Below are 57,671 nucleotides of genomic sequence, written 5' to 3'. Positions count from 1 at the left end.
TGGCAAAATATACATCAATGTCTTCTTGCACCCCTTGCTCCTCACCCGCTCCGGCTCCTGTCTTACCCAGAGTTCCAAATCCATGCGCATCATCTACCAAAAGCCTAAACTTGAATTTTTTCTTGAGGGCAACAATTTCCTTGAGAATTCCCTGCTGGCCACGCATACCAAAAACGCCTTCTGAAATAACCAGTATACCACCACCGGTCTCTTCTGCCATTTTGGTGGCGCGCTCCAAGTTCTTTTCCAAACTTTCAACATCATTATGTTTAAAGGTAAAGCGTTTGCCCATATGGAGACGCACCCCGTCTATAATACAAGCGTGGCAATCCACATCATAAACAATAATATCATCTTTAGCTACAAGGGCGTCTACACAGGACATGATGCCCTGATACCCAAAATTTAAAAGATATGCCGATTCTTTTGAGACAAATTCTGCTAGCTCCTGCTCCAACTGTTCGTGGTAATCCGTATGGCCACTCATCATGCGGGCTCCCATTGGATATGCAGATCCAAATTCATACGCCGCATCACCATCTACCTTTTTTACCTCTGGTAGGTTAGCCAAACCCAAGTAATCATTCACGCTCCAGGTAATGACCTCTTTCCCCTGAAATTTCATCCTATTGGAAATTGGGCCTTCCAGCTTTGGAAATACAAAATACCCCTCTGCTTGGGATGCCCATCGACCCAAAGGCCCCTTGTTCTCAGTGATTCTATCGAATAAATCTCTCATGCTCCTTAGCGTTATTTGAATGCAAAAATATACATTTTTGCTGACCATTCCATGTAAGACTCCCAAACAAAAAACAGCCCTGATCCAGGACTGTTCTTTTTAACTGTTTTATTGAGATGTTACTTGATATATTGAATTTCCTTTGGCGATTCCGTATTCTTACCCTTAAAAAATCCCTGGTTTTCCATCCATTCGTCGCTGTATACCTTGCTCATATATCTTGATCCATGATCTGGGAAAATTACCACCACCCTACTGTCATTGTTAAACTCCCCCTCCGTGTGGTACTGAAAAATGGCCTGCATAGCGGCTCCACTGGTGTATCCTAAGAACAACCCTTCTGTATGTGCCAATTTCCTGGCCATATGGGCACTTTCTGCATCGGTTACTTTTATGTAACGGTCTATACTGTTAAAATCCGTAGCCTTGGGGATGAGGTTCTTGCCTAAGCCTTCAATGCGGTAAGGATAGATTTCTTCATGGTCGAACTCACCGGTTTCATGGTACTTCTTCAACACCGATCCGTAGGCATCCACGGCCAAAACCTTTATTTTAGGGTTTTGCTCCTTTAAGAACCTAGCCGTCCCGGAAATAGTTCCGCCGGTACCGCTGCAAGCGACGAGATGTGTAATTTGTCCGCCTGTCTGCTCCCAAATTTCCGGCCCTGTGCTTTTATAATGAGCCTCTATATTAAGCTCGTTAAAATATTGGTTGATGTAAATGGAGCCAGGGGTTTCCCTATGCAGGCGCTTTGCGACCTCATAATAGGACCGCGGATCATCTGCACTCACATGGGCAGGACAAACATAAACCTCCGCACCCATGGAGCGTAGCATATCAATTTTGTCCGGGGATGACTTGGAACTTACGGCCAAGATACATTTATACCCTTTAACCATGCTTGCCATTGCTAAACTAAAGCCGGTATTCCCCGATGTGGTCTCTATGATTGTGGAGTCCTCATTTAAAAGGCCTTTCTTCTCCGCTTGTTCAATAATATGAATGGCAATACGATCCTTTGCAGAATGTCCAGGGTTAAAAGCCTCTACTTTTGCATAAAAATTACCTGAAAGCGATTGAGTTATGCGGCTTAGCTTTATCAGAGGGGTATTTCCTACAAGCTCCAAAATATTGTTGTAGGCTTTTATTTTGTTTTCCATAGTACTGTCTGGTCGTCAAAAAAGGGGAAGCCCCGTTCTTTGGAACAAAATTACTAATTTTTATTTTACTCTGTTAAGGCCCTTTAATTGCCGCTAATGCCAATACCGGAGTTCGTTTTTTAACAAGCGGAATGTTTTGGGTTTGTTCCTCATCGGTATTGCCCAACTTAATGGATAAAAGACACTGCCCAACTACTCATAACAGTAGAAAATTTATGAATCCAGCCAAACTACAATGGTTTCCTTAAGCGAATATTATTTGACCGTTATTGGGTGATTCCCTCCAAATCAAGGATAAAAGCATACTCCTTGGCGGTTTCCTTTAAGGCTTCAAATCTTCCTGAAGCCCCGCCGTGGCCTGCTTCCATATTCGTATCTAGAAACAATTTTTTATTGTCGGTTTTATATTCCCTAAGCTTGGCCACCCATTTAGCGGGCTCCCAATACTGCACTTGTGAATCGTGCAGGCCTGTGGTGACCAACATATTTGGGTACGCCTGGGCAGTGACGTTGTCATAAGGCGAGTAGGACTTCATATAAACGTAATATTCCTTTTTATTCGGGTTGCCCCATTCATCATACTCCCCGGTGGTCAAGGGAATGGAATCATCCAACATGGTCGTCACCACATCCACAAAAGGAACCTGTGCCACAACCCCATTATACAGTTCTGGGGCCATATTGATTACAGCCCCCATTAAAAGCCCGCCAGCAGAGCCTCCCATGGCATATAAATGGGATGCTGAGGTAAACTTTTTAGTCGTTAAATGGATAGATACATCAACAAAATCTGTAAACGTATTTTTCTTTTTTAGCAATTTACCCGCTTCATACCAAGGTCGCCCAAGGTATTCCCCGCCCCTAACGTGGGCTATCGCAAAAATAAAACCCCTATCCAACAAGCTAAGCCTAACGGTGGAGAAATAAGGATCGATAGTTGCTCCGTAAGAACCATAAGCATATTGTAAAAGTGGACTTGTGCCATCCAGTGGGGTATCTTTGTGGTACACAATGGAAACAGGAATTTTCACACCATCCCTTGCATCGGCCCAAATACGTTCTGACCGGTAATTTTCTTTGTTAAACTTTCCACCCAAGACTTGCTGCTCCTTTAAGATGGTCTTTTCCTTGGTACGCATGTTAAAGTCAATTATGGCATAGGGAGAAGCCATGGCATTGTAAAAGTACCTAAAGGTTTCCGTGTCAAAATCCACATTGGTGGAACCTCCCGCAACATAGGTTTCACCATCAAACGGCAAGTAATAACCATCAGAACCGTCCCATCGGACAATTTTAATCTTGTTAAGACCTTTTTGGCGCTCAGAAAGTACGTAATACTCCTTAAAAATATCAATATCTTCCAGCAGCACATCCTCACGATGGGGTATAAAATCCACCCAATTTAGGTGGGACGTGTCCCCTTCATTAACCACCATGAGTTTAAAATTGGTTGCATTGTCTTTATTCGTTAAAATGTAAAATTGATTTTGGTAGTGATAAATACTATATTCCAATCCCCGTTGCCTAGGTGAAAACACCTTAAACTCACCATTGGGTTCATCTGCGGGAAGTATTTGATATTCCGAAGTCAAAGTACTGGAAGAACCAATAATGATATATTTTTTTGATTTGGATTTGTACACAAAAGTGTTAAATGTATCGTCCTTTTCTTCATAGACCAAAACATCCTCCTCCACGGGAGTCCCCAAACGATGTTTGTAAATTTTATGGGACCGTAATGTTTCAGGGTCCTTTTTAGTATAAAAAAGTGTCTTGTTATCTGCAGCCCAAACAGATCCACCCGTAGTGTTTTCTATGGTATCAGGAAAAATATGGCCAGTTTTAAGATTTTTCACCTTAAGGGTGTATTGCCTTCTGGAAACCGTATCCGTCCCAAATGCGGCCAACGTATTGTCTGGGCTAATGGAAACACCGCTTAATTTAAAATATTCATGCCCTTTGGCCAGCTCGTTACAATTGAACAAGATTTCTTCCGGAGCCTCCAAACTATCCTGTTTTCTGGCATAAATGGGATATTCCTTCCCTATTTCAAAGCGGGTGAGGTAATAATACCCATTAAGTTTGTAGGGTACGGAGGTATCATCTTCCTTTATTCTTGATTTCATTTCATCAAAAAGCCGTGACTGGAGCTTTTTGGTGTGTGCTGTATTTTCCTCATAATACGCATTTTCCGCTTCCAAATACGCAATGACTTCCTTATCCTCCCGATTATTCAACCAGTAATAATTATCTACACGTACATCACCATGAATGGTGAGTTCTTTTGGTATTTTTTTGGCCCTTGGTGCTTTTGTTTGCATATAGTTGGTGTAAATATTCTTTTAAGAGTTGGCAAAAATAAGGCAGATAGACAGAAGTAAAGGTGTTACCAGTATATGAAAAATAGCTATCCAAAGGTGTTTTTTAGACTGGAATGATTTAAGGTGCCACCCTTTTGTCCCAAATTACTAATTTTACAGGGTAGTTTAAAAACAATATTATGTTCGGAGACATCATGGGTATGATGGGTAAGCTCAAAGAGACCCAAGCAAAGGTAGAAGCAACCAAGAAACGGTTGGACACGGTAATGGTTGAGGAGAAAACTCCTGATGGTTTATTGGAAGTAAAGTTAACGGCAAACCGTGAGATTAAATCCATTAACATCAATGACCACTTGTTACAAGATAAAGAGCAATTGGAGGACTATCTTATTTTGACCCTGAATAAGGCTATTTTAAAAGCGACCAGTGTAAATGAGACAGAGCTTGCGTCCGTTGCCAAGGAAGGCATGCCCAATATTCCAGGAATGGATTCGTTATTTAAATAAAAGAACAATTTCCTTAACCCGTTGTGCATTTAGACCTGAGCAAAAATCACCTTGTCAGTTCAATTGATTTTAAGGAACTAAAAAATAATATCGAGAATGGTTTTTAAAGCTGAAAAAATTTGATTCTCAATTCTAGTTTACCAGCTCTTTTGAGTTGAATTCACGCTATTTGACAGAATGTTTAGAAATGCTCAAATGGTTATCCTTAAATTCTAACATAGTATGAAAATCCTCCTTGTTTTATTAACGTTCGTCTGGATTATCCCATTACAAAATAGCACACAGCAACCAGCAGAAACGGTTGATTGGGAAACGGATTATGAAAGCGTCTTGAAATCTGCCAAAAAGGAAAAGAAAAATGTGCTTGTCTATTTTACCGGAAGCGATTGGTGTCCGCCCTGTAAAATGCTTAAAAAGGATTTGTTCGATTCAGCAGAATTTGAGGAAATCTCCAAAGAATACGTCCTACTTTACGTAGATATTCCTAGGAACAAGGATTTACTGTCTAGCAGGCAATTGGAACACAACAAAAAATTAGTGTCCAAGTACAACAAAAAAGGTGTTTTTCCATTACTGGTGGCCCTCAGTAAAAACGGTGTGGTCCTTGACGATTATTCCGGATACAGTATGAACGGAGAAATTGGGTATCACTTGGAGTTTCTCCAAAAAAACAAATGACGGTTGATTGCTCTTTAATACGGAATAAAGAGATAGAAACAAAAAGGCTTCCAATATTGGAAGCCTTCGTATTTTAACGAGTGCTAAGATTAATTATTGATTAACCTGAACTCGGTTCTTCTATTGGCAGCGTGCTCCCTTTCCGTGCAAGAAACACCATCGGCACATCTATTTTTCAATTTACGTTCTCCATATCCATTGGCCACCAAAAGGCTAGAATTTACACCTTTACTTACCAAGTAATTGGCAACGGCCTGTGCTCTTCTTTCAGATAGGCTTTGGTTGGAAGATGCACCTCCCCTAGCGTCTGTATGGGAAGCAATTTCCAGTTTAGTTCCAGGGTTTTGTTGTAAAACTGGCATTAACCTAGTATCAATAATCCTTTTTGCCTCGGCTGTTAATGTAGCACTGCCAAGGTTCCAATTAATGGGCAAGGCTTGGTATTCCACCAATGCACATTCTACCTCTTTCCAAGTGGTAAGGCCACCTTTTTCCTTTAACACCTCTTTTGTTACCGTTTTTGTGACAGCAGGAATTGTTTCCTCTACAGTGTAGGCGTCTTTATCCAATACAGTCTTTGTAATTGTAGCATATTCTGCAGGAATAACCTCTTCCACAACCTTCGCAGGCTCCAACATCACTCGTTTGGTGTAGGTGGCGTCTTTAGAAGGCACCGGGCTTTTGGAAGTTGATGCATCTGCCGCCAACACCTCAGTGCTTACGGTAGTGTATTCTGCAGGATACCCTTTATAACACCAATAACGACAATCATCTGGATTCCCCGATGCACAATCTGGCGCTGGCGAACCCAATTCCCACTGGGCGTAAGCTGGTTTTACTTCAATGGTTTCAGAAGATGGTTTAAAACTGGCCGGAATGATACGTAAGGAATTTGCAGGTTCCTTGGAAACATAAGTTACCGTTTCAGTACCCCATTTTGCGGGAATTATGGTCAATTTCTTGCCCTCTTCCTTCACCAAAACACGTTCGGTTACGGTTTTAAAGGTTGCAGGTATGGTTTTGAGCACTTTATAGGCCGGTTTAAGTACCACGGTAGTGGTTTCGTTTACGTAAACATCCGGTGTTGAGCATCTCACATAGCATTTTCCAGGCTCTGGGTTTTCCGGTAAATCTTGTGATTGACCTGCAACAGCAGCTAAAACAGCAGCAAAAAATAGTAGTTTTTTCATTCTTAAAGTATTAGTTAATGATTTGAACTTTTATGATATCATTAAGAAACACCTTTTTGGAAATGGTCACTATTTATACAAAAAAAGTGTTAGGCTATCCAGAAATGATAACCAGAGAAGAAGAAAAAAAAGGAATGAAATAAAAGATTGGGAAGTATAGATAGCTTTACAAAGATTTTAAAATCCCAAGGGTCTTTTCGTGCATCCCATCCGTGTAATCCAGATGGGTTACCATACGCAGTTTACCCTGTCCCATACCAATAATGTGAATATTTTTTTGCGATAGTCTTGCTAAAAATTCTTTTTCGGATATTAGGCTTTCATCCAGCTCAAAAATTATGATGTTGGTATCAAGTGGTTCTATTTTTTTAATAAAGTCCAATCCTTTGAGCACCCCTGCAATGTCCTTTGCTTTTTCGTGGTCTTCCACAAGTCTTTCTAAATGGTTATCCAGCGCATAAATACCCGCTGCCGCAAGAAATCCTGCTTGGCGCATTCCACCTCCTAGAACTTTTCTAACCCTAACCGCCTGTTTTATAAGATCACCGCTACCAACCAAAACAGAACCTACGGGACAGCCTAGGCCCTTGCTTAAGCAGACACTTATGGAATCAAAAAGCTCACCGTACTGTTTAGGGTCTTCTCCTTTGGCCACCAATGCGTTCCAAAGACGGGCACCATCCAAATGATACTTTAGGTCATGGTCTGCACAAACGGTTTTTATTCGTTTTAGCTCCTCAAAATCCCAACAAGCTCCTCCACCTTTATTGGTCGTATTCTCAATGCAGACCAAGGTAGTTAACGGACTATGATAAAAATCTGGCGGATTGATACTAGCTTCTACTTGTTGGGCGGTCATCATTCCACGGTGGCCGTCCACTAATTTACAGGATACGCCACTATTAAAGCTTACCCCACCACCCTCATAATTATAGACATGCGCGTACTTATCGCAGATTAATTGCTCACCGGGTTGGGTATGGATTTTTATCGCGGTTTGGTTGGTCATGGTTCCGCTGGGGAAGAACAAAGCGGCCTCCATACCAAACATTGTGGCCACTTTATGCTCCAATTCGTTAACGGTAGGGTCCTTCTTAAAAACATCGTCCCCAACTTTTGCGGTCATCATAGCCTGCAACATTCCCTGAGTTGGCCTGGTTACCGTGTCGCTTATCAAATTTATTTCCATCTAAATTCTTTAGTTAAAACAAGCCATTCCTATGGGGGAGCCATCAGGAATTTTAGGAGTGGCAATAACTTCAAAAAGCTCTGGATGTTCCATAAAACGGTCGATTCTGCGAAGCATTTCCTTGGATATCATATCTGGATTTTGGCGAAGCGTTATTTTTAGTTCTTCCAGTTTTTGATGCGCGATGGCATTGACTTGCGGATGTACCTTGGTATGCGCTGCCAAATTCATCAAATGAAACAACACCCTGAAGTTAATATTGTGTTGAACCTCTTGAAGGTAGGTATTTTGCTCAGTTTTTTTTATGGTTTTATCAATAAGTTCATCCAACACCTCGCCCAATCCAAGGTTGTTGCGCTGTACCGCTTTTTGCTGTATAAGCCTTGAGGCTCTTTCTGGGTGCAATAATAAGCCTAAAGTCATATCCGCTGCCGTTTCTGGCGCAGATAAGGCATCAAAGGACACACCTGTTTTTCCCTTAATGGATTCCCTAGATTGTCCATAACCTATGGCCCTTGGCGGAAAGAGTTCCAATTTATCTTCGGGAATCGCCATTCTAGCTGCGTCCAGGGTATTCAAAATACTGGCGAGCGCCCGTTTTTGGGTATTCATTTCCACTATGGAAACCGTTTTTTGACCATCACCTTTAATCGCATAATTGTAATCCAACCCACCAATTAACTTTGCGACGGCCTCCGTTTGGTAACGATGAAAAAAGTAAAGCGGGGCAAAAACATCCTCTAATACTGCATATGGTTCATTACTTCTGATATTATCGACCGAAAAATTTGAAATGGCCTTTTCCCTCACCTTTAGCACATCATTAAGCTCTGTGCTCGCTGAAGCGCCGTTGTCCCATAAATGGCCCAATGCATGCGCGCCGCCCATAGGCCTTGCATCCTGGTCCGAAATATAGCGCAGTCCATCGTCCTGTGCCTTTTTGAGAATAGCGTTTAGGCCTTCTCTTTCGTTGGTTCCATCAGGAAAATCAGTATAGGAATAAGCGACCGTCACCTTATCCCAATCACCGATACCAGTGGCGTAAGCGTCGGAAAAATCAATCTCACCGCGCTTAATCCTAAACTGTGGATGTGGATAATCCATCACCGAAGCCCTGTTGTTGGTACTTGCGGCAAAATTATGGGCAAAGCCCAAGGTATGTCCTATTTCATGTGCAGAAAGTTGGCGAATTCTAGCAATCGCCAAATCTAGCATTGCCTCATGGTTATCATCCCGGTCTTTAAACGGCTTGTCCATCAATGCTTGGGCAATTAAGAAATCCTGACGTATACGTAGACTTCCCAAACTTACATGACCCTTCATAATCTCTCCGGTGCGTGGATCTGTAATACTGCTGCCGTAACTCCACCCGCGAGTAGACCTATGTACCCATTGGATGACGTTATACCTCACATCCATTGGGTCCGCGTCATCCGGAAGCATCTTTATCTGAAAAGCATCTTTATACCCAATGGCCTCAAAAGCTTGGTTCCACCATTGGCCACCTTCCAACAGGGCTGAACGGACAGGTTCAGGGGTTCCATTGTCCAAATAATAGACAATAGGTTCCACGGCCTCACTAACCGCTGCATTTGGATTTTTCTTCTCCAACCTATGCCGCGTTATAAAACGCTTTAAAATAGGCTCTTGCACTGGGGTGGAATAATCGTAATACGAAAAAGGATAGGAACCGCTCCTGGGATCAAAAACCCGTTTTTGATACCCGCTATCCGGTAACTCAATAAAGGAATGGTGCTGTGCCACAGTGACCAAACTTGGATTAGGGGTTACCGACCGGATGTAAGCTCCCTTTGGCTTACCTTTAAACGTTAGCAGAACATCAAACTCAATGTTTTTGGGAAATGCTTTTGTACGCTCCATGGCAAACGCACTCTTGGATTTGTCCAAACTATAGGAACCTTGTCCCGTTGCCATTAACCGATCGGACACCCCGTGGGCATCCCGCATTAAAAAATCGGTAATATCTATTAAATATCCATTATTGGTTTCTTCCTCAATTTTAAAACCATGTAAAACTGACTTTGCAAAAGCTTGTTCCACGGATTTGCGCTCAAGTTCATTCTCCGTTAACGCCCTAAATTTTAAATTTGGCTGCACCAATAAAAGTTGATTCCCTGCCTTTTTAAAAAAAACAACCTGCTCGTTGCCCAACTGGCCACGGTCCAAACCAATATCATTACTTCCAATACCGCTGCTAAGGGAGTAAACATAAAGAAAATCCTTCTCAAGGTCTGTTACGGATAGGTACATTTTATCCGTGTTGCCATCATAGTAATGGTCAAAAAAGCCATTGAACTTTTGGAGGTTCTTTGTTTTTTCAAACTGCTGTGCATAGGTGCCAGCTACAGTAAAAACCAAAACAAACAGGTGCGGAAATTTTATTTTCATGGAAGTTGATTTGGTTCTAAATTTATGTAAAAATGCTAGTTCAACCATGTTGCAAACCCTATTTTTGTTTTAAACTGAATGAAATGGTTTCCACAGATCAACATAAAGGTCTTATTGATCGCCTTGGTGCGTTAAGGAGGTATCTTTGACATTGATGCCAAACTTATTGAAATAGAGAACGAAGAGGAAAAAACCTTGGTTCCCGGGTTTTGGGACAATCCCATGGAAGCCCAATTACAAATGAAGTCCATAAAATCCAAAAAGCGTTGGGTAGAGGATTTTAATTTGGCACAAACTTTGGTCAACGACTTAGAGGTGCTTATTGAGTTTCAAGAAGCCGGTGAAGTTTCAGACGAAGAGGTGTCCCAAAAAATGGAATCAGCCATTTCCACCATTGAAAAACTGGAATTCAGAAACATGCTTTCAGATGAAGGGGACGAACTTACCGCGGTGCTCCAAATAACCGCAGGTGCAGGAGGTACGGAAAGCTGTGACTGGGCGTCCATGTTAATGCGGATGTATTTAATGTGGAGCGAAAAAAACGGCTACAAGGTAAAAGAACTCAATTATCAGGAAGGCGATGTTGCAGGAATTAAAACCGTAACCCTAGAGATTGAAGGTGAATTTGCTTTTGGTTGGCTTAAAGGTGAAAATGGGGTGCACAGATTGGTTAGGATTTCTCCTTTTGACAGCAATGCCAAAAGACATACCTCCTTTGCATCGGTTTATGTCTATCCATTAGTTGATGACACCATTGAAATTGAGGTTAACCCTGCGGACATTGAAATCACAACAGCTAGATCAAGCGGTGCCGGAGGGCAAAATGTAAACAAGGTAGAAACAAAAGTACAATTGGTACACAAGCCAAGCGGAATTCAGATTTCGTGTTCAGATTCACGCTCACAACACGATAACCGGGCAACCGCAATGAAAATGTTAAAATCACAGTTGTACGAAATAGAACTGCGAAAAAAACAAGAAGCAAGACAAGAGATAGAATCCTCTAAAATGAAAATTGAGTGGGGTTCCCAAATCAGAAATTACGTAATGCACCCTTATAAACTAGTTAAAGATGTGAGGACGGCAGAAGAAACAGGTAACGTTGACGCTGTAATGAACGGAGATATTGACCAATTTCTAAAAGCGTTCCTAATGATGACGGGGCAAAGGGAATCTTAATTCTAAACCAGGCTTAAGAACCTATGTCACGTATTAAAATGGTAAATGCCGCCAACTAAAGGCAGAGACAAAACTTTGAGATAATTACATTATGAAAACACTAACGATTGTATCTTTTTTAATGGCGATGCTGTTTTGTGCGGACGGATATGCACAATTTAGAAACGGAAACCGTTTTGGTAACCAAAGGGGTAGCCAAATTCCACAAGCCCAAACACCACCGCCCGAACCTGAGGCAAAGACCGCTGACCAACTGGTTGATGAGCAGATGCCTAAAATCGCTGAAACCTTGGAATTGGACCCTTTTGAGGAGGCTGTAGTTCGTTCTACCCTTGTAAAGTACGTACAAAAACGTTTAGAACTGCAGATTTTAAAATTGGAACCTACCAAAATGCGTGAAGCGTTCGAAAAACTTGCCGATGAGCAAAATGAAGAACTAAAGGCTGGTCTGCCCCCAGAAAAATATGAAGCTTACAAAGAGATGGAACGCAATCGCTTCCAAACAAAAAAGAAAAAAGACAAGAAAAAGAAAAAAAAGAAATCCAAGGAATAGCATGTCTTAGGGAATTTCTTAAAATTTAGGGAAGCCAATACATAGCATCTATCAAATACTCTTGCCAAGTATCAAAAATAAAAAAGGAACCCTGTCAGGGTTCCTTTTTTATATGCCACTTTATATTCACTAGGCTTTTTCGCGTTCTGCCTTCTTGGCCTCTCTGCGCTCTTTCCACATTTCCAATAAATTTCCACCCAACCAGTAAGGAACTACAAAGGTTAACAAAAATATCATTAACCAGAAACCAATGGTTAAGATGGTCAAAAACGCTAAAAACCCTAAATATTGATCAAATTCTACCATTGCCGTACTTTTTACGATACAAAGATACTTTTAAAACCCATAAAATTGCAAGTACTAAAACAAAAAAATCTAGAACCTTATAAATATCGGGCGTAAACAAAAGATGTAAACTTTACCTTTGTTTTAAAATGAATATTATGGCTTTTAGAATAGAAAAAGACACTATGGGTGAGGTGAAAGTTCCTGCCGACAAATACTGGGGCGCCCAAACTGAACGTTCAAGAAATAATTTTAAAATAGGCCCGGCTGCGACTATGCCTTTGGAAATTGTATACGGCTTTGCATATTTAAAAAAAGCTGCGGCATATGCCAACCATAAATTAGGTGTTTTGGACAAAGAAAAAAGGGATTTGATCGCAAAAGTTTGTGACGAAATTCTCGAAGGAACGCATGACGACCAATTTCCGTTGGTCATTTGGCAAACGGGTTCTGGCACACAGAGCAATATGAACGTAAACGAAGTGATAGCCAATAGAGCTCATGAATTGGCGGGAAAAACTATTGGTGAAGGTGAAAAAACCATACAACCCAATGATGATGTCAATAAATCACAATCCTCTAACGATACTTTTCCAACAGGCATGCATATCGCAGCTTACCAAAAAATTGTAGCGGTTACCATTCCAGGGGTGGAACAACTGCGAGATACCCTCAGAAAAAAATCTGAAGAATTTAAGGATGTCGTTAAAATTGGCCGTACACATCTTATGGATGCCACTCCATTAACCTTGGGACAAGAGTTTTCTGGCTACGTGGCCCAATTAAATCATGGATTAAAGGCACTTAAAAATACTTTGGCCCATCTTAGTGAACTTGCCCTAGGCGGAACCGCGGTTGGTACTGGGCTTAACACCCCAAAGGGATATGACGTACTGGTTGCCAAGTTTATTGCCGACTTTACGGGCTTACCATTTGTAACGGCCCCAAATAAATTTGAGGCTTTGGCCGCGCATGATGCTATCGTAGAGAGCCATGGAGCATTAAAACAATTGGCGGTTTCCTTGAACAAAATAGCTAATGATATCCGAATGATGGCCTCCGGTCCCCGTTCAGGAATAGGTGAAATCATTATCCCAGCAAATGAGCCGGGTAGCTCCATCATGCCAGGCAAAGTGAATCCAACCCAATGTGAGGCATTGACCATGGTTTGTGCCCAGGTGATAGGTAATGATGTGGCTATCAGCGTTGGCGGAACACAAGGTCATTATGAACTCAATGTTTTTAAACCTATGATGGCCGCAAATATCCTGCAGTCCGCGCAGCTCATAGGGGATGCATGCAAGAGTTTTGATGCCAACTGCGCTTCTGGAATTGAACCTAACCATGCCACCATAAAAACATTGTTGAACAATTCATTAATGCTGGTGACCGCTTTAAACACCAAAATTGGGTATTATAAAGCCGCTGAAATTGCCAATACCGCGCATAAAAACGGTACTACGCTTAAGGAAGAAGCCATTAATTTAGGGTATGTTACCGCTGAGGAATATGATGCTTGGGTAAAACCCGAAGATATGGTAGGGAGCTTACATTAAACGGTTTTAGAATTTAAATACCTAGTCCATCTATACGGCATAGGTATCTAATCAAAAGGTTAATAGCAAAAAAGGGCGATCCGTTTGGGACCGCCCTTCTTGGCAATAGTGTATGGAAAGTGTTCCTACATTTTCTTATTTCAACACAAACTTTGAGGTGCCCAATAATTTAAGACCGTCATCGTATACGTTAATCATGTAATTTCCCTTCTGAAAATCGCCCGCTGGTTTGTTTACATAATCGCAAACGTCCAATGAACTGTTATCAAAATAGAAATTTGTGCTTTTGGTATAGGTTATAGACCCTCCATTCTCGTTGGTCTTGGACATTCCGTCACCCAAGGTGTTTCCTTGTGGATCGAGCACCTCAATATAAAATTCCCTATCACCGGCTTGGGCAATAACGTTGTCTGCAACCGTAAAACAAACCTTAAATTTATCTGTTGCCTTTGCGCGTTGGGTAGATACCAATTTACCACTGTTTCTTTCCTTTACGGCGTCTATACTCTGTGTTGTTAAATTAAGGGCAGAACCTCTTTCAACCGCATCTGCCAATTGGGTGTTCTGTACCACAAGTGAGTCGTTAAAAACAGTCTGTCTCTCCAACTCGGTAAACGTGCTGTCTCGCTGCATAGCCAACATTGTATTGGATTGCGTTAAGGAATCCACTTGCTTTAACAACAGTTCACGTTCTTTTTTCAACACGCTAACTTGTCTTCTGTAGCGGGACAAGCTGGCAATATCGGCCTTCATACCTTGCACGGAGTCAATGTATTTGGCAATATTGTCCCTAGCCGCTACCAATTCTTCATTGGTGGCATTACTTTCCAAGATAGCCTTGTCGTATTCAGACTTAAGACTATTCAGGTCATTTACGACCTCTTCTTTTTCCTGGGTCAGCGCCAAGGTAGTTTCCTTTTTGTCCTGATAAAGGCTAAAGGTATAAATTGCAACTGCAAGCAGCGCCAGTCCCAATACGCCTGCCAATGCCTTTAATCCATTATTACTTTTTGCTTCACTCATAATTTTAAATTTTATGTACTTGCCAAGCAAGTATCTTCTGTGTTTGCTATATCTACGGCAAGGTCTTAACTTTAGATGTTTACTAAGGGTTATTAAACGATAAAAAATCATTAATCCACAGATATACAATTAATTACATATGTATTTTTTTTCTATAAAAATGTTTAAAATATGGATTTCCATTGTTGGCACCTTCCTTTTTTTGAGTTGTGGAGAGCAGAAGAAAGTAAAGGTTAGTACAAGGGATAGCGTCCCATTAGCGACAAAAGATACCATCATTCGGGTTACCCCTATTGAACATGCCACCACCGTACTAACTTGGAATGGTTATACCATCTACGTGGATCCAGTTGGTGGCAAAAGTGCTTTTAAAGGTCATCAAAATCCAGATTTGATTTTGATAACCGATATCCATGCGGATCACTTTGATTTAGGCACGCTGGATAGCCTAGACACCAAAAAGGCCAAGATTATTGTACCCCAAGCCGTAGCCGATAGAATGCCTGAGCAATACACACCACAATTGGATGTATTGTACAATGGGGAGCGCAAATCCCGTTTTGGAATTACCATAGAAGCCGTGCCCATGTACAACCTAAGGGAAGAGGCTCTAAAGTTTCACCCCAAAGGAAGGGGCAATGGATATCTGCTTACCCTTGGGGGACAACGCATCTATTTTTCCGGAGATACCGAAGATATTTTAGAAATGCGTACCCTTGCGCATATTAACAAAGCTTTTATCTGCATGAACCTCCCGTACACCATGACCGTAGAAAGTGCAGCAGATGGGGTGCTAGCTTTTGCACCTAAGGAGGTTTATCCCTACCATTACAGGGGTAGGCCTACAGTCAGTGAGGTTGAAAAATTCAAAGAATTGGTTGAAATGGCAAATCCAAACATTAAAGTAATACAATTGGACTGGTATCCCAATGAACCCTACTAAAGGGAGCTACTACCACAATGGTCCAGACGCCAATACGGTTTAGATCACAGTTCTTACTATCTAATTAGTTTTTTGTATTTAATGCGCTTGGGCATTAAGTCCCCACCCAACCGCTTTTTCTTGTTCTCTTCGTAATCAGAAAAAGAACCCTCAAAGAAATATACTTGCGAATCTCCTTCAAAAGCGAGTATGTGTGTACAAATCCTATCCAAGAACCATCTATCATGCGAAATGACCACCGCACAACCAGCAAAATTTTCCAAGCCCTCTTCCAAGGCACGTAAGGTATTCACATCCAAATCATTCGTTGGTTCGTCCAAAAGCAGCACATTACCCTCTTCCTTCAATGTCATTGCCAGATGAAGCCTATTGCGCTCCCCACCAGAGAGCATATGGACTTTTTTGTTCTGCTCACTTCCGGAAAAATTAAAACGGCTTAAGTAAGCTCGTGAATTCACTTGTTTCCCACCCATCATCACCAATTCTTGACCATCGCTAAAGTTCTCCCAAATAGATTTTTCAGGGTCTATATTGCTATGGCTTTGGTCTACGTATGCCAATTTTGCGGTATCACCTACCGTAAATTGGCCTTTATCGGGAACTTCTTCACCCATAATCATTCTGAAAATGGTGGTTTTACCCGCTCCGTTTGGTCCAATTATCCCAACAATGCCGGATTGTGGTAGATTAAAATTCAAATCTTCATACAAGAGTTTTTCTCCATAAGCTTTGCTGACGCCTTTCGCTTCAATGACATTAGTACCCAAACGTGGTCCGTTGGGTATATAGATTTCCAATTTTTCTTCGAGCTGTTTTTGATCTTGGCTCATTAACTTATCATAATTCTTTAAGCGAGCCTTTTGCTTGGTCTGTCTACCCTTGGCACCTTGCCTTACCCATTCTAGTTCACGCTCCAATGTTTTCTGACGTTTAGAGGCTTGCTTGCTCTCTTGGGCCAAGCGTTTTGATTTTTGATCTAACCACCCGGAGTAATTTCCTTTCCACGGAATTCCTTCGCCCCTATCCAGCTCCAATATCCAACCTGCAACGTTGTCCAAAAAATAACGATCATGGGTAACGGCAATTACGGTTCCCTTGTATTGCGCCAAATGGTGTTCTAGCCAATGTACGGACTCCGCATCCAAATGGTTGGTAGGTTCGTCCAACAATAGGACATCGGGCTCTTGGAGCAACAAACGGCATAAAGCTACCCTACGCCGCTCCCCTCCTGACAAGACGCCTATTTTTTTATCTGATTCCGGGGTGCGTAGTGCGTCCATTGCTATTTCAAGCTTTGTGTCTAGCTCCCATGCGTTTGAAGCATCTATCTTATCTTGCAAAGCGGCTTGTTTATCCATGAGTTTTTGCATCTTATCCGCATCCTCATAAACCTCTGGCAAACCAAACATGTCGTTGATTTTATTGTACTCATCCAAAATGGCAACGGTATCGGCAACGCCCTCCCTTACAATTTCCATGACTGTTTTATCCTCGTCCAATTGAGGCTCCTGCTCTAAGTAACCGACGGAATAGCCCGGTGAAAAAACAACATCACCTTGAAAGTTTTTATCCGCACCCGCAATAATTTTAAGCAAGGTGGATTTACCGGAACCGTTTAAACCAAGAATTCCTATTTTGGCTCCATAAAAGAAGCTTAGGTAAATATTTTTTAAAACAGGTGTATTGGCATTTTTATAGGTCTTGGTGACCCCGGCCATTGAAAAGATTACCTTTTTATCATCAGACATATCTATACATTTAAAATGTGATCTTTAGGAATAAAATTTGAGTGCAAGTCCAATTAATGCCAACCCACAAAAACAGCAAGGATATTTCCCCAGTGCGCTGCGGGCATTATCTAGACCCTGCCCTTTAACGCGTTAAAGACCCAGGCTACTGCTAAAAAGCCAACCCCAACGGCAGCAAAGCCATAGCCGGCAACTTCATAATACCTAAAGGCTCCAAGGCCTATGAGACTAAATCCTACGATTATCATTATCCATGTCGCATACGCCAACACCGTATTTTTGTTCATTCCCATGTCTTTGGTTTAGTGAAGAATCAAATATCGTAAAAATTAAAGAATACACCTTGGAAAATTAGGTTTCCGATGGAAATTTAACCCCTCCAATTTCTCGGACTTTGTCCAAAAGCAGCATCAAATCTGTACTATTTTTGTGAGACCAAAGGGAACTTTCCAAAGTTCCGGATTTTAAGCAACGGTTTACTTCCATTATTTCATAACTGTATCCCTTGCCTATGGTAGGTAGGTTTACCCGTGTCACTTCGTCATTAATATATAGGTCATAACCTTGTGTCTCATGAAACCTGGGGAGTAAGGTAACTGCTGCCTTAGTACCTGCAATTTCCGCACTCATCCTGGAGTTATATCTAAAGCTGCTGTTCAAAACGGCATGGGCGTTATCATATTGGAAAATGACCGAGGTCTGTATCTCCGTTCCAGTAGGATTAAAATCAGAAACCGACTTAATGGCCCTAGGCATTCCTAAAAAAAGATACGCCAAGAACACAGGGTAAATTCCAATGTCCAATATGGTTCCACCTCCTAAATTTAAATCGAACAATCTTGAAGTAAGAGGTTTATCCATAGCATAAAAAGCAAAATCGGCATTAACGTACCCCAAATCACCCAAGGTTCCGTTGTCTACGAGCTGCTTTACCGCTAGAATTGTAGGGTTAAAGCGCGTCCATAAAGCTTCCATAAAAAAAACGTTATTCTGCTTTGCGGCAGCAATCATCTCAGCAACCTCTTTTGAGTTAATGCCCATGGGCTTTTCACACAGCACATGCTTTCCAGCCTGCATTGCCCGTATGGCTAGCTCTTTGTGAAACGTATGGGGTGTGGCAATATAAAGGGCATCCACCAAATTGCTATTGAAAAGGGCATCATAACCTTCAAAAAAATGTGGAATATCGAATTTTTGGGAAAACTGCTTAGCGCGTTCCGGGTCTCTGGAGGCAACCCCTGTCAATACCGCATCATCTACCAACTTTAAATCGTTTGCAAAGTTTTCCGCAATCTTTCCGGGACCTATTATTCCCCAGCGTATTTTATCTATCATAGGCTTTAAAAGTAATCATTTTAACTGCTTATCTTTAACTCCAAACAATTGTAGTACCTGCAGCATGGATATCAAATTCAATAAAAACGAAGATCACAATAAACTCAAACTTTCTGAAGTTCGCAACCGATTTGCAAAAATTAAATTGGGTGGCGGAAAGGGCCGTATAGAAAAGCACCACGCCAAAGGCAAGATGACGGCAAGGGAGCGCATTGCCTTTTTGCTTGACAATGATGCCGAAAGTATTGAAATAGGTGGCTTTGCCGGAGAAGGCATGTATCCAGAACATGGTGGTTGCCCTTCTGGAGGTGTCGTCTTAAAAATAGGTCATGTGCAGGGCAAGCAATGCATCGTGGTGGCCAATGACGCCACGGTAAAAGCAGGTGCTTGGTTTCCCATAACGGGAAAGAAAAATTTAAGGGCGCAGGAAATTGCCATTGAAAATAGGCTCCCCATTATTTATTTGGTGGACAGTGCTGGGGTATACCTGCCCATGCAGGATGAAATTTTTCCTGACAAGGAACATTTTGGTAGGATATTCAGAAATAATGCCGTTATGAGCAGCAAGGGAATTCCCCAAATTTCTGCAGTCATGGGAAGTTGCGTGGCTGGCGGGGCTTATTTGCCCATTATGAGTGATGAAGCCTTAATAGTAGACAAGACCGGTAGTATTTTTCTTGCCGGAAGTTATTTGGTAAAGGCGGCCATTGGGGAAAGTATTGATAACGAAACCTTAGGTGGCGCTACGACCCACTGCGAAATTAGCGGGGTTACGGATTATAAATCCAAAGACGACAAGGATGCACTAACCACCATAAAAAGTATTATGGGTAAAATTGGCGATTTTGAAAAAGCTGGATTTAACCGCACAAAAGCCCAAAAGCCAAAAGAAAACCAAGGTGATATTTACGGTTTGCTCCCCGCCTCAAGGTCTGACCAATATGATATGTTGGAAATTATAAAACGCCTAGTGGACAATTCTGATTTTGAACAGTATAAAGAAGATTATGGAAAAACATTGCTGACCGGATACGCCAGAATTGACGGATGGGCCGTTGGCATTGTGGCCAACCAGCGTAAGGTGGTGAAAAATGGAAAGGGTGAGATGCAGTTTGGGGGGGTAATTTATTCTGATTCCGCTGATAAAGCAACGCGCTTTATTGCCAACTGCAATCAAAAAAAGATTCCGCTGGTCTTCTTACAGGATGTGACGGGTTTTATGGTGGGTAGTAAAAGTGAACATGGCGGCATCATTAAAGATGGGGCAAAAATGGTGAATGCCGTGAGTAATTCCGTGGTTCCAAAATTTACGGTGGTGATAGGAAATAGTTACGGAGCAGGAAACTACGCCATGTGTGGCAAGGCCTACGACCCAAGATTAATAGTGGCTTGGCCAAGTGCGGAATTGGCCGTGATGAGCGGCAACTCTGCCGCGAAGGTCCTTTTACAAATTGAAAAGGCATCATTGGAAAAAAAAGGGGAAAAAATTACTGCGGAAAAGGAAAAAGCACTTTTTGAACGGATTAAAGGACGATATGATCAACAAGTATCCCCCTACTATGCCGCTGCAAGACTATGGACCGATGCCATTATTGACCCCTTGTCGACTAGAAAATGGATTTCCATGGGTATAGAGGCGGCCAACCATGCGCCAATTGAAAAAGCGTTTAACCTTGGGGTATTGCAGGTGTAGTTTTTAAAAAAACTATTGTTCTTGTAAACGGGCATTCATTGTAGGCTTTTCACCAACGATAAGGTTAAGGTCCTTGTAGCCCTCCTTTCTAAAAATAATAATATCCTTCTTCTGTGCTGCCAAACGGTACCTGCCTTGGGCATCGGTCTTTGTAGATTCTCCGGTATCGTTATTAATGACGGTAACCTTAGGAATCATTTTTCCCTTAGAAATGGCAAAACCGGCAATCGTGGGTGATTTTTTTTCTTTCCGCTCTAATTTTCGTTGAAAACGCTCCGCTTGCTTCTTACTCACCAATAAACTGGACTCTACATAATATGCCATATTGGTATCCGTAAACTTGACCCATTTATCTTGACTGGAATACCTTCTATAACTTCCATATTGGTTAAAGGCAGCGGGTATTACCAAACCTAAGGCAGTAGGGCCATAAACCTCTAGCAGCTCCAAAGAGATGATAAAATCATCGGTAACATAAATGTCATAAGGTTTTAAATCTACCTTTACCAACTCGTTAGTTCCTTCCTTAGACTTTTTTATGGTACAAAAAATACTTTTGCCCGACTTGTTGAGCGGTGTTCCCGGCAATCTAGATATGCCTCCATCGTCATCATAAACATTCACTCGCAGCAATAGACTATCTGATGGATTATGCCATACTTGAAATGACAGCTGCTCTAACTTCCGCAATCCATCCTTAACAACAACCCGAGTGGCCAACTCCCCCCCTTCTGCCACATTATCTTTCCAGTATCCGTAGCTTCTCTCACCAAAATTTCGATAGCCCACGTTATCTCGTATAAATTCTTCTCCCTTATTGGATACAACCACTTCATTGAGTTCCAGCGCTTTCGGAACCAATAAAATATCTTGATTTGCGATTCCTTGTTCGCTGATTTTGGTTATTGGAAAATTTAGGGTTTCGTAGCCCAAGGCAGAAAACAAGATAGTGGTCAAAGGCGGAAGCTTGTTTGCGTTAAACTTCATTAAAAAAAACCCTTCTTCATCACTTACGGTTCCTATGCCTAAATCAACAATACCAATGTTTACGTACGGTATTGGCTCTCTAGTGGTATCATCAAGTACGCGCCCTTTAAAAACCGTTTGCCCGCTCAATTGAAAAAGCATCAAGAGGCCAAGCACCAAAGTAAGCAAAGTCTTTTTCCCCATTTCCTTATCTCATCACAATACCCTTTGTGGTCTGTACCCTAAAGAGCTCTTGGTTCACGTCCTTTAGGGTAAGTTTGAACACCTTCACCTCCTTGCGCTGGGATACCTCACCATAATTGTGGTATACCGTGGCCTTTAGGTAGGTTGGGGTCAGGCTCTTGTTGCCGTGGTACCTCACGTTCACCTGCCAGGTCCCGGGCAGCGAGCCGTCTATCAGCTCTTCGGTCATGTTGTAACCAAAGTCCTTTTCCCGCCCTATCAGTGCCTCATTGTCCGCCAAACTGTGCTTCCAAAGGCTGTACTGCCCCTCGGGGTTCACGAACTGAAGGTCGAACTCCGCCTCCCCATCGTTCCACTCAAAAACCAAACGCGTGCCCTTGAAACTGTCCTCGGCCACATAGACAGACTTACGCTTCTTGCCGTCCAGCACAGCATCGCGCTGCAAGGCCAGCAAATTGTTGAAATCCCGGTCCATCATTGGGGCCAAGGTGATGCTGTCCGACTCCATAAACCCTTCCTGAAGCAGGTACTCATAGCGGGCATATATCGCCGCCGCCTGTTTCGCGCGGCCAAGGTCGCGGTAACTGTTGGCCATGTCCAAATAGCTTTGGGCATAGTTGGGGCGCAGCAGGAACACTTCTTTATAGAGCTCATTGGCCGATGCATGGTTGCCCTGTGCCTGATACTGGTAGGCCAAGGCCTTGAGCAGGACAGGGTTGCCCTCCAACAACGTGCCGTTGTCCGCAACCACCTTCTCCGCATAGGCGTTGTCTCCCTTTTCCACAAAGTACGCCTGGGCGTCCATAAGGAAATAGGGCGAGTTTGAGTATGTTGGAGCGTATTTTTGGTATACCATTTTTGCCTCGTCCAGGTTGGCGGACGCATATAGCTCTTTTTTGTAGGTGGGCCAGTTGGCACGCAGTTTTGCGCCACCCAGCGCATCGCCTTGGTAAAAATTATTGCGCAACCGTGCTTGGTCCACGACCTGTTTAGGAGCCGTGTTGCCCGCAATCGTATTGATGACCACTACACCGCCCGCTCCAAGAGCACCATACTGCGTTGTGGTCGCCAGATTGTTGAGTATGGCCAAACGTTTTATGTTGTTCACGTCCAGCCAAATGGGAACATCAACAAAAACCTGACCGTCGATGTCAAAAATTGCGGGCTGAGGGCTCTGTATGGAAGAAAATCCCCGGATAAACACTGCGGGACCCTCAGAACGCCGATTGGATCTTGTAACTGGGTTATTGCCTGCTAAATTATTGGATTGATCATTGGTTCCGTTTTCTGCTGCCGCATCGTCTCCACTTATCCTAGAAGTACTAGAGGCCAAGGTGGTCGATAAATCCCGTGCACCAATCGTACTCCCATATACTTGGACCCCGGGAAATCTGTTCTGCAGCAGTTCCAGTATCCCAAGGTTGACCGAACGGATATCTTTTTCTTGGAGAAAACGGATACTCCCAGATGCCCTTTCCGCATCAATATATCCAAAGGCTGTACGTATAATATTTCCCCTAAAATTGTACTGTTCCTCAATAGCCTGTTGCGAAAGTCGCCTGCTACCCTTAACCGTTACCTCGTCAAGAGCATTGATGTCCGGAACCATGGTCACGTTTAATATTCTAGTGACATCTTCAACAACAATCTGGATTGGTAGCATCCCTAAAAAAGAAAAGGTTAGTACATCGCCAGGAACTGCGGCTAAGGAATAGAAGCCTTTCTGATCCGTATTTGTTATGATACCATCCTTGTCCAAAATACCAACGACAACATCTTCCATAGGGTTCTTACCATCGGTAACCTTACCCTTTACCGTGCGCTGTTGGCCATAGGTCCAGACCATGCCAAAGCAGGTTATTATAAAAATAAATATGATTTTTTTCATGGTCAACGTTTTTACAGCCGGAAGTCGGCGCTGGTTCTACTTTTTCCTTATCTCATCACGATGCCCTTTGCAGTCTGTACCCTAAAGAGCTCTTGGTTCACGTCTTTAAGGGTAAGCTTGAACACCTTTACCTCCTTGCGCTGGGATACCTCACCATAATTATGGTATACCGTGGCTTTAAGGTATGTAGGTGTTAAACTTTTATTTCCGTGATATTTGATATTGACAAGCCATGTCCCTGGCAAGGCTTCGTCTATGAACTCTTCTGTTATGCTATATCCAAACTCTTTGTTACGTTCAATTGTTTCATCATTGTCCGCAAGGCTATGTTTATAAATATGATATTGATTCTCGGGATTCACGAATTGCAGGTCGAATTCCGCCTCACTATCGTTCCACTCGAAGACCAAACGCGTGCCCTTGAAATCTTCTTCGGCAACGTAAAGCTTGTTGCGCTTGCTGGTCTTTACAACGGCATCGCGCTCCAAGGCCAGTAGATTATTGAACTCGCGATTCATGATTGGTGCAAACATTACCGTATCCTGCTCCATAAAACCTTTCTCAACCAAATAACCATAACGGGCATAGATGGCGGCCGCCTGTTGGGGGCGGACAAGATCGCGATAACTGTTGGCCATATCCAAATAGCTTTGGGCATAGTTGGGGCGCAGCAGGAACACCTCTTTATAGAGCTCGTTGGCCGATGCATGGTTGCCCTGTGCCTCATACTGGTAGGCCAAGGCTTTTAAAAGTACCGGATTACCGTCAAACAAACGGAAATTATCCGCTACTATGCGTTCAGAAAAATCCTCATCCCCAATTTCATCAAAGTACCGCTTTACGTCCATAAAAAAATAGGGTGAGTTTGAGTAGGTTGGAGCGTATTTTTGGTATACCATTTTTGCCTCGTCCAGGTTGGTGGACGCATATAGCTCTTTTTTGTAGGTGGGCCAGTTGACACGCAGCTTTTCGCCACCCAGCGCATCGCCTTGGTAAAAGTTGTTTTTAAGTCTGGCATAATCGATTACTTGCGTGGGCGAATGATTCCCAGCTATTGTATTGATTACGATAACCCCGCCATTTCCAAGACCACCATACTTTACCGTGTTTGCGAGATTATTTAAAACGGCTATTCTTTTGATGTTGGCTAAATCTAACCATATAGGTGCTTCTACCACAATGAGACCATCAATATCAAAAATAGCTCCATTTCGTGACGCAAAACTATTAAACCCCCTTACATATACTGTGCCGCCCGAAAAACAATCTCCTTGAACGCTTACTCCAGGAAAATAATTTCGTAAAAGGTTTAAAACGCATAAGTTACCGGGTATAATCTGGTCTTCACTCATCATACGAACGCCTCCGGGAGCAGAATGGGCATTTAAATAACCATAGGCTGTTTTAATGATAGCGGTATTTGTTTTATACTCCCTGGCGAGGTCAGCTTGCGATTTTCTTCGGCTTTTACGCACCACTACTTCGTCCAGTTCGGTGATTTCCGGTATTAAAATAGGGTTCAGAATTCTTGTAACTTCTTCCACAAGTATGGTAACCGTCTTCATTCCCATATACTTGAATTCAATTTTGTCCCCGGTGGAGACTGCAATCTCATAAAATCCGGTTTTATCCGTATTTGTTACGATACCATCCTTGTCCAATATGCGTACCACAACATCTTCTATGGGGTTCTTACCATCGGTAACCTTACCCTTGACCGTACGCTGTTGGCTGTAGGTGAGGCCCACGCAGCAGCAAATCAACAAAACAAGTAAAAGATTTTTTTTCATAAGAATTTTTTTGTGGCCAGAGACTGGCAGTTAGTCTACTTTTATACTATCTCATCACGACGCCCTTGGTGGTCTGTACCCTAAAGAGCTCTTGGTTCACGTCCTTTAGGGTAAGCTTGAACACCTTCACCTCCTTGCGCTGGGATACCTCACCATAATTGTGGTACACCGTGGCCTTTAGGTAGGTTGGGGTCAGGCTCTTGTTGCCGTGGTACCTCACGTTCACCTGCCAGGTCCCGGGCAGCGAGCCGTCTATCAGCTCCTCGGTCATGTTGTAACCAAAGTCCTTTTCCCGACCTATCAGTGCCTCATTGTCCGCCAAACTGTGCTTCCAAAGGCTGTACTGCCCCTCGGGGTTCACGAACTGAAGGTCGAACTCCGCCTCCCCATCGTTCCACTCAAAAACCAAACGCGTGCCCTTGAAACTGTCCTCGGCCACATAGACAGACTTACGCTTCTTGCCGTCCAGCACAGCATCGCGCTGCAAGGCCAGCAAATTGTTGAACTCCCGGTCCATCATTGGGGCCAAGGTGATGCTGTCCGACTCCATAAACCCTTCCTGAAGCAGGTACTCATAGCGGGCATATATCGCCGCCGCCTGTTTCGCGCGGCCAAGGTCGCGGTAACTGTTGGCCATGTCCAAATAGCTTTGGGCATAGTTGGGGCGCAGCAGGAACACCTCTTTATAGAGCTCATTGGCCGATGCATGGTTGCCCTGTGCCTGATACTGGTAGGCCAAGGCCTTGAGCAGGACAGGGTTGCCCTCCAACAACGTGCCGTTGTCCGCAACCACCTTCTCCGCATAGGCGTTGTCTCCCTTTTCCGCAAAGTACGCCTGGGCGTCCATAAGGAAATAGGGCGAGTTTGAGTATGTTGGAGCGTATTTTTGGTATACCATTTTTGCCTCGTCCAGGTTGGCGGAAGCATATAGCTCTTTTTTGTAGGTGGGCCAGTTGGCACGCAGCTTTTCGCCACCCAGCGCATCGCCTTGATAAAAATTGTTGCGCAACCGTGCTTGGTCCACGACCTGTTTAGGAGCCGTGTTGCCCGCAATCGTATTGATGACCACTACACCACCAATCCCAACTGATCCATATTGGGTTGTGTTTGCCAGATTGTTGAGTATGGCCAAACGTTTGATATTTCCAACATCTAACCAAAACGGAGTTTCCACTACTATTAAACCATCGATATCGAAGATTGCAGGTGTCGCCGAAGTTAAACTTCCAAACCCTCTAATAAAAACATTACCTTCTTGTTTAATGCAGTCACCACCTACCTCTACCGCAGCAAAGCGTCCCCTAAGCAAATCTAAGATGCAAAGGTTGACCGGGTTGATTGCTTCAGCATTCAACATTCTAACAGCCCCTGGTGCGGTTCTTGAGTTCAAATACCCAAAGGCAGTTCTGATAATATTTGAATTTGTTTGATATTCATCCGCTAAATCCTGTTGTGATTTACGATTACTTTTTTTAACCGTTACTTCGTCCAGCTCAGTAATATCTGGCACTAGAATAGGGTTTAATATATTTGTGACATCCTCTATCCTTATTTTTACAGTTTTCATACCCATATATGCAAACTGTAATACATCTCCAGTGGCTACCTCAATTTGATAGAAACCCATATTGTTTGTGCTTACCATTGCTTCTTTATCGACAACCTTAACCACAACATCTTCAATAGGGTTCTTACCATCAGTAACCTTGCCCTTAACCGTACGCTGTTGGCTATAGGTGAGGCCTACACAGCAGCAAATCATCAAAACAAGTAAAACATTTTTTTTCATAAGAATTTTTATTTGGCCAGAGACTGGCAGTTAGTCTACTTTTATACTATCTCATCACGACGCCCTTGGTGGTCTGTACCCTAAAGAGCTCTTGGTTCACATCCTTAAGGGTAAGCTTGAACACCTTTACCTCCTTGCGCTGGGATACCTCTCCGTAATTGTGGTATACCGTGGCCTTTAGGTAGGTTGGGGTCAGGCTCTTGTTGCCGTGGTACCTCACGTTCACCTGCCAGGTCCCGGGCAGTGAGCCGTCTATCAACTCCTCCATCATGGAATAGCCATATTCCTTGCTCAAGTTTACCCGCTCCGCAGTATCGGCAAGGCTATACTTCCATAAGCTAAACTGTTTCTCAGGGTTTACGAATTGGAGGTCGAACTCCGCCTCACTATCGTTCCATTCGAATACCAAACGGGTGCCTTTGAAATTTTCCTCCCCTACATAAAGTTCCGATGTGGAACCTTTATCCAACACGGCATCTCCCTCAAGGGCCAATAAGTTGTTAATCTCTCGGCTTAGGATAGGCGCAAAATTTACCGTATCGGCCTCCATGAATCCTTCTTCCAGCAGATAGCCATAACGTGCAAAAATTGCTGCAGCCAGTTTGGAGCTGCCAATGTCCCGGTAACTCTTGGCCATATCCATATAGCTTTGGGCATAATTGGGCCGCAGCAGGAACACCTCTTTGTAAAGCTCATTGGCAGATTCAGGATTGCCTTGTGCCTCATATTGATAGGCCAAGCCCTTTAACAAAACGGGGTTGCCACTGAATAGGCCAAAATTATCGGAAACAACCGCATCGGCGTACCCCGTATTACCCATTTCTACAAAATATTCTTGGACATCCATCACGAAATAAGGAGACCCAGAGTAGCTGTCTGCATATTTTTGGTACACCATTTTGGCTTCATCTAAATTTGCGGCACCATATAGCTCTTTTTTATAAGTGGGCCAGTTGGCACGCAGCTTTTCACCGCTCAGCGCATCATTCTTGTAAAAATTATTGCGAAGACGTGCTTGATCCACGACCTGTGTCGGAGCACTATTGCCAGAAAACGTGTTCACTACCACCACACCGCCGGCTCCAAGCGCACCATATTGCGTGGTGGTGGCCAGATTGTTAAGTATTGCCAAACGTTTGATGTTGTTCACGTCCAGCCAAATGGGGACATCAACAAATACCTGACCATCGATATCAAAAATGGCAGGCTGTGGGCTTTGCACCGAAGAAAATCCACGAATAAAAACAGCGGGGCCAGCTGCTCTTAAACTGGATGCCGTTGAAACTGCACCCCCAGACAAGTCCCTAGCACCAATGGTGCTGCCAAAGACCTGTACCCCCGGAAATCTGTTTTGCAACAATTCCAATATACCCAAATTCACCGAACGGATATCTTTTTCCTGAAGGAATCGTATGCTTCCAGCTGCCCTTTCCGCATCTATATATCCAAATGCTGTTCTAATAATATTTTCGCGGGCATTATAATTGGCCGCTAGCTCTTTTTGGGAAATTCTCTTACTACTCTGAACGGTTACCTCATTAAGCTCGGTGATATCAGGGACTAAAACCGGATTTAAAATGCGGGTAATATCCTCTACCTTAATTGTGACCGTTTTCATTCCCAGATATGAAAAACGAATCTTGTCTCCCACATTGGCAGTTATGATATAGTTACCCTGCTTATCACTTGACGTAACCGTCTCCTTATCAAGAACCTCAATGGTTGCTTCCGCGATGGCAGCCTTACCATCCGTGACTTTACCTTTGATAATTTTTGCTTCCTGGGCGAAAACAAATCCGACCATAAAAAGCGTTAAAAACACACTTTGAATTTTTCTTTTCATAACCTAACCATTTTTAAATCAACTAAATATTGATTCTTTAGTCCACATCAATTTGGCTAGAAGTTACTTAAAAACGGCGGGTACTTTACTTTTTTTAACAATAGTTTAAATGTGTTAATTTCAAAATAAAGAGTATTACTATTAAATATGGGCATTTATTCATACCCTTGATGCCCCTTAACCCTAGGCACCAAAAGCAATTCTGTTTGTCTACCATTCACATACCTAAATCCATCATCCCCATAAAACCCAGCCTCTTCTAACATTATCCGGATATCCCGCTTCCATTCCGGGATGGTAATGGTGGTGTTCAACTCAATGGCATAAACCGTATTTGTATTCAAAGGGTAATTCTCTCCGTCGTCTTTCATGACCCCTTCCTGCGCATCCCACATCCCAATGGTAGTTCCTGCCGAATGACCATAAGAACCTAGTGGATGTGTATAAATAGAAGGCCTTAGACCAGTAGCTTTTGCCTCAGCCAAGGACTTTGCCAAAATTTGATTGCCCGTGCGACCTTTTACCATGTTCTTGGTCAGGAAATCTTGTACCCGGTTGCCGTCCTTTAAACCATTCACCAAAAATTCCGGAGCACTGGTCTCCCCAGGTTTTAACACATAGGCCAATTCTTGACAGTCCGTATTTAGCCTTAAATAAGTGATTCCAAAATCACAGTGCAATAAATCCCCTGGCAATATGACCATGTCTTCTGGCCGTCCGGAAAATGAATATAAATGTCCTACCAATTCCTCACTGCTTCTTTGTACGTCTACCGTTGGATGGAACCAAGTCTCCAAACCCAATTGGGTGACCTTATCACGCATCCACCATTCCACTTCAGTGGTTGTGGTTACCCCTGGTGTGATTACTTTCTCTGAAAATGCCTCAGCAATAATACTATGGGTAATGGATACCAATTGGTTATAGAGCACCATTTCCCTTGGCGTACGGGTTTCTATCCACCGGACGGCCAGCTGTTCTGCCGTGGTTACCCTATTCTGAAACTTTTTAGGGAGATTTCTTAGGAATTCATCATAGTCAGTTTTATCCAATCCGTCCGCAATGTTATGGTCCTTGGAATAATTTAAACCAATGGTTTTGGGATTGCGTTCCTCAATGAGCTGCATTAACCTTTTCCATTGATTGGGTTCCTTCTCCTTATCCCAAGCGGACCTAATATTCGCTCCCACATTGTACCGGGCCACGGCCAATTTATCTAAAGTGTTTTTCTCTTTATCCCTGTAAAAAACCAATATGGTTCTTCTTCTAGCATTGAGCCAAGTAGCTGGCAACATGGTTTTTAAAACAGGGTCTTCGTTATATTCCCTTGATATTAATATCCACATATCTATGGCCGTATTATCCATGAGTTTGGGAAGTAGGGTATTTAAACGCTCTTCTAAAATTTCGTCCACTACCCTAGCCCTTTCTTTTTCCGGAAGGATGTGTTGTGAACAAAGAAGGATGGGTAAAAAAATGATGCAAGCAACTACTATATTTCTCATTCTTAGGATTTTTATGAATTTTAAATTTGAATTTACCCAATAATGGCAAATCAAGCTAATTTATGTTAAGATTACCAAGGAGATGGTGCAACCTAGGATCACATGGAAATGGCCTCAATTGTTTTTGAGCGTTGAATTTTACCCGTGGTAGTCTCAATGAATTTAGGAACAAAATAAACGGATTTTGGAACCTCATATTTAGAAATCGATTTGAGTGAACGAATGCCATTTAATACGTTTTCCTTATCCTCTTGGCCTTCTATGACTAAAATTAGTTTTTCACCCAACGCTGGGTCTGGCACGCCAGCAACAAAATACCGAGTCCCCAATACTGTAGCCAACTTGGATTCTATTTGTTCCGGTTGCAGTTTAATGCCTCCGGAATTGATGATATTATCAAAACGACCCAACCACTTAAAGGTATCTTGGTCCAGGATTTCAATCAAGTCGTTTGTACGAACGCTTGCATCGGACACGTTGGGTGCATCCACCACCAAGCATCCCCTGCCATCACTTTTAATGTTAACATTATCCATGACCTTAAAAACATCCTGATACTCCAAATTATCCTTAAAACCGTTAAGTTGTTTTGCTGCTATATGGGTAATGGTTTCCGTCATCCCATAAGTTTCATAACATAAAGCCGTAGTATTGGACAATTCCTGTTGCAAACGGTGTGGCACTGGTGCACCGCCAATAATGAGTTTCTTTAGCTGATGCAACCTTGGTAAGGACTGTTCTGCCTGTAATGGAACCATAGCGCAGAAATCATAGGGTTTAGAAATATGTTGGAGTGGATGGGAAGTTGGTTCAACCACATCCAACTCTAGCCCCAATACCATGGCCCTAACCAACATCATCTTACCTGCAATATAATCCGTAGGGAGACAAAGTAGGGCTGTATCCCCAGCCTTTAACCTAAAAAACGATGCTGTTGCCAACGCAGAATTGGCCATATACCGTTTCTTTAGCCGGATGGGTTTTGGAGTTCCTGTGGAACCAGAGGTGTTCACGATTATGGTATCCTTGGCATCAAACCAGTCCAACATGAAATCCCCTAAGGGCTTTTCAAAAGGCTTTCCTTCTTTTACTAAACTGTAGGCTATTTCACTTAAATGGCTCTTAGAAAATGACTGGCCGTTGAACTTAAACTGCGGATGTATTTTCATTTTCCAGAGCTAAAAATTCTTCTTTTGACCTCACTTTACCAGCTAGTTTCTCTGACCAATTGTTCCATTTGTAAAACTTGGAAAACAACAAAATAAGTAATGGGAAAATAACAAATACCGGCATTAAAACCTCAGTTAAAACAGCCGTTTCCGGTTCTTTTATATTTTTAAACAAGGCATCTGCCTGCAAAGCCCCCCAATCATAGGTTACCAATAAAACACCAAAAAGATTATTGGCAGCGTGAAATCCAAGGGCCAACTCCAAGCCTTCATCCATTAGGGTAATGATGCCTAAAAAGAATCCAGTGCCAATGTAATAGACCATAATTACATAACCTATCTTTCCTACCTCCGGATTGGCAATGTGCATTACCCCAAACAACACCGAAGTAACAATCAAGGGCAGCCAACGGTTTTTTACCCAAATACCCAAACCTTGCATGATATATCCCCTAAAAAGATACTCTTCAAAGCTTGTCTGCAATGGAATCAAAAAAACCGCAATGGGCAGGAGTATCAAAAACTTATTGAAATCAAAATTGGGCACATAGTCTTCTGGATTTAAATAAAATACATCCAGCAGCATCATTCCTGAGGTAAACACACCCCAAATGAAAAATGCCGTAAAAATACGTTTCCAGTCCACCGTTTTTCTCGCCGTAGTGAGTGAGGTTATGGACTGTGGATGTACAAACTTGGTCCAAAACAATAAAAATAAAAGTCCAAAAGCCAATATCCCCAAATTGATTACCAAGACCGTGTTCTTGCCTATTTGTTCGATTAACTGGTTCATCACCACATCCACAGGTTGATCCGAAAAAATAACCGTAATGTAGTTGATGACCATAAGTCCCAAAAACCCTACGGGAATCAATAAGTACTTCCAAAGCTGTAAATCGCCCCGATGTCCTTGTTCTATAAACATAATCCCTCAATTAAATTTGATTGCCAAGATAGGTGTTTTCTGTAATACAGTTTTCCGTTTGATACTTCCAAGGGACTGCCAAGGTTATTCGTGAACAGACTTCCTGTTCCCAAGCCTTGTGGCAATTTGTTCTGTAGCGTATAGGTCCATTGCGCAATAGCATTTAAACCTATATTGCTCTCTAAAGCACTGGTGACCCACCATTTAACATCCAAATCTTCCGCAAGGCTTATCCACTCCAGCGCTCCAGAAAAACCCCCAATAAGGCTTGGTTTTAATATAATGTATTGTGGTTGGGTCTTTACCAGTAATTCCCGTTTGCGTTCCTTCCCATAAATCCCAATCAGCTCCTCGTCCAAGGCTATGGGCAAGGAGGTGTTTTTACATAAAAGGGTCATTTGTTCCCATTGACCAACGGCAATGGGCTGTTCTATGCTGTGCAATTCCAGTTTGGACAGCTTATTAAGCTTATAAGCTGCTTCCTCTGGGCCAAATGCGCCATTGGCGTCTACCCTAAGTTCTATTTCCTTACTGGAAAACCGACTTCTTATACCTTCTAGCAACTTAAATTCCTTGTCAAAATCAATGGCACCAATCTTCAGTTTAATACAGGAAAAGCCAGAGGCAATCTTATCTTTAATCTGCTGGTGCATAAAGGTTTCACTGCCCATCCAGATTAATCCATTAATTGCTATGGGGCTTTCTTTTTGGATAAAGTTAGATGGAAATAGCTCAAAGGGAGTATTCGCATCCAAAGACATAAAAGCCTGCTCCAGTCCAAACTGTATGGATGGAAATTCCGTCAATTCTTGACATAGGAAGGCTAGACCTTGGCCTATATGTTTACATGCCCAGTTTAGTTTTGCTTCATAATCTGGCCGATCATCAATACTTAAACCCCTAAGGATACCACATTCCCCTATGCCATACTTTCCCTGTTTTTCCAGAATAACGAACCATGTCTCTTTTTGTCTAAGCACTCCGCGGGAGGTTCCACTGGGCCGTTTAAACTTTAAAATATACTTTTTGGCGTATGCCTTCATCCGTGGTAATGCTTTTTAACTAAGGATAAATTACTTTTTAAAATTGACTCAAAAAATAGGGTGGCAACCACCCTAGGAACAGATATCAAAATTACCCATATTTAGGACTATAACGCAACAATTGCCAGGATTTCAAAACAGTTTAGGAAAACTTAAAGGGAAATGCTAATTAGGGGGTCCTATTTAAAATCGAACCAAAACCTAACGCCTTCTTTGGATTTATCTATGTTGAGCTTTGATTGAAGTTGATTGACCAAGCGGTTGATCAAACGCAAGCCCATGGAACCATTGGTATTCTGGTCAAAATCCCCTGCAAGGCCTACCCCATTATCCGAATACTCAAAATACCCACGGTCGCCATTTTTTCTAAGATGAATGTAAATCTTACCATTCTCGTCACCATCTGGAAAGGCATATTTAAAAGTATTGGAAACCAATTCGTTCAATATGAGACCAAAAGGAATGGCGCGGTCAATATCCAATTCCGTACCCTCCGCATCTATGGTAATGTTAATGTTATGTCCGCCTTTTTTATAGACGGATTGGACACTGTTGATCAGGCTTTCTATATACCCTTGCATTTCTATAAAAGAAAGGTCATCATTCTGATAAAGTTTCTGATGTATCAGTGCCATGGCCTTAACCCTACTTTTACCCTCTTCCAAAGCTACAATGGCGGCCTTGCTCTTGGTGTTTCTGGTTTGTAGGCTTAAGAGGCTGGAAACCATCTGTAAATTGTTCTTTACCCGGTGGTGAATTTCCTTGAGCAATGAATCCTTTTCCCGTAGGGAGTTTTCTATCAGGTGTTTTTGTTCTGCAATCAATCGTTGGTTCTTGATACTTTTTACATAGGCAAAAACCAAGCCCGCAAATCCTAAAAGGATGAATACCAATGAAATATACACCAAAAAAATCCGTTCGTCCTTAGCTTGTATTTCATTTCTAAAACGTTCGTTTGCCAATTTCTGTTCCCGTATGAGCTTTCTGGAGTTATCAAGGTCAGACGTTCCTACAATAGCCACCAATTGCTGTTTTAAAACGGTATTTTCAATAGCGTTTAATGAGTCTGTAATGCGTTCATTTTTCTTGTAGTATTGTGCGGCACTTTTGTAATTCTCTATCTTGTCATAATAGGTGGCCAACAATTTGTTTAAAGAGATTTCTTGTTTAATGGTTTGGGGAGCTCTAATCCCTTCCAAGGTGTTTTTAGCGGTTTTGTTATTATCTAATTGGAGGTGTGCTTCTGCAAAATAAAGGGCATTATCTACCAATTGTCCCTTAAAGGTATCGCCCACATAGGTTTTTAACTTGTCCGAGCTATTTTGTAATAAGGAAATTGCCTCTAGATACTCTTTTTGCTTTACGTAGCACTGACCTATATGACCTTCAATCTCTGCCTTTAAAAACTCGCTTTCAAAAATATCTTTTTGGGTCTTCACCTCAGAGATATCGTTTACGTATACCTCTAAATAACCCAAGGCTTTTTTAAATTCGTTAATCGCCGTTGAGGGTGATTCGTCCAATTTTAAAAACTGGCCCACCTTATTATGGTGTTTGGCCTTAGCAAAAACGTCTCCGTCCGGTATGGTGGTGCCCACGGTGCGGATATATTCTTTCATAGCCTTACGGTAAAGCCCCATATTGGCATAAATATCATAAAAGCTAACTTCCTCTATGATGCCCCTATCCCTCATTGCTTCCCTTGCCTCTATCTGTTTATCGTAAAGTTGAAGCTTTCCATAGTTTTCATCAAGCAAGATAAGTGCACGTTTGGATAAGACATTGTTTACCGTATCATTCACGGCCATCACTTCTTTGGCCAATGCCACGCTCTTATCAAAATCCCCAATATCATTATAGAGTTGGGACTGCATGAGTTGGTAACTTAACATGGCGGAAGTATCCTGTATTTTTTTTGCGCTATCCAGGTAAACGTTCACAGTCTCCAACCAATCGTATGCAGAATTTACGGAATACCTGTTTGGAGTGACGTAAAAAGAAGTTGCCCTTGCATTTAGGTCCGGTGCCCTCTTAAATTTTTCTAGGGCGGATATGCCTATGCTATCTTTCTGGGCTAGCAGGGTAAGGGAAGAGGTGGTGAAAAACAATGCACAAGTAAAAACCTTAAGCATTGATTTAATTTCCATCTTGATTATTTTATTGCTATTCATCTTCAAAACGCCTAATACGTATAAATATTATCAAAAAAAAGACCATACAGACTTCCATATGGTCTTTTTGAATAGCATTGTAGTAGGTTTACAAGATTGGGGTCTTGAATTTAATTCAAAGGTATAGTGTACCTAAAAACGCTAATGGAAATTGTTGTGAAACTTCCCATTTATGTTGTGAAAATTAAAATGATATTGGCGAATATGCTTTTTATCGATGTTTTGTGTTTTTCGTCGACAACAAAACATCCATCGAATCCTAACCGAGCAAAAAAAAACATATCAAACCTTGATATGCTTTTAACTATCAATTAAACGTATTGCTATGAGTTCATGGAAGAAATGATAAATTCCTTAAAATCCTTGGATATGGGGATAAGGGTATTGTTTATCATGATATCCTTTGAATTTATGGCATCTATATGGTCCACATTAACAATGTAAGACTTGTGCGCCCTGTAGAATTTGTTTTTTGGTAATTTTTCCAAATAATCCTTTAAAGGAGATCGTACCAGAAACTTCTTATCTACGGTGTTCACTTCTAAATAGACATTATCTGCTTTAATAAATTGGATATCCCCAAATTGAATCCGGTAATACAAATGTTGTTTTTTAACAAAGATAGAATCCTTTAATACGGAGTTGGACATAAAGGCATCACCGTCTGCACTGGCACCCATATCCTTGCTTTCCGATTTCTTGGAGTAGTTAAAATTTGAAAGGGCAATCTCTATGGACGTATACAAATCTTGCTGCTCAAAAGGTTTTACCAAATAACCATCTGGTTTTACCGTTTTAGCATTCTCCACCGTTGCCTTGTCTGAGTTGGAAGTAACAAAAATAAAAGGAATATTGTAATGTTCACGTATATGCTTACCAAGGTCTATTCCCGTTTTGTCCGAGGCTAAAATGATGTCGATAAGCACTAAATCAACATGATTGTTCTTTAACACCTCTATTGCCTGCTCGTAAACAATAACATTGTCAACGACTTCATAACCAATCTCTTCCAACATGGATTGCATGTCATCTGCAATAATAACATTATCCTCGACAATAAGTATTTTAATGGGATGTTCCAAAATTAGTTTGGTTTTAGTTTTTACTAAAAAATAAATTTACAAAAAATAATTTAGTGTAATATAGAACGTGAGTGCAAGGAAAAAAGTACTTAATGCCAATTTTTTTAATTCCTTATCCAATAATCTCGGATCGTTTGTTTTGACTACTGTAGCCAAGTGCCATAAAATAGGTGTAAATGCAATTAGATATGATGCGTCCCATATGTCCTTAGCCGTGCCTATCGCGTATACGATAAAACTTACTGCGCTGAATCCCAAAAGGCAATAATGGTATTTTTTTCCTGCTGCGAAACCCATTTTCACCACCAAAGTGCGTTTGCCGTGCCTCTTGTCCGACTCCATATCCCTAAGATTGTTTAAATTGAGTACCCCTACACACAACAAGCCTACCCCAATGGCAGGAAAGACATCCAATACCTCTAAGTGTTTGGTAAATAAAAACGTTGTCCCCATGACGCCCAACAGCCCAAAGAACAGAAAAACAAAAACATCGCCTAATCCCTGATAACCATAAGGTGTATCCCCCATGGTGTATTTTATGGCAGCCCAAATACTAAAACCACCAAACAACAGAAATAGGATGAGCAACTTTAACTGCTGCATTCCAAAGGCCTGAATCACTACGGCCACGGTAAGCAATACGCTAACGGATATACTGAGCAAGATGCCCCTAAATAACTGATTTTTTGTTAGGTTACCGCTTTGCAGGGCACGCATTGGCCCTATACGATCGTTGGCATCCGTTCCCTTGATTCCATCCCCGTAATCATTGGCAAAATTTGAGGTAACCTGAAACGCAATGGTGGTTAGGATAGCCAACCAAAAAGTGGTCACGTCAAAAGCCCCTTTTGCTGTAGCCAAAGCAGCACCAACCACGATGCCCGATATGGAAAGTGGAAGGGTCCTTAATCTGGCTGCACTTACCCAGGCTTTTACTGTTTTCAAACTACGGATTAGTTAGATGGCTCAATCCTTAACCGTTTCCCATCTTTATAAGAGGCCACAAAAGCATCATTAAAACCCATTTGCACCAATTGCTTTCTAAAAGACTGTGCTTCCTCCAATGTTTCAAAAGCACCAAGGGAATAGGCATAGAAAGGGTTGGTTTTAACAAACATGGTATTGGTCAGGGATTCCGAGGCCAGTGTAGCGTTATTTTCCACAAAAGACTTTACCTGAACAGAGTATATTTTTTCTTTTTCAATAAACTTTTTGGCCAAATAGAATTCCTTCACCAAGCTCAATTCCTCATTCTGCGCCTTAAGATTGTCTATTCTATTTCTAAAGGTGTCAATACTATCAATAGCCTCTGCCAGTGTTTCTTGCCCCCTAAAATTGTTGGAGGTACGTAAGCCTGAATAGAAGGAATATATTCCAAAAACGGCCAAAAGCACCGTAATGGCGACACCAGCAAAAATATTTCTTTGGACACGTATTTTTTTGAGGTCTTTGTTCTTGTACTTGATTTGGTCCAAAAGGCGTTCATTGATAATTTGGGATTTCTCAATATCCTTGTGTAAATCCAATAAATCGTTTTCTTCTATAAAGGGCATATAATTTCTTTTAGAACAATGAAATGGTTGAAAGATAATGATTTACCACACCAATCTATCCAATACAAAAGTAAAAGTTTTGCGCTTAGAAAAAAATCTAAAAACGGTCTTTATCGTTCAACGTTCCGTAAGCCAAGAAAATGAAATTTAAACTAGGTTTATCCCATTTTCTTGAATTTCGATTTTGCGTTCCTTGTATAGCACGCCAACGCCTTTTTTAAAAGCCTTTTTACTCATTTTAAGTTGATTTCTAATATCCTCCGGCGCAGATTTATCATGTAGGGGTAAAAATCCGTTGGCTTTCACCAGCGCAGCAAGAATGGTTGCAGCAGTACCTTCCAACATCGCTGCACCTATCGGTGCCAATGCAACATCAATTTTAAAATCTGGCCTTACGTTTTTCACGTAACCGGTTAAAGACTTACCAACAGCCAGGTCCTGGTGGTTGTCACTATGAAAAATAAGACCTTTATAAGCGTTGTCCACAATGACCTCCCAGCCTAAATCCGTATGCCTACTTACCAAAAGGGACACTTGGTCGTTAGGCGTTAAGGTAGTCTCTTCATTCTTAAAAAATCGGTCTATTTTGGCAGAACCCACTAGTCTAAAGGTTTTGTCGTCTAGATAGCAGTGTACAATATAGCGCCTTCCTTGTTCCATTTTTACACGCTGCTCACTAAACGGCACCAAAAGATGTTTTTCAAGACCCCAATCTAAAAATGCGCCTATCTGGTTGACTTCGGCCACTTTTAAAAACGCAAAACCATTTCTCTTTATTTCAGGTTTTAAGGTGGTTGCAACTGGTCGCTCCTGATGGTCCAAATAACAAAACACGGTAATTACCTCATCTAATTGAATATTTTCCGGTACGTATTTATTGGGCAGAAGAATTTCTGTGCCCTCGTCATCCGATAAAAATAAACCTACACTAGTACTCCTATCTACTCTTAAATCATTATAATTACCTAATTGTATCATGCTACGGTTTAAGCTTTGCACCTCAAAATTGAATAAAAAAAACCGCCCTAAAAATTTTAGGACGGTTTATTTGATGTTTTCAACTCTTTAATTGTAAACAGACTCTTTGCCAAAATGCTTTGCCAACTGGTAATAAATTACCGCCCTGTGCTTGTTTTTTTCTGATTTACCATATTTCTCTATCACCGAGTTAATGGCTTCCATTAAGGCTGGGCTGTCTGCCAAACCTAATTTTTTCATTAAAAAGTTCTTTTTTACCGTTTCCAATTCCTTATCATCACTACCAGAAACTTTTGATGCGTCCAAATTGTATATTGCTGGACCCAAACCTACGGCTACTTTGTTCAACAAATCCATATCAGGCGTTTCACCAAACTTGCTTTTGATATCCTCGGCATACTTTGCCACTAATTCGTCTCTTTTACTCATAATTGTCAGTGTTCTAGATTAATGTTCATTGTGTCTAAGATATGAAATCAAAATAACCAAGCAAAATTTTATCATTGATCTTTCTGGGCGTAAAGATTTCCAAGACCTTTGGGTAATCGGACTCGTCGTAAAACGTATGTAAAGCATCTCTTAGGGACGTAGTATCATTTGCACTTTTATACATTAGCCCAAATTGCTTACAAAGGTGATAGGCATTTGTGCTCTGAACGGTTTCAAAATAAGTTTCAAAGGTATCCGAGCCATCGTTCCCCGGTAAAATCCGAAAAATACCGCCACCACTGTTATTTATGATTATGATACGAAAGTCCTTTCGTAAATAGGAGTTCCAAAGTGCGTTACTATCGTAAAAAAAACTGAGGTCGCCAGAAATCAAAACGGTAGGGTTGCTATCATAAATAGCTCCCCCAACAGCCGTAGAGGTAGAGCCGTCAATCCCGCTTGTTCCCCGGTTACAAAAAACACCTAGGGTAGGGTTCATATCAAACAGTTGGGCATAGCGCACTGTAGAACTATTGGCCAGGTGCACCTGGTACTTGTCCGGGATAGTGCTTAAGAGTATATCAAAAACCAAAAAGTCTGAGAACCCAATTTGTTTTAAGTACGCGGCACGCTTACGTTCATAGTTGCGCTTTACTTGGTGCCATTGCTTAAAATAATCACTTTGCGAATTATCCGTCTCTGAAAGAAGAATTTTCAACATAGCGTTGGGGTTGGTCCTAAAGTGTTTTGACAAACAAAAGTAGGTGTCCAATGCCTTCATCCCATCTATATGCCAATGCTGTTTTGGGGTATAGTTGCGCAAGAATGCCTTCACCTTTTTGGACACCACCAAACCTCCAAAAGTTAATAGAATATCGGGCTGTAATTCCTTAAACAGTTTGTGTTGATGTTCCGACTTTTCTATGGGAAAAATAATACTGTCAATACTCGGAAAAAAATTTGGGTGATGTAAATTGGAGGTGGTTTCCGTAAAAACCACCACGGAAGCGTCATTGCCCAACCGCTCAATTAATTCTCTCTCAATCGTGTTTGGATGATTTACCCCTACCAAAACCATTTTCTTCCCTGCTTTACGCCATAGTTGTTTTAAGGAGCCTAAGTCTTCCTCAAAACCCAGTGGTTCTTGACTTGTTATTTTAGTGTCGGCGGAATTAAAATCTAAATGTTCTCCCTCTTCCAAATCATACAAAGGCTCTTCAAAAGGAACATTGATATGAACGGGTAGCTTGCTCATAAAGGCAACATTAAAGGCCTGGTTCAATTCCTTCCTGTTGTACCTTTCAATTTTGGACTGCCCAGTTTGCAATAAATAGGGTGCATACCGTTCTATCCGCCCTACCGCATGGGAAACATCTAATTTAAGGTTTGCAGAATACCCAATATGTCTTTGAAAAACATTATCCTGGCGTATGGTCTGGCCATCACCAACATCAATTTTATAAGGTGGCCTATCTGCTGAAATCACAATCAAGGGGATTGTACTGTAGAAAGCTTCCGCTATCGCTGGGTAATAATTGAGTAGGGCACTTCCGGAGGTACAAACCAGTGCCACCGGACGCTTTTGCTGTTGGGACATGCCCAAAGCAAAGAATGCCGCACTACGTTCATCCACGATACTGTAACAGTTGAAAAATGTATTTTTTGAAAAACTTAAGGTCAACGGCGCATTTCTAGAGCCAGGGGAAATGACAATATCACGGATACCCTTGGACTTACAAGCGGCAACGACCATTTTGGCGGAAGGAATAACGGATTGCTTCATGCATTGCAAAAGTACGAACAAGACCCAGTATATAATCCCTCTTTAAAGGAGACTTAACATGGTTTTACTTTTGTTTTGGGTTTCCAACCATTCCTGCAAAGGGTCAGACTCCTCGGTAATACCACCACCGACATAAATTTTTATAGATTTCCCATGCACTTGCATGCACCGCAGGTTAACAAAAAGATGGGCACTACCGTCTAAGTCCAATTCCCCAAGAAAACCGGTGTAAAATTCCCGATCATACGCTTCTTCCTTTTGTATAAAATCCCGCGCGGCTTCTTTAGGCAAACCACAGACCGCAGAGGTGGGATGGATTTTAGTTACAATTTCGGCAAGGGATGAGGTTGGTGCCAACTTTCCGGAAATATCCGTTTTTAAATGCCATAAATTTCCTGCTCTGGAGGTTTTTGTTGCTGAAACCTGCATATTGCTTAAATGGTCCGTAAGCTGATCGTAAAGAAAATCAGTTACCATTTGTTGCTCTTTAATTTCCTTTGTTCCCCACTGGGGAGCTTCATTGTGCGTATAAGGCAAGGTACCTGCCAGTGCCGTGGTTTTAAAATTTTGATGTTCCACCGCTACCAAGCGTTCTGGGGTAGCCCCAAGCCACATACCCACTTTTGGATGGTACCATAGGTAACAAAATGCGTTGGAATAGGAATTCAAGGCTTTGGAAAATATAGCGATAGCATCACACACGATATCCAAGTTTACAGTGCGCGAAACCACTACTTTTTGGAACTGACCGTCTTGGATACCATTAATCGCTTTTTCCACCAAGGCAATATGCTTCTTCTTTCCTACCTCTGTCAGTGGGATTCCATTATTTTCTGGGGTGGCTTTGGAGGGTTGCCAATTGGCAACCATAAAGTGATCTTTAGGTATAAGCACATTGGTTTTGTTACTATTAAAAGGGGCAAATACAAAACCCGCAGCTTTTAAATCCGGGGTTTGTAGCAATTCCTGATTATTTTGAAAAATCCCTTGCACCGTCTTCCCGTTTGGCCTTCTAAAGAGTACAAAGGGAAGTTCCTTCTGCAAGTGTTCCCCTGCCCTAGTCAACAGCTGGCGTAATTCATTTCTTTTTGGGAAGTGCAATAGTTGTTAGTTTACAGTTAGAAATCAACTCCCCATTTTCATTGGTCACCTTAATTTCCCAAAGTTGGGTAGTTCTCCCTTTATGGATAATTGCTGCCTTGGCATACACAAAACCTTCCTTTATCCCTTTAACATGATTGGCAGAAATTTCCAGTCCCCTGATAAAGAATTCATTTCCATCCAAAAAAATGTAAGAGGCTGCACTGCCAACACTTTCTGCCAAGGCCACGGTTGCGCCGCCATGGAGCACCCCATCTGGTTGATATACTTTGGGGCCAACAGGCATGCGAGCAGTTAAAAAATTCTCGCCAACATCCACATATTCAATATCCAAAGTTTCCATTAACGTACCTTTTGATACTTGGTTACAGACTTGCAGAATTTTCCCTTTATGTGCTTCCATAGCTATTTTTAACAAGAATTTTGTTCACCGATGACCTCCTAAACAGGCATGGGGCCGGTTATGGCTGATTAAAAACCATTTCACGCTTTGCCCTAATTTTTAGTAAAATTACGTATTCCTAATACAACTCTGGCCATATCCCTATCCAGTTTCCCTTTATCAACACCTAAGAAAGTGTATGGGAACCTTGAAGCGTTCCGTAATGCTGTTTACCTTTGTATATGCAATCAAAACAAAAGCAGGTCTCTTATGTAAATTACCAACCATACGAAACACTGAACCGTCTTACGGATAGCACGGAAAACATTTGGGTTATTTTTCATGGGATGGGGTATTTAAGTCGGTATTTCTTGCGCTACTTTAAGGATTTTGATGAAAGTAAGAACTATTTTATCGCTCCTCAGGCTCCCTCCAAATATTATTTAAAAGAGGATTTTAAACATGTAGGGGCCAGTTGGCTCACCAAAGAAAACAGCGCGAAGGAAACCGTTAATATACTACATTATTTAGACGCTGTTTGGAAGCAGGAAGCCCTGCCCCAACCTACTAAACATCTTATACTATTTGGATTTTCCCAAGGGGTTTCCATAGCATTGCGATGGTGTGTGGCTAAACAAATACCGTGTGAAACCTTAATATTGTACGCTGGAGGAATTCCAGAGGAACTTACCAAGGAAGAAGTAGCCTTCCTCATACAGAGTAATACTAAGGTTTATTTTATTTATGGCGATGAGGATGAGTATATTACGCCAAAACGGCTGGAGCATCAAAAAACAAGGATTAAAGGGCTATTTTTAGGCCACGCCAACATTAGATATTTCAAGGGGAGCCATGAAATGAAACCGGAACTTATCCGGGAATTAGTGTAGTTAGTTTTCCTCTGTGGCAGGGTCCTCTTGAAAATAGGTGATGATTCTGGAAACATAAGTGTTCTCTGGGGCAACAATTTTTTTTACCCAATTTTTGTAGGGGGAATCATCAAACTGAAATACATATTCCTTTACCGATTTTGCTTTACCCTTGTGAACAATGTTTTTGGATAGCACCCCTGCTGCGTTGTATTGAAACTCCAATCTTTCACTTGGAGCAAATTGTTTAGACCCTGTATCAAACAAAAATAACTGCTTGGACAATATTTTACCCTTTTCATCATGTTCCGTTTCTACAGCCGTGCTTGGTTTACCGTCCAAAAATTCCTTGACCAACGTTATTGTGATTTTTTCTTTATTCTTGTTGATTTTAGTTGACTTTCTTACCGTTTGAATCAATATTCCGTTTTCAAAGGTAGACTTGGTACTTTCGCCTTTGAGTTGGGTATATTCAATTTTGGTTTCGTCCACAGCATTTTGGTGTGACGTAACCACACGTTCCACATCCCCATCCTCATTTAAATAATACCGTTGTTCCTCAAAAAATTCTTTATCCAAAGAGATGATTTTTTCTTTGATTACCTTTCCTTTTGAACTATCGATTTCAAACAAGTTTACCATAGAACTGCTGGGATCCAAGACCCCGTCCTTATAACTCTCCAAACGTTTTTCCATTAAATACCCCCCGCTGTATTTGTAAAGGGTGATATCACTATCGGACTCGTTATATTTGGTGGTAGATTTTATTAGTAAACCAGATGGGCTAAACTCAAATATTTCCCTTCCGTAACTCTGCACCACGGTACACATTTTTACGGGGCCCTTAAGATCAAAATCCGATACTTTAAATATGGCAAGTTCCTGTGTTTGTCCTTCATTAAAAAGAAAACAGACCACAAGAAACGCAGTGATGTAATTAGCTCTAAACATACCGTAAAATTACTAGGAATGTTCCCAACAAAAAACAAATATGGAGCCAAATTTTTCTAAGCGTACTAAGTTTAAAATTTACGTTCTGGACAAAATGGCGAAACATCCATTATAGGTGTGCTATCAGACAACAAATCACTTACTATTTTTCCGGTGACGGGTCCTAGGCTCCAACCCATCATAGCATGTCCGGTAGCAATGATAATATTCTGGCTTCTGCTTATTTTTCCTACGTAAGGCAATCCATCAGGACTCACAGGCCTTAAACCACACTGGGCCCCTTCTTTTTCCGCCGCGGTTATTTTTAACCCCCTATAAAAGCTTTCGGCACCATTGGCTATGGCATTTACGCGTTCCTTTCTAATATGATGGTTGATACCTGAAAACTCCATGGTACCGGCAAACCGGGTATAAGAACGCATAGGGGTAACTGCCATTTTTGCTTCCATAAGTATAGCGGGCATGGTAATACCGGTCTCCTGATGGGAGTTAATATTATAGCCTTTGCCAGCTTCAAGCAACATCTTAAGCCCTAATTTTTTTGTTAATTTGGAAGACCAAGATCCCGCGGCAAGAACAATGGCCTCTGCTTTATACTCCGCATCAGAGGTTTTCACAATCGCATGCTTTCCTGGGTCGATAGCCACCACTTCCTGACCTTTTAAGATGCTTACCCCTTGCTCTATAAGATACGCTTTCATCCTTTCCATAAACAGATTGGGGGTAGAATGGGCATCACATTCATAATGAATGGCCCCTTTGGCATTGAATTCCACCTTGGGCTCTATTCTTTTTAATGCTTGGACATCCAACTCTTTGACATCCAGTCCTAAAAATTTTGCCCTTTCGGCAACCATGAGTTCATGGTCCCGTTCCTTATTGGTTTGGTAGACCATCAAAAGACCTTTTCGTTCTAGATGAAAATCCCCCAAATCCTTGGAAGCTTTTATATCCATAAACAATTCCCTACTTAGGATATTGAGTTCTTTGATTACCGGAATGGCTTTGTCTACATGGGCTGTAGTGGAGGATTTTTTAAACGCCAAAGCCCATTTAAAGAAATCGATATCCCAGCGGGGCTTCATATAAAACGGGCTGGATGCATTGAACATATATTTTAGGCCCATGGAAATCATCCCGGGCTGGGCCATAGGAATAATATGGCTTGGTGTGAGGTAGCCGGCATTCACATAGGAAGCACCAGAGTCCATACGGGACTTATCTAAAACAGTGACCTGGTTACCCGCCTTACGTAAATAATAAGCACTACAGAGACCTACAATCCCCCCTCCTATGATTATCACCTTTTTAGACATATTAGATAACTTGAAATCCGTGGGCATAAGGATCATCCTCAGTATCAATGGTAATGGTATTCTTGCCGTACACTTTTGCCCAGCCCTTTATACTGGGAACAATAGCACTTATGCCATCAATAGTTGTTTCTGCCTCTACCCTACCTGTAAACGTGGAGCCAATATAACTTTCGTGCACATAATCTGTATGCATCGGTAACTTGCCTTTTGCATACAATTGGGCCAATCTGGCAGAGGTCCCCGTTCCGCAAGGGCTCCTATCAATGGCCTTGTCTCCGTAAAATACCGCATTCCGTCCAGAGGAGGTGGAGTTTAAAGGATTGCCCGTCCACATAAGGTGCGAAACATCACGAATAGAGCTATTTTCTGGATGTATAAACTTTGATGGATAGTTTTCATTGATGCGTTTTCTAATTTCCTTGGATAGTTGAACCAACTTGGTAGCAGAAAAATCATGAACCCCAGAAAAATTAGGTTGCGGGTCGATTATAGCATAAAAATTTCCGCCATAAGAAACATCAAACGTTAACTCCCCTAGCTCCGGACAATTAATTATTAAGCCGGTTGCGGCCAAGTAACTCTTTACATTGGTAAGCTTTACCCAAACTACCTTATCATTTTCCGTGGCGTATTCAATTTCTACCAAGCCGGCTGGGGTTTCCAAACGAACAAAACCGGGCTTTTTTGGTTTTAAGACACCTTCCTGAATGGCAATGGTAATGGTTCCTATGGTTCCATGCCCGCACATGGGCAGACAACCACTGGTCTCTATAAACAGTACGGCAACATCATTTTTTACATCATGTGCGGGATAGAGCATGCTTCCGCTCATCATATCATGTCCGCGAGGCTCAAACATAAGTCCGGTGCGGATCCAGTCATATTCCTTCAAGAAATGAAGTCTTTTTTCATTCATATTGGCTCCCATTAATTCTGGAGCACCGCTCACCACCAACCGCACTGGGTTTCCGCAGGTATGCCCATCAATACATTCAAAGACATGTTTTGCCATATCCTAAATTTTTGCCTTGGTAGATGTACCATCTATGGTTCTTACAATTTGCAATGGATTCTCATTGCGCAATTCTGCCGGCAGTAAGTTGTTGGGCCAGTTTTGGTAGCTTAACGGACGTACCCAACGATCAATGGCATGAACTCCAACAGCAGAAAACCTACTGTCCGTACTGGCGGGATAGGGACCTCCATGTTGCATGGCAGCACAAACTTCCACACCGGTAGGCACTCCATTAAAAATAAGTCTGCCTACCTTATTACGCAAGGTATTGACCACACTGCCGTAGTTATCCAATTCTTGGCGTTCTGCGATAATGGTTCCCGTTAGTTGGCCATGCATCAATGCGATTACTTGGTTCATTTCTTCTGTATTGGAACAGGCCACAACTAGGGAAAAAGGTCCAAACACTTCTTCTTGTACTTCTGGATTTGCCTTAAAATCCGCGCCGCTTATCTTGACCACCGCCTGCCTTGCATGGTTTTGAGCTGTTTCTTTTGGGAACTCTGCCACCAAGTTCACACCGCTCTTTTCCGTTATTCTATTCTTGTTGGTTTCATAGGCCTTAGCGATATTGGGGTGCAACATGCAACTTGGCTCAATTTTGATAATTTCTTCCCCAAGGATCTGTATAAAATGATCAAGCACTTCACTATCCAAACCCAACAGGACACCTGGATTTGTGCAAAATTGCCCGGTACCCAAAGTAATGGAACCTGCATAGGTTTTGGCCCAATAATCTCCTTTGGAGCCTAAGGCAATTGGCAATAGCACAACCGGATTCACGCTGCCCATTTCCGCAAAAACGGGAATAGGTTCCTTTCTGGCGGCCGCCAAATCCAAAAGAGCGCGACCACCTTTGATACTTCCTGTAAAACCTACCGCTTTTACCTGCGGATGCTTTACCAGTTGCTGTCCCACCTCAATTCCCGAAGAATTTAGATTGGAAAACACTCCATCTGGCATGCCCGTGGCCTTGGCGGCGCCAATGATTGCCGTTGCCACCAGTTCCCCAGTTCCTGCATGCATGGGGTGGCTCTTTACCACCACCGGGCAACCAGCAGCCAATGCACTTGCCGTGTCACCTCCAGCAGTAGAATATGCCAATGGAAAATTACTGGCCCCAAAGACCACCACAGGACCTAGTGGCACCATCATTTTGCGGATGTCCAACTTAGGCATAGGTTCCCGGCCTAAATCTGCGGTATCAATAGTTGCCTTAACCCATGAACCCTCAGCCACCAAATTGGCAAAAGACCTTAATTGTCCCACAGTTCTTCCACGCTCACCTTTAGCGCGACCTTGGGGCAGACCGGTTTCCAAACAATAGGTATTGATGAGTGAATCACCTAATGCCTCAATCCCATCGGCGATGGCGTTTAAAAATTCAGCTCTTTTTGTAGGCGTGGTTTGTTGGTAAATTTCAAAAGCTTGGGTCGCCAATCCAAGCGCCTGGTCCACTTGATTTTCATCTACCTCCGTAAACTTCCAAGGGTTCTCTGTGTTGGACACTGGGTTGGTTGTAGTGAACATTTTACCTCCACCTTTTACACTTTTAAAGCCAATAAAGTTAGTACCTGTAATCATATGGATAAGGTTTTGTAGTCTGGCAGTTGCGGCCTTGTCGCCATGCCTTCCTCAATAATTTTTAATACCCTTTTCCGTTCTTCGCCAATTAATGGCAAACGCGGTTCGCGTACGTGTTCCGTTCCAATTTGTGTGGCAACTTCTGCCAATTTAATATTCTGGACCAATTGCGGATTAATGTCCAACTCCAACAATGGTAAAAACCATCTGTAAATTTCAATGGCCTCCTGGATACGTCCTGCTTTGGCAAGGTTGCAAATAGCGACGGTTTCCGCAGGGAACGCGCAAACCAGACCAGCCACCCATCCATCCGCTCCCATAAGAATGCTCTCCAAGGCCAAGGTATCCACCCCACACAAGACTTTTAAATCATTACCAAACCTGTTCCTTATTCTTGTGATGTTGGAGATATCGCGTGTGGATTCCTTCACAGCCTGAATATTGTCCAGTTTTAATAAGTGCTCAAACATATCTAAGGTCACCTCAATTTTGTAATCCACGGGGTTATTGTAAATCATAATTGGCAAATCTGTACTTTTAGCCACCCGCTCAAAATAAGCCACTGTTTCGTTATCTGTGGCATTGTAACGCATGGGTGGTAGCATCATTAAACCAGAGGCCCCATAGTCCCCTGCATTTTTGGCTGCCAGTATGGCGTCTTTTGTAGACTGCTCAGCAATGTTAAGGATGACGGGGACCCTGTTGTTCACAACGGAAACGGTAAATTCTGTCAGTTCCTTTTTTTCTTCCTGTGACAAGGTACTTGCCTCTCCCAACGTTCCTCCTAAGATAATTGCACTTACCCCAGCATCCAATTGGGCATTGATATTTACCTCAAACATTTTAAGGTCCAACTTATCGTCTTTAGTAAATTTTGTGGTTACAGCGGGCATTACCCCCTGCCAATCTATTGTTGCCATTTGATATTTTTTTGGTAAAAATACAGGTGAATGTGGAAATACGGTTCGACCTTATTGGCCATTATTGCCACTATTTTATCATTATTTTTGTTGCATTGTTAATTATTAGGATAATTTCAATTCAATGAAGGTTTACCCTTTTCATATTACCAAACAACCAGAACAAAACCTTCTGTTACAACATGACAAAGGCATTGCCTTTTATGACAAACTACATCAACATGAAGAAATACAGTTAAGTTTTGTGGTCAAGGGTAACGGGACGTTAATCGTTGGGAACTCGGTACATACCTACCAGGCCGAAGATATTATTGGAATAGGCGGTCAATTACCACATGTGTTTAAAAGTAGTGTAAGCGCGGGTGAATCTGAGATGATTTCTATGTTCTTTACCAGAGATGCCTTTGGTGGCTCTTTTTTTGAACAACGGGAAATGAAAATAATTTACCCGCTTTTTTCCTTGCTATCCTATGGTTTTAAACTACCTACTGGGCAGACACCGCTTAGAGCTATGTTTTTAAAGCTTAATGATACGGACACCTTTTCCTTTTTTATTCAGTTTTTAGAAATTCTAAGGGCCATCTCACAAGAAAAAAAGCAACAATTAAACACGCTGGCAAATAACCAGCAACTTACCTACAAACAAGGGGATAGGCTTCAATTGGCCATAGACTTTGTTTTACAGCACTATCATGAAGATATTGAACTAAAAAAAGTAGCTAACAGAATGCATATGAGTGTTAGCGCATTTTGTCGTTTTTTTAAGCAACGGACCAACAAAACATTTTTCCAATTTGTAAATGAGGTAAGGGTGGCCCAAGCTTGCCAATACATGGCAAGGCATCCAGAACTTAGCGTTTCAGAAGTGGCGATTAAAAGTGGGTACCAAAGCATTTCAAACTTTAATAAATACTTTTTAAAACATAAGGGAATTCCCCCTACAGGTTTTAAAAAAAAGTTCTTGTAATTTGTAGCGACCAAATCAATACAGGTTTCCTATTTTTGAATACTTTGAATTGAGGATATGAAAAAAATTTATGTAATCGCCCTTGGGCTAGCGTTATCTTGTAACTCTTCACAGAAAACCACAAGCGGCACCGAAAAATCAACTTCCATTGCCAAGGCCGAACTGGCGCCAACATATGCAAAATCCATTACGGAGGAAGAACTAAGGGAACACCTGTTTATCTATGCTTCTGATGAATTTGAAGGTAGGGAAACTGGGGAGCCTGGACAAAAAAAAGCTGTGGACTATTTAAAAAAGGAATACGAAAAACTTGGAATACCGGCTGCTCAACCAGACGGTAATTACTTTCAGGAAGTAGCACTTGAACTAAGCAAAGTACCACAGGGAACCATGACCATTGAAAATTCTGCTTTCACCGTTGGTGAAGACATTTTAACCTTTTCAGAAGTAAAGGGAAATTACAGTAGTATTGTTTATGTTGGTTACGGAATTGAAGATGAAAAGTACACGGATTATGGGAAAATAGACGTAACCGATAAAATTGTACTGGTCAAGTCTGGAGAGCCAAAAAATGCAGATGGCAGCTATCTTATTTCAGGTACGGATGAGGTCTCTGTTTGGAGCAATATGTCAGAGGCGTTGGGCAAGCGCAGTGAGTTGGCCATGAGCAAAGGAGCCAAAGGAATGCTTTATCTAGACCCGGACAACTTTAGCCGTTATGGACGTTATTTTCAATTTATGAAAACCAATGATAGCGGCAGAATGCAGTTAACTGCGGAACGCGCCAAGGAATTTATGATGCTCATCAATGAAAAGGTGGCCTTGGCCATTTATCCTGATATTTTAGAAGCATCAGAAAATAAACTGATAGATAAAAAACTTGATTTTAATATTGAAAGTGAGGACAATTCTGTAGAATCAGAAAATGTGGTGGCCTTCATTAAAGGAAAGACCAAACCCAACGAATATGTAGTGCTTTCTTCCCATTTGGACCATATTGGGATTACGGGAGATGGCCAAATTAACAATGGCGCGGATGATGATGGTTCTGGAACTGTGGCCCTGCTAGAAATCGCAGAGGCTTTTAAAAAAGCGGCCGATGAAGGTAACGGCCCCGATCGGTCCGTAGTTTTTTTACATGTCACAGGCGAGGAAAAAGGATTGCTTGGCTCTAAGTATTATACGGACTACGAACCTATTTTCCCGTTAAACGAAACCGTTGCCAACCTAAATATTGATATGATAGGAAGGATAGACCCCAAAAGAACTGGAGATAGAAATTATATTTATCTTATAGGTTCCGATAAGTTGAGTACGGAGCTGCATGAACTTTCCGAGGAGGTGAACAAAAAACATATGAACATTGAACTAGATTACACCTATAACGATGAAAATGACCCAAACCGATTTTATTATAGAAGTGACCACTACAACTTTGCAAAAAATAATATCCCTATCATTTTTTATTTTAACGGAACCCACGCGGATTACCATAAGCCCACGGATACTCCTGACAAAATCAACTATGACTTATTGACCAATAGAACCCAGCTTGTTTTTTACACAGCTTGGGATATAGCCAATAGGGAGAATAAGCTTATCGTGGATAAAGCAAGCACAGCTAAATAAGAGCCTTAAATCAACTGTACCGCTAGGGATTTAAACGCTTGATTACTTATGAAAACCAAAAAAGTCCTGATGTGTTCAGGACTTTTTACTTTGGGGTGGAAGACCGGGTTCGAACCGGCGACCTCTTGAACCACAATCAAGCGCTCTAACCAACTGAGCTACAACCACCATTTAAGCGGTGGCAAAGGTAATTTTTTTTAAGGTATGATTCCAAATAAAAGCCACAAGAAATTTTTAGAAGTCTTTGTGTTATTTGGTGTTTTAACCATTTAATGTGCTATATTAACAGTCCAAAGTTACCTTATCACCGCTTATGCTTTTAAATGGCCAAAAAACAAATGTGCATTTCTGTATATTGGCAGTTACCTTTGTCCAGTTTTTTTGTTGTACCCTAAATGCACAAGAGCATTTAAAAGATAGTCTGGAGCAACGCAGACGCTACTATGAATCCCAAGGTAATTTTCAGCCAAATGACACTAACTACTTAAAAACGCTTTATCTGCTCGCGAGAAGTTATGCGTATCAAAATTATGACAGTGTTTTGTCCGTTGGCCAAAGGGCTATAGACCTAAGCCTCAACTATAAATTTGAACAAGGTGTGGCAGGTGGTTACTTGGCCTTAGCCACCGGAGCAACATTACAAGGGGAATTTGAAAAGGGTATGACCTATGCTAAAAAATCCGAGAATTTAGCATTGGCCGCTAGCAGTGATAGTCTGGAACTGGCAGCCCTTAATGTACAGTGCATGAATTACCTAAAGCGTGGGGATTTTCCTAAGGGCTACATGGTGGGAAAGACCGGAGCTATAAAGGCCAAGGAGTACGATATAAGTAAAATGGAATTTATATTCACCATTAACCTTGCCACTGGCTTTTTGCTATTAAAGGATACCGAAAATGCCCTTAATTATTATGAACAAGGACTAAAATTACTGGAGAGCACCACAGATAGTATTGGTCTTGCACAGATCAAAAGCAACTTAAGTTATTTGCAAAACAAAAAAGGCAATTACACCCTTGCAGAAAACTATGGGATTCAGGCGTTTGATTACCTCAAAAAAAAAGGAATTAATGCGTGGGCCGCTTTTGCCATAGTAAATGCTGGAGAAGCCTGTATCAAAAGAAATGACATTACCCAAGCAAAACACTATCTAAACCTCGCAGAAGAACTACTAGAAACCATTGATGATAAACAGCGCGAAGTAGAAAAAGATTTGGCCTATGCCGAAATTTATTTGCTTGAAAATGACTTGGGCAAAAGTAAGGCAAAAGCTGTCCTTGGTGAAAAAAATTCCAAATCCATTAATTATTATGATGGTATCATTAGGGCATCTAACCTCCTATATCAAATCAACAAGAAAGAAAACAATAATGATTTAGCGCTAACGTATTTAGAAACGGCGACAAGGATTTCTGATTCTATTAAGGTGGAAGCGAGTAAAACCCAATTATTGGTGCTTGAAGCGCAAACGGAATTTGAACAACAACAAAGGAGATTGGAACTCACATCCCAAAACAAGTTAAAAAAACAAAAGCTGATTACCACCGTTAGCGTACTATCTTTAATTGTCCTAATCGCCATTCTTTTATTGATTCGGCGAAACATCCAAATACAAAAAAAGGCCAATGCACGTCTCAAAGAAATAAGTAGGACAAAAGATCAAGTCTTTTCCATAGTTGGCCATGACCTAAAAGCACCCATTGGCACATTACAGGAACTTTTGTCCCTATACCAGAGTGATAAGTTATCCACAGAGCAATTTTTAAAAATAGCCCCTAAGTTAAAGTCCAACGTGGACCATAGTGCTTTTACGCTTAATAATCTATTGTTTTGGGCCCAGCAGCAATTAAATGGTATAAAAAGTAGGCCAGAGAGCGTTACGCTTAAAACAGCAGGTAATAACGTTGTTGCACTTCACCAAGAACAAATAGATAAAAAAAATATAGCTATTGAATGTAAAATTCCTACGGATGCAAAGGTTGTTATTGATCCGGAACACCTTAACATCATTCTACGCAATATCATTTCAAATGCGATTAAGTACACTCATGAAAACGGTAAAATCATATTTTCTTACCATCAGGGCAACCAACCTAGTTTAACAGTTTGTGATGATGGTGTGGGGATGTCTATAGCCACAATTGAAAAAATTATCAACGGACGACCAATATCTAAACCAGGGACAAGTAAGGAAAAGGGAACCGGAATTGGCCTTAACATTTGCAAGGAACTTCTAAAGCTTAACCATGGGAATCTAAAGATAAATAGTACGCTGGGTAAAGGAACTTGCATAGAAATAATTTTTTCATCTCCTTAAAATAAACACATAAAGTACCCCCAATTCTTGTGCAAAACAAGGTTAAAACTGTGATGCCCTACTTAAAAAGCAAATGTGAAACATACACTCCACATACTAAGCCTAACCTTATTGATGTCCCTGCTTGTGGGATGCATGGGTAGGGATACTACTGATACCAGTCCTTGGTTAAACACAACAAACCGCATCAAGGACCCTGAAATTGACAGCCTTCTAAATAGAGCTAAATCATACAGTTTTAGAAAATCAGACAGTGTCCTTTTTTTTGCGCAAAAAGGATTACGGTTAAGTGAAGATAGAGGGTATTCCTACGGTAAGGTGATGGCTACTTTAAGGATTGGCAACTATTTTGACGATATCAACAAAATGGAAAAAGCTTTAGCCTTTTACCAAGAAGCGAAACAAAAAGCAGAAAAACTTGGGTACAAAGACCTTGAGGTAGAGATACTAAAGAGTTTAGCTTTATTCCATCAATGGAAAGGTGACCCAAAGAATGCTGTAACCACCTACAACGAGGCCATAAAGGATGCCCAAAGGATAAACAATGCCTACACAGAAGCCATATTAAGGCATAATTTAGGATATGTCTATTGGCAAAACCAACTTTATGATGAGGCGGAGACGGAGTATCAAAACGCCTTGGCTTTATATAAGGCTACCAATGCTGTATTCGAAAAGGCGAGGACCTTATCTAACCTTGCCCTAAACCATCTTAACAAAAATGCCATTCGCCCCGCTGATTCCATCGGCCAATTGGCCATGGATTTACTTAAAAAACAGAAGGACCCCCTCTGGCTATCCAGGGGTTACCGCGTAATGGGCAGAGTTAAACTCGCGCAAGATTCCCTTGATACTGCACAAAATTTCATTGAAAATTCGGCAAAGCAATTAGAGGGTATGGATGGTATTCGTGACCTTCTAGAAATCCATCTTTTGCGTGCTCAAATACACTTCCGTTCCGGCGGAGTAGATCAAGCACTCCACTATGCGGAAAAGGCTAAAACAACCGCACAAGCCCTTAATGATTTAAACCGGCTACAACAGAGCTATGAACTGTTATGGCAACTCCAAAAAAAGAAAAATAACAAAAACAAAAGTCTGCATTATCTAGAGCAACAGATAAACACCCAAAAACGAATAAACGAACAAAAGAGTACGGATAATGTAAAGTTATTAAAGGCAAAACTCAATTTTGATAATAAGGAATCTGCCATTATCGCACAGAACCAACAGAAAATACGGAGTCAAAAATCAATTGGTTATATATCTTTGGCCCTTTTGCTTACAGCTGGGCTAATCATTTTTCTAATCGTTAGGAATAAAAAAACCCAAAACAGGCTCAGTCTGGAATTAACAAGATTGAACATGACCAAAAATAGGGTATTCCAAACTGTAGCCGGTGATTTAAAAACCCCGGTCGCCACCTTAAGGGAATTACTTGAAGTTTATAATCAACAGGGTATTACACCACAGGAATTTAAAAGAGTGGCACCACAATTAAAAACCAACGTGGACAAGGGATTATTCGCCATAAACAATCTTTTTATATGGGCACAGTCAGAATTACAGAATATTATCCCCAGACGGGAATATGTGGCCCTAAACATTGAGGTAGAAAAAGTTTGCGCTGTTTTCGCTTTTCAGGTAAACCAAAAAAACATCGTCATCTCCAATGAGATAGCTGAATCCCAACAAGCCTTTATAGATAAGGACCACCTGAGCATTATCCTAAAAAACCTTATTTATAATGCCATTAAATATTCTCATCCCAAGGGGAAAATAATAATTTCCTGTAACGCCAAAATGGATGGCACAATCCTTTCCATTAAAGACTACGGGTTGGGGATGACCAAGGAAATCCTATCGAATTTGGGCCAGAACAAACAGCACCAATCAGAACCTGGGACATTAAATGAGAAGGGTACTGGAATAGGCGTTTCTATCTGTCGCTATCTGCTTAACATCAACAAAGCCAGATTGGGGTATAAAAGTGAAGTTGGCAAAGGTACTGAAGTGTTAATTTATTTTGATTGAATATAAATAACCGACAAACGGTCCTTTTGTTTCGCTTAAACACACAATAACCTTGAATTCACAACAAATATTGGTAAGGGAATACCAATTAAGATAGTTTTGGAAGTTATAGCCAGTATGCTATTCATGCCCAAAAATAAGAATCATATACATCCTTTACGGCACCAATGGAAACTTTTGGCTTCCCTGCTTTTTTTCTTAGCTATTACGGGTCATTCATCCTCTCAAAACACAACTATAGACAGCTTAAACAAGCTTATCAAGAGATATTCCACTTCCAATTCTTTACAAGAAAAAGACAGTGTTTACGTAGACGCACTTTTAAGTCTGGGGTCCGCATATCGGTTTAAAAATCAAGACAGTCTAAGACAGTTAAGCGAAAAAAGTCTTCAACTAAGTACACAAATTAATTACACTGCGGGCCGTATTAAGGCATTAAATCTCTTAGGTGGGCATAGTTCGGATGATGGCAACAGCACCACCGCCATATCCTTTTTTAAGCAAGCGCTTAAGCTGGCAGAGAAGCACGATAAAAGTAAAATTCAAGTCTCCATTTTAAACAATCTTGGATCAGAGTATTCGTATCAAGGGAACTATGCAAGAGCACTAGAGCGGTTTTTAAAGGCAATAGATTTGGCCAAGCTTCATAACGACCAAAAAATGTTGTCCATTTTAAATGAAAACATTGGGAACATGTATGCCTCGCAGAGAGAGTATGAGCAAGCACTTGAATTTTATGATATCGTCAAAAAAATAAATCAAAGCCTAAATAACGAAATTTTTACCGCAGAAACACTGAGCAATATAGCTTCCATTTATGCAGATATGGGCGATTTTGACCTTGCCATGTTTAGTATTAACAGCAGCATATCCGTATTTGAAAAAAGGGAAATTTATGACTGGCTTGCGTTTGCTTACAGTGTTAAGGGCGAAATTTACCTAAAACAAAAAAAATATAACT

At 41.6% G+C, this 57,671-nt stretch carries 47 protein-coding genes and 1 tRNA gene (2 of these 48 cut by a window edge); 13 read left to right on the top strand and 35 right to left on the bottom strand.

Translation table 11 applies throughout. The features are described from left to right. The 3 genes from I595_RS00705 to I595_RS00695 form a co-directional block, all read right to left on the bottom strand. Positions 1–739 carry the 5' portion of a cysteate-C-fatty acyltransferase gene (locus I595_RS00705; protein WP_054557469.1) on the bottom strand. 521 nt of this gene lie to the left of the window's left edge, so only the first 739 of its 1,260 coding nucleotides appear in the window; its start codon is at positions 737–739; the stop codon falls past the left edge of the window. 119 nt (positions 740–858) lie between these two features. Then, positions 859–1,899, bottom strand: a complete 1,041-nt coding sequence (locus I595_RS00700; RefSeq protein ID WP_054557468.1) for a cysteate synthase — start codon at positions 1,897–1,899, stop codon at positions 859–861. 266 nt (positions 1,900–2,165) lie between these two features. After that, complete coding sequence (locus I595_RS00695) at positions 2,166–4,220, bottom strand: S9 family peptidase (protein WP_083467447.1); 2,055 nt, start codon at positions 4,218–4,220, stop codon at positions 2,166–2,168. Between the two features lie 179 nt (positions 4,221–4,399). On the opposite strand from I595_RS00695, the gene I595_RS00690 reads away from it, so the two are divergent. Both I595_RS00690 and I595_RS00685 read left to right on the top strand, forming a co-directional pair. Continuing rightward, on the top strand, positions 4,400–4,726 hold the full coding sequence (locus I595_RS00690; RefSeq protein ID WP_054557466.1) for a YbaB/EbfC family nucleoid-associated protein: 327 nt from the start codon (positions 4,400–4,402) through the stop codon (positions 4,724–4,726). A gap of 222 nt (positions 4,727–4,948) precedes the next feature. Continuing rightward, positions 4,949–5,404, top strand: a complete 456-nt coding sequence (locus I595_RS00685; RefSeq protein ID WP_054557465.1) for a thioredoxin family protein — start codon at positions 4,949–4,951, stop codon at positions 5,402–5,404. Positions 5,405–5,493: 89 nt separating this feature from the next. On the opposite strand, the gene I595_RS00680 is transcribed toward I595_RS00685, so the two are convergent. The 3 genes from I595_RS00680 to I595_RS00670 form a co-directional block, all read right to left on the bottom strand. Next, a complete protein-coding gene (locus I595_RS00680) occupies positions 5,494–6,594 on the bottom strand; it encodes an OmpA family protein (RefSeq protein ID WP_054557464.1) in 1,101 nt (366 codons plus the stop codon). Between the two features lie 166 nt (positions 6,595–6,760). Continuing rightward, entirely contained in the window at positions 6,761–7,783 is a 1,023-nt protein-coding gene (locus I595_RS00675; RefSeq protein ID WP_054557463.1) for a threonine aldolase family protein, read from the bottom strand. 9 nt (positions 7,784–7,792) lie between these two features. After that, entirely contained in the window at positions 7,793–10,192 is a 2,400-nt protein-coding gene (locus tag I595_RS00670; RefSeq protein WP_054557462.1) for a zinc-dependent metalloprotease, read from the bottom strand. Positions 10,193–10,275: 83 nt separating this feature from the next. Between I595_RS00670 and prfB the strand changes: the two genes are divergently transcribed. Together prfB and I595_RS00660 are read left to right on the top strand one after the other, a co-directional pair. Then, positions 10,276–11,371 (top strand): peptide chain release factor 2 gene (gene prfB, locus I595_RS00665; RefSeq protein WP_157449611.1). Its coding sequence is split into 2 segments (ribosomal slippage): positions 10,276–10,338 and positions 10,340–11,371, totalling 1,095 coding nucleotides; the frame shifts between segments, so codons are not numbered across the junction. A 91-nt stretch (positions 11,372–11,462) separates the two neighbouring features. Then, positions 11,463–11,924, top strand: coding sequence for a hypothetical protein (locus I595_RS00660; RefSeq protein ID WP_054557461.1), 462 nt, complete (start codon positions 11,463–11,465; stop codon positions 11,922–11,924). Between the two features lie 129 nt (positions 11,925–12,053). Here the strand turns inward: I595_RS00660 and I595_RS17490 are convergent, their stop codons facing one another. Continuing rightward, the gene (locus tag I595_RS17490; protein WP_054557460.1) at positions 12,054–12,230 is read right to left on the bottom strand and encodes a hypothetical protein; all 177 of its coding nucleotides are present in this window, start codon (positions 12,228–12,230) and stop codon (positions 12,054–12,056) included. 137 nt (positions 12,231–12,367) lie between these two features. On the opposite strand from I595_RS17490, the gene fumC reads away from it, so the two are divergent. Further along, on the top strand, positions 12,368–13,765 hold the full coding sequence (fumC, locus tag I595_RS00650; protein WP_054557994.1) for a class II fumarate hydratase: 1,398 nt from the start codon (positions 12,368–12,370) through the stop codon (positions 13,763–13,765). Positions 13,766–13,900: 135 nt separating this feature from the next. Here the strand turns inward: fumC and I595_RS00645 are convergent, their stop codons facing one another. Beyond that, complete coding sequence (locus I595_RS00645) at positions 13,901–14,788, bottom strand: hypothetical protein (RefSeq protein ID WP_054557459.1); 888 nt, start codon at positions 14,786–14,788, stop codon at positions 13,901–13,903. Positions 14,789–14,948: 160 nt separating this feature from the next. Here I595_RS00645 and I595_RS00640 point away from each other — a divergent pair, with 160 nt between their 5' ends. Continuing rightward, entirely contained in the window at positions 14,949–15,731 is a 783-nt protein-coding gene (locus tag I595_RS00640; protein WP_054557993.1) for an MBL fold metallo-hydrolase, read from the top strand. 56 nt (positions 15,732–15,787) lie between these two features. Here the strand turns inward: I595_RS00640 and ettA are convergent, their stop codons facing one another. From ettA to I595_RS00625, 3 genes are all read right to left on the bottom strand, one after another. Next, positions 15,788–17,479 (bottom strand): energy-dependent translational throttle protein EttA, encoded by a 1,692-nt coding sequence (ettA, locus tag I595_RS00635; protein ID WP_054557458.1) that lies wholly within the window; start codon positions 17,477–17,479, stop codon positions 15,788–15,790. Positions 17,480–17,589: 110 nt separating this feature from the next. After that, positions 17,590–17,766 (bottom strand): CAL67264 family membrane protein, encoded by a 177-nt coding sequence (locus I595_RS00630; RefSeq protein WP_245628214.1) that lies wholly within the window; start codon positions 17,764–17,766, stop codon positions 17,590–17,592. Between the two features lie 64 nt (positions 17,767–17,830). After that, entirely contained in the window at positions 17,831–18,814 is a 984-nt protein-coding gene (locus tag I595_RS00625; RefSeq protein WP_054557456.1) for a Gfo/Idh/MocA family protein, read from the bottom strand. A gap of 64 nt (positions 18,815–18,878) precedes the next feature. Between I595_RS00625 and I595_RS00620 the strand changes: the two genes are divergently transcribed. Then, positions 18,879–20,507: an acyl-CoA carboxylase subunit beta gene (locus I595_RS00620; protein WP_054557455.1), complete on the top strand. Its 1,629-nt coding sequence runs from the start codon at positions 18,879–18,881 to the stop codon at positions 20,505–20,507. Positions 20,508–20,519: 12 nt separating this feature from the next. On the opposite strand, the gene I595_RS00615 is transcribed toward I595_RS00620, so the two are convergent. From I595_RS00615 to I595_RS00530, 18 genes are all read right to left on the bottom strand, one after another. Then, positions 20,520–21,677 (bottom strand): carboxypeptidase-like regulatory domain-containing protein, encoded by a 1,158-nt coding sequence (locus I595_RS00615; protein ID WP_054557454.1) that lies wholly within the window; start codon positions 21,675–21,677, stop codon positions 20,520–20,522. A 4-nt stretch (positions 21,678–21,681) separates the two neighbouring features. Continuing rightward, complete coding sequence (locus tag I595_RS00610) at positions 21,682–23,565, bottom strand: hypothetical protein (protein WP_054557453.1); 1,884 nt, start codon at positions 23,563–23,565, stop codon at positions 21,682–21,684. Positions 23,566–23,612: 47 nt separating this feature from the next. Beyond that, a complete protein-coding gene (locus I595_RS00605; protein WP_157449610.1) occupies positions 23,613–25,355 on the bottom strand; it encodes a hypothetical protein in 1,743 nt (580 codons plus the stop codon). Between the two features lie 46 nt (positions 25,356–25,401). Continuing rightward, positions 25,402–27,144, bottom strand: coding sequence for a carboxypeptidase-like regulatory domain-containing protein (locus I595_RS00600; protein ID WP_157449609.1), 1,743 nt, complete (start codon positions 27,142–27,144; stop codon positions 25,402–25,404). Between the two features lie 46 nt (positions 27,145–27,190). Further along, positions 27,191–28,987 carry a carboxypeptidase-like regulatory domain-containing protein gene (locus I595_RS00595; RefSeq protein WP_054557450.1) on the bottom strand — a complete coding sequence of 599 codons (1,797 nt, stop codon included), beginning with the start codon at positions 28,985–28,987 and terminating at the stop codon, positions 27,191–27,193. A 155-nt stretch (positions 28,988–29,142) separates the two neighbouring features. After that, a complete protein-coding gene (locus I595_RS00590; protein WP_054557449.1) occupies positions 29,143–30,492 on the bottom strand; it encodes a M24 family metallopeptidase in 1,350 nt (449 codons plus the stop codon). Positions 30,493–30,590: 98 nt separating this feature from the next. Further along, entirely contained in the window at positions 30,591–31,661 is a 1,071-nt protein-coding gene (locus tag I595_RS00585; protein WP_054557448.1) for an AMP-binding protein, read from the bottom strand. Continuing rightward, positions 31,639–32,586, bottom strand: a complete 948-nt coding sequence (locus I595_RS00580) for a CPBP family intramembrane glutamic endopeptidase (RefSeq protein WP_054557447.1) — start codon at positions 32,584–32,586, stop codon at positions 31,639–31,641. Before I595_RS00580 ends, I595_RS00585 begins: the two co-directional genes overlap by 23 nt. Beyond that, entirely contained in the window at positions 32,577–33,629 is a 1,053-nt protein-coding gene (locus I595_RS00575) for an o-succinylbenzoate synthase (RefSeq protein ID WP_054557446.1), read from the bottom strand. Before I595_RS00575 ends, I595_RS00580 begins: the two co-directional genes overlap by 10 nt. 179 nt (positions 33,630–33,808) lie before the next feature. Beyond that, positions 33,809–35,776, bottom strand: coding sequence for a tetratricopeptide repeat-containing sensor histidine kinase (locus tag I595_RS00570; RefSeq protein ID WP_054557992.1), 1,968 nt, complete (start codon positions 35,774–35,776; stop codon positions 33,809–33,811). A 347-nt stretch (positions 35,777–36,123) separates the two neighbouring features. After that, the gene (locus I595_RS00565) at positions 36,124–36,882 is read right to left on the bottom strand and encodes a LytR/AlgR family response regulator transcription factor (protein ID WP_054557445.1); all 759 of its coding nucleotides are present in this window, start codon (positions 36,880–36,882) and stop codon (positions 36,124–36,126) included. A gap of 36 nt (positions 36,883–36,918) precedes the next feature. Then, the gene (menA, locus tag I595_RS00560; RefSeq protein ID WP_054557444.1) at positions 36,919–37,827 is read right to left on the bottom strand and encodes a 1,4-dihydroxy-2-naphthoate octaprenyltransferase; all 909 of its coding nucleotides are present in this window, start codon (positions 37,825–37,827) and stop codon (positions 36,919–36,921) included. An 8-nt stretch (positions 37,828–37,835) separates the two neighbouring features. Beyond that, entirely contained in the window at positions 37,836–38,435 is a 600-nt protein-coding gene (locus I595_RS00555; protein WP_054557443.1) for an SPOR domain-containing protein, read from the bottom strand. Between the two features lie 147 nt (positions 38,436–38,582). Next, the gene (locus tag I595_RS00550) at positions 38,583–39,413 is read right to left on the bottom strand and encodes a CvfB family protein (protein ID WP_054557442.1); all 831 of its coding nucleotides are present in this window, start codon (positions 39,411–39,413) and stop codon (positions 38,583–38,585) included. 87 nt (positions 39,414–39,500) lie between these two features. Further along, positions 39,501–39,842, bottom strand: coding sequence for a DUF2853 family protein (locus tag I595_RS00545; RefSeq protein ID WP_054557441.1), 342 nt, complete (start codon positions 39,840–39,842; stop codon positions 39,501–39,503). Between the two features lie 34 nt (positions 39,843–39,876). Continuing rightward, positions 39,877–41,625 (bottom strand): 2-succinyl-5-enolpyruvyl-6-hydroxy-3-cyclohexene-1-carboxylic-acid synthase, encoded by a 1,749-nt coding sequence (gene menD / locus I595_RS00540; RefSeq protein WP_054557440.1) that lies wholly within the window; start codon positions 41,623–41,625, stop codon positions 39,877–39,879. Positions 41,626–41,667: 42 nt separating this feature from the next. Further along, entirely contained in the window at positions 41,668–42,726 is a 1,059-nt protein-coding gene (locus I595_RS00535; protein WP_157449608.1) for an isochorismate synthase, read from the bottom strand. Further along, complete coding sequence (locus I595_RS00530; protein WP_054557439.1) at positions 42,704–43,129, bottom strand: PaaI family thioesterase; 426 nt, start codon at positions 43,127–43,129, stop codon at positions 42,704–42,706. The genes I595_RS00535 and I595_RS00530 overlap by 23 nt, the downstream gene beginning before the upstream one ends. Before the next feature lie 221 nt (positions 43,130–43,350). On the opposite strand from I595_RS00530, the gene I595_RS00525 reads away from it, so the two are divergent. Beyond that, entirely contained in the window at positions 43,351–43,998 is a 648-nt protein-coding gene (locus I595_RS00525) for an alpha/beta hydrolase (RefSeq protein ID WP_054557438.1), read from the top strand. Here I595_RS00525 and I595_RS00520 read toward each other — a convergent pair whose 3' ends face one another. The 5 genes from I595_RS00520 to I595_RS00500 all read right to left on the bottom strand — a co-directional run bounded on the left by I595_RS00520 (position 43,999) and on the right by I595_RS00500 (position 49,763). Then, entirely contained in the window at positions 43,999–44,928 is a 930-nt protein-coding gene (locus I595_RS00520; protein ID WP_054557437.1) for a hypothetical protein, read from the bottom strand. A gap of 71 nt (positions 44,929–44,999) precedes the next feature. Then, entirely contained in the window at positions 45,000–46,244 is a 1,245-nt protein-coding gene (locus I595_RS00515; protein WP_054557436.1) for an NAD(P)/FAD-dependent oxidoreductase, read from the bottom strand. Between the two features lies 1 nt (position 46,245). Next, positions 46,246–47,256 carry a 4-hydroxyproline epimerase gene (locus tag I595_RS00510; RefSeq protein WP_054557435.1) on the bottom strand — a complete coding sequence of 337 codons (1,011 nt, stop codon included), beginning with the start codon at positions 47,254–47,256 and terminating at the stop codon, positions 46,246–46,248. 3 nt (positions 47,257–47,259) lie between these two features. Continuing rightward, a complete protein-coding gene (locus I595_RS00505) occupies positions 47,260–48,843 on the bottom strand; it encodes an aldehyde dehydrogenase (NADP(+)) (protein WP_054557434.1) in 1,584 nt (527 codons plus the stop codon). Beyond that, a complete protein-coding gene (locus I595_RS00500; protein ID WP_054557433.1) occupies positions 48,840–49,763 on the bottom strand; it encodes a dihydrodipicolinate synthase family protein in 924 nt (307 codons plus the stop codon). Before I595_RS00500 ends, I595_RS00505 begins: the two co-directional genes overlap by 4 nt. 124 nt (positions 49,764–49,887) lie before the next feature. Between I595_RS00500 and I595_RS00495 the strand changes: the two genes are divergently transcribed. Further along, positions 49,888–50,730, top strand: coding sequence for an AraC family transcriptional regulator (locus I595_RS00495; RefSeq protein ID WP_054557432.1), 843 nt, complete (start codon positions 49,888–49,890; stop codon positions 50,728–50,730). A 57-nt stretch (positions 50,731–50,787) separates the two neighbouring features. Further along, positions 50,788–52,359 carry a M28 family peptidase gene (locus I595_RS00490; RefSeq protein ID WP_054557431.1) on the top strand — a complete coding sequence of 524 codons (1,572 nt, stop codon included), beginning with the start codon at positions 50,788–50,790 and terminating at the stop codon, positions 52,357–52,359. 91 nt (positions 52,360–52,450) lie between these two features. On the opposite strand, the gene I595_RS00485 is transcribed toward I595_RS00490, so the two are convergent. After that, positions 52,451–52,527: transfer RNA gene (locus tag I595_RS00485), tRNA-His, on the bottom strand. 172 nt (positions 52,528–52,699) lie between these two features. Here I595_RS00485 and I595_RS00480 point away from each other — a divergent pair. The 3 genes from I595_RS00480 to I595_RS00470 all read left to right on the top strand — a co-directional run. Then, positions 52,700–54,676: an ATP-binding protein gene (locus I595_RS00480; RefSeq protein ID WP_172675891.1), complete on the top strand. Its 1,977-nt coding sequence runs from the start codon at positions 52,700–52,702 to the stop codon at positions 54,674–54,676. A gap of 75 nt (positions 54,677–54,751) precedes the next feature. Beyond that, positions 54,752–56,710 carry a tetratricopeptide repeat-containing sensor histidine kinase gene (locus I595_RS00475; protein ID WP_157449607.1) on the top strand — a complete coding sequence of 653 codons (1,959 nt, stop codon included), beginning with the start codon at positions 54,752–54,754 and terminating at the stop codon, positions 56,708–56,710. A 126-nt stretch (positions 56,711–56,836) separates the two neighbouring features. Next, positions 56,837–57,671: the start of a tetratricopeptide repeat-containing sensor histidine kinase gene (locus I595_RS00470; protein WP_054557428.1), read on the top strand. It continues 1,253 nt past the right edge of the window; 835 of the gene's 2,088 nt are visible here — the first part of the coding sequence; it begins with the start codon at positions 56,837–56,839; its stop codon lies beyond the right edge, outside the window.

The sequence above is a fragment of the Croceitalea dokdonensis DOKDO 023 genome, assembly GCF_001306415.1.
GTDB classification, from domain to species: domain Bacteria; phylum Bacteroidota; class Bacteroidia; order Flavobacteriales; family Flavobacteriaceae; genus Croceitalea; species Croceitalea dokdonensis.
This window is presented reverse-complemented; position numbering and strand designations above follow the sequence as displayed.

Coding starts and splice junctions, on each gene's coding strand:
- I595_RS00545 (WP_054557441.1), bottom strand. CDS start 39,842: ATGAGTAAAAGAGACGAATTAGTGGCAAAGTATGCCGAGGATATCAAA.
- I595_RS00590 (WP_054557449.1), bottom strand. CDS start 30,492: ATGAGAAATATAGTAGTTGCTTGCATCATTTTTTTACCCATCCTTCTT.
- I595_RS00520 (WP_054557437.1), bottom strand. CDS start 44,928: ATGTTTAGAGCTAATTACATCACTGCGTTTCTTGTGGTCTGTTTTCTT.
- I595_RS00525 (WP_054557438.1), top strand. CDS start 43,351: ATGCAATCAAAACAAAAGCAGGTCTCTTATGTAAATTACCAACCATAC.
- I595_RS00660 (WP_054557461.1), top strand. CDS start 11,463: ATGAAAACACTAACGATTGTATCTTTTTTAATGGCGATGCTGTTTTGT.
- I595_RS00680 (WP_054557464.1), bottom strand. CDS start 6,594: ATGAAAAAACTACTATTTTTTGCTGCTGTTTTAGCTGCTGTTGCAGGT.
- I595_RS00580 (WP_054557447.1), bottom strand. CDS start 32,586: ATGTTTATAGAACAAGGACATCGGGGCGATTTACAGCTTTGGAAGTAC.
- I595_RS00670 (WP_054557462.1), bottom strand. CDS start 10,192: ATGAAAATAAAATTTCCGCACCTGTTTGTTTTGGTTTTTACTGTAGCT.
- I595_RS00515 (WP_054557436.1), bottom strand. CDS start 46,244: ATGTCTAAAAAGGTGATAATCATAGGAGGGGGGATTGTAGGTCTCTGT.
- I595_RS00490 (WP_054557431.1), top strand. CDS start 50,788: ATGAAAAAAATTTATGTAATCGCCCTTGGGCTAGCGTTATCTTGTAAC.
- I595_RS00645 (WP_054557459.1), bottom strand. CDS start 14,788: ATGAGTGAAGCAAAAAGTAATAATGGATTAAAGGCATTGGCAGGCGTA.
- I595_RS00675 (WP_054557463.1), bottom strand. CDS start 7,783: ATGGAAATAAATTTGATAAGCGACACGGTAACCAGGCCAACTCAGGGA.
- I595_RS00610 (WP_054557453.1), bottom strand. CDS start 23,565: ATGAAAAAAATCATATTTATTTTTATAATAACCTGCTTTGGCATGGTC.
- I595_RS00700 (WP_054557468.1), bottom strand. CDS start 1,899: ATGGAAAACAAAATAAAAGCCTACAACAATATTTTGGAGCTTGTAGGA.
- I595_RS00695 (WP_083467447.1), bottom strand. CDS start 4,220: ATGCAAACAAAAGCACCAAGGGCCAAAAAAATACCAAAAGAACTCACC.
- I595_RS00620 (WP_054557455.1), top strand. CDS start 18,879: ATGGATATCAAATTCAATAAAAACGAAGATCACAATAAACTCAAACTT.
- I595_RS00550 (WP_054557442.1), bottom strand. CDS start 39,413: ATGATACAATTAGGTAATTATAATGATTTAAGAGTAGATAGGAGTACT.
- I595_RS00615 (WP_054557454.1), bottom strand. CDS start 21,677: ATGGGGAAAAAGACTTTGCTTACTTTGGTGCTTGGCCTCTTGATGCTT.
- I595_RS00625 (WP_054557456.1), bottom strand. CDS start 18,814: ATGATAGATAAAATACGCTGGGGAATAATAGGTCCCGGAAAGATTGCG.
- I595_RS00595 (WP_054557450.1), bottom strand. CDS start 28,987: ATGAAAAGAAAAATTCAAAGTGTGTTTTTAACGCTTTTTATGGTCGGA.
- menD (WP_054557440.1), bottom strand. CDS start 41,625: ATGAAGCAATCCGTTATTCCTTCCGCCAAAATGGTCGTTGCCGCTTGT.
- I595_RS00600 (WP_157449609.1), bottom strand. CDS start 27,144: ATGAAAAAAAATGTTTTACTTGTTTTGATGATTTGCTGCTGTGTAGGC.
- I595_RS17490 (WP_054557460.1), bottom strand. CDS start 12,230: ATGGTAGAATTTGATCAATATTTAGGGTTTTTAGCGTTTTTGACCATC.
- I595_RS00530 (WP_054557439.1), bottom strand. CDS start 43,129: ATGGAAGCACATAAAGGGAAAATTCTGCAAGTCTGTAACCAAGTATCA.
- ettA (WP_054557458.1), bottom strand. CDS start 17,479: ATGTCTGATGATAAAAAGGTAATCTTTTCAATGGCCGGGGTCACCAAG.
- I595_RS00555 (WP_054557443.1), bottom strand. CDS start 38,435: ATGCCCTTTATAGAAGAAAACGATTTATTGGATTTACACAAGGATATT.
- I595_RS00605 (WP_157449610.1), bottom strand. CDS start 25,355: ATGAAAAAAAATCTTTTACTTGTTTTGTTGATTTGCTGCTGCGTGGGC.
- I595_RS00630 (WP_245628214.1), bottom strand. CDS start 17,766: ATGAACAAAAATACGGTGTTGGCGTATGCGACATGGATAATGATAATC.
- fumC (WP_054557994.1), top strand. CDS start 12,368: ATGGCTTTTAGAATAGAAAAAGACACTATGGGTGAGGTGAAAGTTCCT.
- I595_RS00500 (WP_054557433.1), bottom strand. CDS start 49,763: ATGGCAACAATAGATTGGCAGGGGGTAATGCCCGCTGTAACCACAAAA.
- I595_RS00585 (WP_054557448.1), bottom strand. CDS start 31,661: ATGAAAATACATCCGCAGTTTAAGTTCAACGGCCAGTCATTTTCTAAG.
- I595_RS00570 (WP_054557992.1), bottom strand. CDS start 35,776: ATGGAAATTAAATCAATGCTTAAGGTTTTTACTTGTGCATTGTTTTTC.
- I595_RS00505 (WP_054557434.1), bottom strand. CDS start 48,843: ATGATTACAGGTACTAACTTTATTGGCTTTAAAAGTGTAAAAGGTGGA.
- I595_RS00690 (WP_054557466.1), top strand. CDS start 4,400: ATGTTCGGAGACATCATGGGTATGATGGGTAAGCTCAAAGAGACCCAA.
- I595_RS00685 (WP_054557465.1), top strand. CDS start 4,949: ATGAAAATCCTCCTTGTTTTATTAACGTTCGTCTGGATTATCCCATTA.
- I595_RS00510 (WP_054557435.1), bottom strand. CDS start 47,256: ATGGCAAAACATGTCTTTGAATGTATTGATGGGCATACCTGCGGAAAC.
- I595_RS00495 (WP_054557432.1), top strand. CDS start 49,888: ATGAAGGTTTACCCTTTTCATATTACCAAACAACCAGAACAAAACCTT.
- I595_RS00575 (WP_054557446.1), bottom strand. CDS start 33,629: ATGAAGGCATACGCCAAAAAGTATATTTTAAAGTTTAAACGGCCCAGT.
- I595_RS00640 (WP_054557993.1), top strand. CDS start 14,949: ATGTTTAAAATATGGATTTCCATTGTTGGCACCTTCCTTTTTTTGAGT.